At 70.3% G+C, this 56,030-nt stretch carries 58 protein-coding genes, 3 tRNA genes and 1 other RNA gene (2 of these 62 running past the window's edge); 35 read left to right on the top strand and 27 right to left on the bottom strand.

Annotated elements, in window-relative coordinates; translation table 11 throughout:
- The 5 genes from ACWPQI_RS14675 to ACWPQI_RS14655 form a co-directional block, all read left to right on the top strand.
- Positions 1–845, top strand: the 3' portion of a protein-coding gene (locus tag ACWPQI_RS14675; protein WP_010594259.1) for a PhoH family protein. The gene continues 223 nt to the left of window position 1, outside the view; only the last 845 of its 1,068 coding nucleotides appear in the window; the start codon falls outside the window, past its left edge; its stop codon occupies positions 843–845.
- A gap of 67 nt (positions 846–912) precedes the next feature.
- Complete coding sequence (gene ybeY / locus ACWPQI_RS14670) at positions 913–1,455, top strand: rRNA maturation RNase YbeY (protein WP_003937044.1); 543 nt, start codon at positions 913–915, stop codon at positions 1,453–1,455.
- A 24-nt stretch (positions 1,456–1,479) separates the two neighbouring features.
- On the top strand, positions 1,480–2,790 hold the full coding sequence (locus ACWPQI_RS14665) for a hemolysin family protein (RefSeq protein ID WP_017680325.1): 1,311 nt from the start codon (positions 1,480–1,482) through the stop codon (positions 2,788–2,790).
- A 67-nt stretch (positions 2,791–2,857) separates the two neighbouring features.
- Positions 2,858–3,775, top strand: coding sequence for a GTPase Era (era, locus tag ACWPQI_RS14660; RefSeq protein ID WP_010594261.1), 918 nt, complete (start codon positions 2,858–2,860; stop codon positions 3,773–3,775).
- Positions 3,776–3,837: 62 nt separating this feature from the next.
- Positions 3,838–4,143 carry a hypothetical protein gene (locus ACWPQI_RS14655; RefSeq protein ID WP_010594262.1) on the top strand — a complete coding sequence of 102 codons (306 nt, stop codon included), beginning with the start codon at positions 3,838–3,840 and terminating at the stop codon, positions 4,141–4,143.
- On the opposite strand, the gene ACWPQI_RS14650 is transcribed toward ACWPQI_RS14655, so the two are convergent.
- Entirely contained in the window at positions 4,110–4,742 is a 633-nt protein-coding gene (locus tag ACWPQI_RS14650; RefSeq protein WP_017680326.1) for a TetR/AcrR family transcriptional regulator, read from the bottom strand. The genes ACWPQI_RS14655 and ACWPQI_RS14650 overlap by 34 nt on opposite strands.
- Complete coding sequence (locus ACWPQI_RS14645) at positions 4,733–6,151, bottom strand: amidase (RefSeq protein WP_017680327.1); 1,419 nt, start codon at positions 6,149–6,151, stop codon at positions 4,733–4,735. Before ACWPQI_RS14645 ends, ACWPQI_RS14650 begins: the two co-directional genes overlap by 10 nt.
- A 192-nt stretch (positions 6,152–6,343) precedes the next feature.
- Here ACWPQI_RS14645 and ACWPQI_RS14640 point away from each other — a divergent pair, with 192 nt between their 5' ends.
- The 5 genes from ACWPQI_RS14640 (at position 6,344) to ACWPQI_RS14620 (ending at position 9,994) form a co-directional block, all read left to right on the top strand.
- The gene (locus tag ACWPQI_RS14640) at positions 6,344–7,381 is read left to right on the top strand and encodes an alpha/beta fold hydrolase (RefSeq protein ID WP_026137655.1); all 1,038 of its coding nucleotides are present in this window, start codon (positions 6,344–6,346) and stop codon (positions 7,379–7,381) included.
- Between the two features lie 64 nt (positions 7,382–7,445).
- The gene (gene recO, locus ACWPQI_RS14635) at positions 7,446–8,261 is read left to right on the top strand and encodes a DNA repair protein RecO (protein WP_082061366.1); all 816 of its coding nucleotides are present in this window, start codon (positions 7,446–7,448) and stop codon (positions 8,259–8,261) included.
- Positions 8,218–9,024 carry an isoprenyl transferase gene (locus ACWPQI_RS14630; protein ID WP_040275176.1) on the top strand — a complete coding sequence of 269 codons (807 nt, stop codon included), beginning with the start codon at positions 8,218–8,220 and terminating at the stop codon, positions 9,022–9,024. Before recO ends, ACWPQI_RS14630 begins: the two co-directional genes overlap by 44 nt.
- Complete coding sequence (locus ACWPQI_RS14625) at positions 9,021–9,494, top strand: hypothetical protein (RefSeq protein WP_010594268.1); 474 nt, start codon at positions 9,021–9,023, stop codon at positions 9,492–9,494. The genes ACWPQI_RS14630 and ACWPQI_RS14625 overlap by 4 nt, the downstream gene beginning before the upstream one ends.
- Complete coding sequence (locus ACWPQI_RS14620; protein WP_017680331.1) at positions 9,491–9,994, top strand: T3SS (YopN, CesT) and YbjN peptide-binding chaperone 1; 504 nt, start codon at positions 9,491–9,493, stop codon at positions 9,992–9,994. Before ACWPQI_RS14625 ends, ACWPQI_RS14620 begins: the two co-directional genes overlap by 4 nt.
- Before the next feature lie 60 nt (positions 9,995–10,054).
- Here the strand turns inward: ACWPQI_RS14620 and ACWPQI_RS14615 are convergent, their stop codons facing one another.
- Both ACWPQI_RS14615 and ACWPQI_RS14610 read right to left on the bottom strand, forming a co-directional pair.
- Positions 10,055–10,483, bottom strand: a complete 429-nt coding sequence (locus ACWPQI_RS14615; RefSeq protein ID WP_010594270.1) for a Fur family transcriptional regulator — start codon at positions 10,481–10,483, stop codon at positions 10,055–10,057.
- A gap of 8 nt (positions 10,484–10,491) precedes the next feature.
- Positions 10,492–10,878 carry an ArsR/SmtB family transcription factor gene (locus tag ACWPQI_RS14610; protein WP_010594271.1) on the bottom strand — a complete coding sequence of 129 codons (387 nt, stop codon included), beginning with the start codon at positions 10,876–10,878 and terminating at the stop codon, positions 10,492–10,494.
- 166 nt (positions 10,879–11,044) lie between these two features.
- On the opposite strand from ACWPQI_RS14610, the gene ACWPQI_RS14605 reads away from it, so the two are divergent.
- Positions 11,045–12,436, top strand: a complete 1,392-nt coding sequence (locus ACWPQI_RS14605; protein ID WP_017680332.1) for a glycine--tRNA ligase — start codon at positions 11,045–11,047, stop codon at positions 12,434–12,436.
- 62 nt (positions 12,437–12,498) lie between these two features.
- On the opposite strand, the gene ACWPQI_RS14600 is transcribed toward ACWPQI_RS14605, so the two are convergent.
- Positions 12,499–14,523, bottom strand: coding sequence for a TPM domain-containing protein (locus ACWPQI_RS14600; protein ID WP_040275183.1), 2,025 nt, complete (start codon positions 14,521–14,523; stop codon positions 12,499–12,501).
- Positions 14,524–14,608: 85 nt separating this feature from the next.
- On the opposite strand from ACWPQI_RS14600, the gene ACWPQI_RS14595 reads away from it, so the two are divergent.
- From ACWPQI_RS14595 to dnaG, 3 genes are read left to right on the top strand one after another with little or no spacing between them, the layout of a single operon-like run.
- Positions 14,609–15,298, top strand: coding sequence for a YdcF family protein (locus ACWPQI_RS14595; RefSeq protein WP_026137657.1), 690 nt, complete (start codon positions 14,609–14,611; stop codon positions 15,296–15,298).
- A gap of 11 nt (positions 15,299–15,309) precedes the next feature.
- Positions 15,310–16,581: a deoxyguanosinetriphosphate triphosphohydrolase gene (locus ACWPQI_RS14590; RefSeq protein ID WP_010594275.1), complete on the top strand. Its 1,272-nt coding sequence runs from the start codon at positions 15,310–15,312 to the stop codon at positions 16,579–16,581.
- 17 nt (positions 16,582–16,598) lie between these two features.
- A complete protein-coding gene (gene dnaG / locus ACWPQI_RS14585) occupies positions 16,599–18,521 on the top strand; it encodes a DNA primase (protein WP_010594276.1) in 1,923 nt (640 codons plus the stop codon).
- A gap of 16 nt (positions 18,522–18,537) precedes the next feature.
- Here the strand turns inward: dnaG and ACWPQI_RS14580 are convergent, their stop codons facing one another.
- Positions 18,538–18,783, bottom strand: a complete 246-nt coding sequence (locus tag ACWPQI_RS14580; protein ID WP_010594277.1) for a hypothetical protein — start codon at positions 18,781–18,783, stop codon at positions 18,538–18,540.
- Positions 18,784–18,929: 146 nt separating this feature from the next.
- Here ACWPQI_RS14580 and ACWPQI_RS14575 point away from each other — a divergent pair.
- Positions 18,930–19,002, top strand: a tRNA-Asn gene (locus tag ACWPQI_RS14575).
- A 212-nt stretch (positions 19,003–19,214) separates the two neighbouring features.
- Positions 19,215–19,288, top strand: a tRNA-Ile gene (locus ACWPQI_RS14570).
- A gap of 18 nt (positions 19,289–19,306) precedes the next feature.
- Here ACWPQI_RS14570 and ACWPQI_RS14565 read toward each other — a convergent pair.
- Positions 19,307–20,047 (bottom strand): PIG-L deacetylase family protein, encoded by a 741-nt coding sequence (locus ACWPQI_RS14565; RefSeq protein WP_010594278.1) that lies wholly within the window; start codon positions 20,045–20,047, stop codon positions 19,307–19,309.
- Positions 20,048–20,237: 190 nt separating this feature from the next.
- On the opposite strand from ACWPQI_RS14565, the gene ACWPQI_RS14560 reads away from it, so the two are divergent.
- The gene (locus ACWPQI_RS14560) at positions 20,238–20,702 is read left to right on the top strand and encodes an ArsI/CadI family heavy metal resistance metalloenzyme (RefSeq protein WP_017680336.1); all 465 of its coding nucleotides are present in this window, start codon (positions 20,238–20,240) and stop codon (positions 20,700–20,702) included.
- 70 nt (positions 20,703–20,772) lie between these two features.
- Here ACWPQI_RS14560 and ACWPQI_RS14555 read toward each other — a convergent pair whose 3' ends face one another.
- Complete coding sequence (locus ACWPQI_RS14555) at positions 20,773–21,408, bottom strand: sigma-70 family RNA polymerase sigma factor (protein ID WP_010594281.1); 636 nt, start codon at positions 21,406–21,408, stop codon at positions 20,773–20,775.
- A gap of 190 nt (positions 21,409–21,598) precedes the next feature.
- Here ACWPQI_RS14555 and ACWPQI_RS14550 point away from each other — a divergent pair, with 190 nt between their 5' ends.
- Entirely contained in the window at positions 21,599–22,438 is an 840-nt protein-coding gene (locus ACWPQI_RS14550) for a class I SAM-dependent methyltransferase (RefSeq protein ID WP_029540024.1), read from the top strand.
- Between the two features lie 226 nt (positions 22,439–22,664).
- Here the strand turns inward: ACWPQI_RS14550 and ACWPQI_RS14545 are convergent, their stop codons facing one another.
- Positions 22,665–24,269, bottom strand: a complete 1,605-nt coding sequence (locus tag ACWPQI_RS14545; RefSeq protein WP_010594283.1) for an MBL fold metallo-hydrolase — start codon at positions 24,267–24,269, stop codon at positions 22,665–22,667.
- A gap of 275 nt (positions 24,270–24,544) precedes the next feature.
- Positions 24,545–24,748, bottom strand: a complete 204-nt coding sequence (locus ACWPQI_RS14540) for a hypothetical protein (protein WP_010594284.1) — start codon at positions 24,746–24,748, stop codon at positions 24,545–24,547.
- Positions 24,749–25,003: 255 nt separating this feature from the next.
- On the opposite strand from ACWPQI_RS14540, the gene ACWPQI_RS14535 reads away from it, so the two are divergent.
- The 3 genes from ACWPQI_RS14535 (at position 25,004) to ACWPQI_RS14525 (ending at position 27,612) form a co-directional block, all read left to right on the top strand.
- Positions 25,004–26,131 carry an NDMA-dependent alcohol dehydrogenase gene (locus ACWPQI_RS14535; RefSeq protein WP_010594285.1) on the top strand — a complete coding sequence of 376 codons (1,128 nt, stop codon included), beginning with the start codon at positions 25,004–25,006 and terminating at the stop codon, positions 26,129–26,131.
- Positions 26,132–26,168: 37 nt separating this feature from the next.
- A complete protein-coding gene (locus ACWPQI_RS14530) occupies positions 26,169–26,999 on the top strand; it encodes a serine hydrolase domain-containing protein (protein ID WP_010594286.1) in 831 nt (276 codons plus the stop codon).
- A gap of 103 nt (positions 27,000–27,102) precedes the next feature.
- Positions 27,103–27,612: a DUF3145 domain-containing protein gene (locus tag ACWPQI_RS14525; RefSeq protein ID WP_003937070.1), complete on the top strand. Its 510-nt coding sequence runs from the start codon at positions 27,103–27,105 to the stop codon at positions 27,610–27,612.
- Between the two features lie 70 nt (positions 27,613–27,682).
- Here ACWPQI_RS14525 and ACWPQI_RS14520 read toward each other — a convergent pair whose 3' ends face one another.
- From ACWPQI_RS14520 to aceE, 6 genes are all read right to left on the bottom strand, one after another.
- Positions 27,683–29,116, bottom strand: coding sequence for an acyl-CoA carboxylase subunit beta (locus ACWPQI_RS14520; RefSeq protein ID WP_010594287.1), 1,434 nt, complete (start codon positions 29,114–29,116; stop codon positions 27,683–27,685).
- A 99-nt stretch (positions 29,117–29,215) separates the two neighbouring features.
- Complete coding sequence (locus ACWPQI_RS14515) at positions 29,216–30,463, bottom strand: KasA/KasB family beta-ketoacyl-ACP synthase (protein ID WP_010594288.1); 1,248 nt, start codon at positions 30,461–30,463, stop codon at positions 29,216–29,218.
- Between the two features lie 8 nt (positions 30,464–30,471).
- A complete protein-coding gene (acpM, locus tag ACWPQI_RS14510) occupies positions 30,472–30,750 on the bottom strand; it encodes a meromycolate extension acyl carrier protein AcpM (RefSeq protein ID WP_003937073.1) in 279 nt (92 codons plus the stop codon).
- Positions 30,751–30,867: 117 nt separating this feature from the next.
- Positions 30,868–31,785: an ACP S-malonyltransferase gene (locus ACWPQI_RS14505; protein WP_017680341.1), complete on the bottom strand. Its 918-nt coding sequence runs from the start codon at positions 31,783–31,785 to the stop codon at positions 30,868–30,870.
- 128 nt (positions 31,786–31,913) lie between these two features.
- Complete coding sequence (locus tag ACWPQI_RS14500; RefSeq protein ID WP_225222858.1) at positions 31,914–33,227, bottom strand: PucR family transcriptional regulator; 1,314 nt, start codon at positions 33,225–33,227, stop codon at positions 31,914–31,916.
- A gap of 49 nt (positions 33,228–33,276) precedes the next feature.
- Positions 33,277–36,129 carry a pyruvate dehydrogenase (acetyl-transferring), homodimeric type gene (gene aceE / locus ACWPQI_RS14495; RefSeq protein ID WP_017680342.1) on the bottom strand — a complete coding sequence of 951 codons (2,853 nt, stop codon included), beginning with the start codon at positions 36,127–36,129 and terminating at the stop codon, positions 33,277–33,279.
- Positions 36,130–36,485: 356 nt separating this feature from the next.
- Between aceE and ACWPQI_RS14490 the strand changes: the two genes are divergently transcribed.
- From ACWPQI_RS14490 to ACWPQI_RS14475, 4 genes are all read left to right on the top strand, one after another.
- Positions 36,486–36,908 (top strand): DUF3052 domain-containing protein, encoded by a 423-nt coding sequence (locus tag ACWPQI_RS14490; RefSeq protein ID WP_003937077.1) that lies wholly within the window; start codon positions 36,486–36,488, stop codon positions 36,906–36,908.
- Between the two features lie 47 nt (positions 36,909–36,955).
- The gene (locus tag ACWPQI_RS14485; RefSeq protein ID WP_010594292.1) at positions 36,956–37,420 is read left to right on the top strand and encodes a peroxiredoxin; all 465 of its coding nucleotides are present in this window, start codon (positions 36,956–36,958) and stop codon (positions 37,418–37,420) included.
- Positions 37,421–37,454: 34 nt separating this feature from the next.
- Positions 37,455–37,529 (top strand) — tRNA-Val (locus ACWPQI_RS14480).
- Between the two features lie 163 nt (positions 37,530–37,692).
- Positions 37,693–39,402, top strand: a complete 1,710-nt coding sequence (locus ACWPQI_RS14475) for a SulP family inorganic anion transporter (protein WP_017680343.1) — start codon at positions 37,693–37,695, stop codon at positions 39,400–39,402.
- A gap of 54 nt (positions 39,403–39,456) precedes the next feature.
- Here the strand turns inward: ACWPQI_RS14475 and ACWPQI_RS14470 are convergent, their stop codons facing one another.
- Both ACWPQI_RS14470 and ACWPQI_RS14465 read right to left on the bottom strand, forming a co-directional pair.
- Positions 39,457–40,890, bottom strand: coding sequence for a DUF1254 domain-containing protein (locus ACWPQI_RS14470; protein ID WP_237210808.1), 1,434 nt, complete (start codon positions 40,888–40,890; stop codon positions 39,457–39,459).
- A gap of 185 nt (positions 40,891–41,075) precedes the next feature.
- Positions 41,076–41,288, bottom strand: a complete 213-nt coding sequence (locus ACWPQI_RS14465; RefSeq protein ID WP_230831604.1) for a hypothetical protein — start codon at positions 41,286–41,288, stop codon at positions 41,076–41,078.
- Positions 41,289–41,464: 176 nt separating this feature from the next.
- On the opposite strand from ACWPQI_RS14465, the gene ACWPQI_RS14460 reads away from it, so the two are divergent.
- Both ACWPQI_RS14460 and ACWPQI_RS14455 read left to right on the top strand, forming a co-directional pair.
- Positions 41,465–42,685, top strand: a complete 1,221-nt coding sequence (locus ACWPQI_RS14460) for a lipase family protein (protein ID WP_371851030.1) — start codon at positions 41,465–41,467, stop codon at positions 42,683–42,685.
- Positions 42,686–42,745: 60 nt separating this feature from the next.
- Positions 42,746–44,584 (top strand): AMP-dependent synthetase/ligase, encoded by a 1,839-nt coding sequence (locus ACWPQI_RS14455; RefSeq protein WP_237210809.1) that lies wholly within the window; start codon positions 42,746–42,748, stop codon positions 44,582–44,584.
- A gap of 183 nt (positions 44,585–44,767) precedes the next feature.
- Here ACWPQI_RS14455 and ACWPQI_RS14450 read toward each other — a convergent pair whose 3' ends face one another.
- The 5 genes from ACWPQI_RS14450 to ACWPQI_RS14430 all read right to left on the bottom strand — a co-directional run bounded on the left by ACWPQI_RS14450 (position 44,768) and on the right by ACWPQI_RS14430 (position 47,410).
- Entirely contained in the window at positions 44,768–44,908 is a 141-nt protein-coding gene (locus tag ACWPQI_RS14450; RefSeq protein WP_017680347.1) for a hypothetical protein, read from the bottom strand.
- A 92-nt stretch (positions 44,909–45,000) separates the two neighbouring features.
- Positions 45,001–45,360 carry a DUF5655 domain-containing protein gene (locus ACWPQI_RS14445; RefSeq protein ID WP_010594297.1) on the bottom strand — a complete coding sequence of 120 codons (360 nt, stop codon included), beginning with the start codon at positions 45,358–45,360 and terminating at the stop codon, positions 45,001–45,003.
- A 23-nt stretch (positions 45,361–45,383) separates the two neighbouring features.
- Positions 45,384–46,223: an SURF1 family cytochrome oxidase biogenesis protein gene (locus ACWPQI_RS14440; RefSeq protein WP_064066119.1), complete on the bottom strand. Its 840-nt coding sequence runs from the start codon at positions 46,221–46,223 to the stop codon at positions 45,384–45,386.
- A 28-nt stretch (positions 46,224–46,251) separates the two neighbouring features.
- Positions 46,252–46,659 (bottom strand): low molecular weight protein-tyrosine-phosphatase, encoded by a 408-nt coding sequence (locus ACWPQI_RS14435; protein WP_230831610.1) that lies wholly within the window; start codon positions 46,657–46,659, stop codon positions 46,252–46,254.
- A gap of 49 nt (positions 46,660–46,708) precedes the next feature.
- A complete protein-coding gene (locus tag ACWPQI_RS14430; protein WP_064066121.1) occupies positions 46,709–47,410 on the bottom strand; it encodes an HAD hydrolase-like protein in 702 nt (233 codons plus the stop codon).
- Between the two features lie 116 nt (positions 47,411–47,526).
- Between ACWPQI_RS14430 and ACWPQI_RS14425 the strand changes: the two genes are divergently transcribed.
- The 4 genes from ACWPQI_RS14425 (at position 47,527) to ACWPQI_RS14410 (ending at position 50,982) form a co-directional block, all read left to right on the top strand.
- The gene (locus tag ACWPQI_RS14425) at positions 47,527–48,660 is read left to right on the top strand and encodes a Nif3-like dinuclear metal center hexameric protein (RefSeq protein WP_010594300.1); all 1,134 of its coding nucleotides are present in this window, start codon (positions 47,527–47,529) and stop codon (positions 48,658–48,660) included.
- A gap of 84 nt (positions 48,661–48,744) precedes the next feature.
- Positions 48,745–49,482: a zinc ribbon domain-containing protein gene (locus ACWPQI_RS14420; RefSeq protein ID WP_010594301.1), complete on the top strand. Its 738-nt coding sequence runs from the start codon at positions 48,745–48,747 to the stop codon at positions 49,480–49,482.
- Positions 49,440–50,573 (top strand): bifunctional RNase H/acid phosphatase, encoded by a 1,134-nt coding sequence (locus ACWPQI_RS14415; protein WP_172603557.1) that lies wholly within the window; start codon positions 49,440–49,442, stop codon positions 50,571–50,573. The genes ACWPQI_RS14420 and ACWPQI_RS14415 overlap by 43 nt, the downstream gene beginning before the upstream one ends.
- 211 nt (positions 50,574–50,784) lie before the next feature.
- Positions 50,785–50,982: a hypothetical protein gene (locus tag ACWPQI_RS14410; protein ID WP_010594303.1), complete on the top strand. Its 198-nt coding sequence runs from the start codon at positions 50,785–50,787 to the stop codon at positions 50,980–50,982.
- A gap of 43 nt (positions 50,983–51,025) precedes the next feature.
- On the opposite strand, the gene ACWPQI_RS14405 is transcribed toward ACWPQI_RS14410, so the two are convergent.
- Positions 51,026–51,550 (bottom strand): DUF1697 domain-containing protein, encoded by a 525-nt coding sequence (locus tag ACWPQI_RS14405; protein WP_026137661.1) that lies wholly within the window; start codon positions 51,548–51,550, stop codon positions 51,026–51,028.
- Positions 51,551–51,606: 56 nt separating this feature from the next.
- Here ACWPQI_RS14405 and rnpB point away from each other — a divergent pair.
- The 4 genes from rnpB to ACWPQI_RS14385 all read left to right on the top strand — a co-directional run bounded on the left by rnpB (position 51,607) and on the right by ACWPQI_RS14385 (position 54,432).
- An RNA gene (gene rnpB / locus ACWPQI_RS14400) (RNase P RNA component class A) lies at positions 51,607–52,019 on the top strand.
- Positions 52,020–52,231: 212 nt separating this feature from the next.
- Positions 52,232–52,411, top strand: a complete 180-nt coding sequence (locus tag ACWPQI_RS14395) for a hypothetical protein (protein WP_040275203.1) — start codon at positions 52,232–52,234, stop codon at positions 52,409–52,411.
- Between the two features lie 16 nt (positions 52,412–52,427).
- Entirely contained in the window at positions 52,428–53,837 is a 1,410-nt protein-coding gene (locus tag ACWPQI_RS14390; protein WP_165276441.1) for an RNB domain-containing ribonuclease, read from the top strand.
- The gene (locus tag ACWPQI_RS14385; protein ID WP_419789883.1) at positions 53,821–54,432 is read left to right on the top strand and encodes a CHAP domain-containing protein; all 612 of its coding nucleotides are present in this window, start codon (positions 53,821–53,823) and stop codon (positions 54,430–54,432) included. The genes ACWPQI_RS14390 and ACWPQI_RS14385 overlap by 17 nt, the downstream gene beginning before the upstream one ends.
- 3 nt (positions 54,433–54,435) lie before the next feature.
- On the opposite strand, the gene pip is transcribed toward ACWPQI_RS14385, so the two are convergent.
- The 3 genes from pip to panB form a co-directional block, all read right to left on the bottom strand.
- Complete coding sequence (pip, locus tag ACWPQI_RS14380) at positions 54,436–55,395, bottom strand: prolyl aminopeptidase (RefSeq protein WP_017680352.1); 960 nt, start codon at positions 55,393–55,395, stop codon at positions 54,436–54,438.
- Positions 55,395–55,829 (bottom strand): hypothetical protein, encoded by a 435-nt coding sequence (locus ACWPQI_RS14375; RefSeq protein WP_165276440.1) that lies wholly within the window; start codon positions 55,827–55,829, stop codon positions 55,395–55,397. Before ACWPQI_RS14375 ends, pip begins: the two co-directional genes overlap by 1 nt.
- 91 nt (positions 55,830–55,920) lie before the next feature.
- On the bottom strand, positions 55,921–56,030 hold the end of the coding sequence (gene panB / locus ACWPQI_RS14370; protein ID WP_010594310.1) for a 3-methyl-2-oxobutanoate hydroxymethyltransferase. 739 nt of this gene lie beyond the right edge of the window; only the last 110 of its 849 coding nucleotides appear in the window; its start codon lies beyond the right edge, outside the window — the gene reads right to left on this strand; its stop codon occupies positions 55,921–55,923.

Here is a 56,030-nt window from a genome sequence, read left to right as displayed (position 1 = left end):
GGCAACTCGTCACCCTCGTCGGACGCGGGCAGCCGGTGACCCCGGACGCGGTGCGCCGCACCGTGGGCATGCTCACGCAGGGCCTGTCCGACGCGCCGGCCGACGTCCTCAGCCTCGACATCCTGTCCCGGCGCGGCAAGACCATCCGGCCCAAGACCCTCAACCAGAAGCGTTACGTCGACGCCATCGACACCAACACGATCGTGTTCGGCATCGGGCCCGCCGGCACCGGCAAGACGTACCTCGCCATGGCCAAGGCCGTGCAGGCGCTGCAGTCGAAGCAGGTCACCCGCATCATCCTCACGCGTCCCGCCGTCGAGGCGGGGGAGCGCCTCGGCTTCCTGCCCGGCACGCTGCACGAGAAGATCGACCCGTACCTGCGCCCGCTGCACGACGCGCTGCACGACATGATGGATCCGGAAGCCATCCCGAAGCTGATGCAGGCCGGAGTCATCGAAGTCGCACCGCTGGCGTACATGCGCGGACGCACCCTCAACGACGCGTTCATCATCCTCGACGAGGCCCAGAACACGACCGCCGAACAGATGAAGATGTTCCTGACCCGGCTCGGCTTCGGGTCGAAGATCGTCGTCACCGGCGACACCACACAGGTGGACCTGCCCGGAGGCGCCCGCTCCGGGCTGGCCGCCGCCGCCGAGATCCTCGACGGCATCGACGGCATCCACTTCGCGGTCCTCGACAGCAGCGACGTGGTGCGTCACCGGCTCGTCTCCGACATCGTCGACGCCTACGAGCGATTCGAGGCCGATCGGCCGGCCGGCGTCGCGATGGGCAACCGCGCCCAGCGGCGGGCAGCGGCCCAGAACCGGGTGCCGCGCCGGTGACCGCGACCGAGGGCCCCTCCCGCCTCGCACCCGCCGTGTCCGCAGCTGCCCAGAAGGAACTCCACAGATGAGCATCGAGATCTCGAACGAATCGGGGATGGACGTCGCCGAGGAGGACCTGATCGACATCGCACGGTTCGTCATCGCCCGGATGGACGTGCACCCCGCCGCAGAACTGTCGATGGTGCTCGTCGACTCCGGCACCATGGCCGATCTGCACATGCGCTGGATGGACCTGCCCGGCCCCACCGATGTGATGTCCTTTCCCATGGACGAGCTCGAACCCGGCGGCCGCCCCGACGCTCCCGAGCCCGGCCCCTCGATGCTCGGCGACATCGTGCTGTGTCCGTCCTTCGCTGCGGAACAGGCCGACAAGGCCGGCCATTCACTCGCGCACGAACTCGCGGTGCTCACCGTCCACGGCGTTCTGCACCTGCTCGGCTACGACCACGCCGAACCCGACGAGGAGAAGGAGATGTTCGGTCTGCAGAATCAGCTCCTCGAGGAGTGGTACGAGGAACTGCGGCGCGCGGAGCACGAGGCCCGGCTCGCCGCCCGCGACCAGCAGCTCCTCGGCAAGGCCGGGTTCTTCGACCCGACCGAGCGGTAGCGGCGTCGTGATCGGAGCACCGGCATGAGTGCCCCAGCGCTCGTCGTCGCCGCCGTCGTGCTGGTGGCGCTCGGCGGATTGTTCGCGGCGGTCGACTCGGCGCTGAACACGGTCTCCCCGGCCCGGGTGGAGGAACTGGCGAAGGGGGAACGGCCCAGCGCGCAGAAGCTGCTGGTGATCCTCGGAGACCGCCCCCGGTACGTCAACCTGATGGTGCTGCTCCGCATTCTGTGCGAGATCACCGCGACGGTCGTGCTGGTGGCGGCGCTGCTCGACCGGATGGACCACACCTGGGCGCTGGTCACCGCTGCCGTGGTCATGGTGCTCGTGGACTACATGGTGATCGGCGTGGGTCCGCGCACCCTCGGCCGCCAGCACGCGTATTCCATTGCCCTGGGCGCAACGGTGCCGCTGCGCGTGATCGGTGTGCTGCTCGGCCCGCTGAGCAGGCTGCTGATCCTGATCGGCAATGCGATCACGCCCGGCCGCGGATTCCGGAACGGGCCGTTCGCCAACGAGATCGAGCTGCGCGAGCTGGTGGACATGGCTCAGGAGCGTGGCGTCGTCGCGGCCGAGGAACGGCGGATGATCCAGTCGGTGTTCGACTTCGGTGACACCACGGCGCGCGAGGTGATGGTGCCGCGTCCCGAGATGGTGTGGATCGAGGCGGACAAGACCGCCGGCCAGGCCACCTCGCTCGCGGTGCGCAGCGGGCACTCCCGCATCCCCGTGGTCGGCGAGAACGTCGACGACATCCGCGGCGTCGTGTACCTGAAGGATCTGGTGCAGCAGACCTACTATTCACGCGACGGCGGCCGGAGCGTGACCGTGGCCGAGGTGATGCGGCCGGCGGTGTTCGTCCCCGATTCCAAGCGTCTCGACGATCTGCTGGCCGACATGCAGCGCGACCGCAATCACATGGCGCTGCTCGTCGACGAGTACGGCGGCATCGCCGGTCTCGTCACCATCGAGGACATCATCGAGGAAATCGTCGGCGAGATCGCCGACGAGTACGACACCGCAGAGATCGCCCCCGTCGAGGATCTCGGCGACGGCACCTTCCGGGTCTCCGCTCGATTGCCCGTCGAGGACCTCGGTGACCTGTTCGACGTCGCGCTCGACGATCTCGAGGTCGACACCGCCGGTGGACTGCTCGGATTCGTGCTCGGCCGGGTACCGTTGCCGGGCTCCGAGGTGGAGATCCACGGTTTGCGGCTGCGCGGCGAGGGCGGCCGCGACGCCCGCGGCCGGGTCCGCATCAACACCGTGTACGTGCAACGGGTTCCCGCGACCGAGGAGGCCGCCGCGGTCGCCGAGGAGCCGGTCGACGGGTGACCTCGTCGCCGAGGCCCCACACCCCGTGCCGACCCGTTCGGCGGCACCACAGACGAGGAGTTCTGCATTGACCGATCCCGACTTCCGTTCCGGCTTCGTGTGTTTCGTCGGCCGCCCCAACACCGGCAAGTCGACGCTGACGAATGCGCTCGTGGGCAGCAAGATTGCGATCACCTCGTCGCGTCCGCAGACCACCCGGCACACCATCCGGGGCATCGTCCACCGGGAACACGCACAGATCATCCTCGTCGACACCCCCGGCCTGCATCGGCCGCGGACCCTGCTCGGGCAGCGGCTCAACGACCTGGTGCGCGACACCTATTCGGAGGTCGACGCGGTCTGCGTGTGCATTCCCGCGGACGAGAAGATCGGCCCCGGTGACCGCTGGATCGTCGAACAGGTGCGGCAGGTTGCCCCGCGCACGAAGCTGATCGGCATCGTCACGAAGATCGACAAGGTGAGCAAGGAACGACTCGCACCGCAGCTGCTCGCGGTGTCCGAGCTGCTGGGACCCGACGTGGACGTCGTTCCCGTGTCCGCCACCTCGGGGGAACAGCTCGAGGTCCTCGTCGACGTTCTCGCCTCGCACATGGAACCCGGCCCGGCGTTCTACCCCGACGGGGAGCTGACGGACGAGCCCGAGGAGACGCTCATGGCCGAGCTGATCCGCGAGGCTGCGCTCGAGGGGCTCGGCGACGAGCTGCCCCATTCGCTCGCGGTCGTGATCGAGGAGATCTCCGAGCGGGAGGGTCGAACCGAGAAGCAGGGCGAACTGCTCGACGTGCACGCGCTGCTGTACGTGGAGCGGCCGAGCCAGAAGGGCATCGTCATCGGCAAGGGCGGTGCGCGCCTGCGCGAGGTGGGTACCGCCGCCCGGTCGCAGATCGAGAAGCTGCTCGGTGTGAAGATCTACCTCGATCTGCACGTCAAGGTCGCCAAGGACTGGCAGCGAGATCCGAAGCAGCTCGGCCGCCTCGGCTTCTGATCTACGGTGGTCCCCGGGGTCTCGGGGACACGCCCCGGCCCGCGAACACGGAAGAGGCAGCCGTGAACGGTGATTCGGCGAGCGGTGTGCGGGCGGTGGTGACGCGGAATCGCGCCGCGGTCGGCGTCGTTCTCGCGGCACTGTGTCTCGGGCTCGCCGTGCTCTGGGTGTTCGTGGTGCCGGCGAAGGCCGGCGCCACGACCGGGGTGCAGGAAGCGGCGATCCGCTACGGCCACCCGGTGTGCTGGGCGCTGCTGGCGACGGCCTCCGTCCTGTTCGCGGTGCGCGCCCCGCGCCGGTCGGTCGACGTCGTCGTGCGGAGCGCCCTCGCGGCCTACGTGGTCTTCGTCGTCGCCACCGTGGTGTGATCGGTGGCCGCGTCGTCTCCGGCGGTGTCCGCGGACACCGCACTGCGGACCAGGTGCAGGACGGAGGTCGCGATGTCCACCGCGCCGCCGGTGGCGAGGCGCCGCAGCTGCAGGCCCGTGATCGTGGCAACCAGCGTCGGCGCGATCGATTCCGCTCGGGGAACGCCGAGTTCGGTGAGAATGGTGGCGGTCAGTGCATCGTAGGCGGACCAGCACTGTGCCGCGGCGTCCCGCAGCTGGGCATCCCTGCCCGCCTGGATGTAGAGCTCGAACGGGGCGATCCGCTCGGCCGAGAACGACAGGTCCTCGGCCACCTGCTCGGTGAGTGCTGCGGCGTCGACCAGGCTCGGATCCCGGCTCCGGTACTCCTGCGCGAGCTCGCGCAGTCGTGTGGTCTCGTCGGCGACGAACGTCGTGAGCGCCGAGCGCAGCAGATCGGACTGGGTGGGGAAGTGGTAGGTGATCGACCCGAGCGAGACCCCCGCCCGGGCGGCGATGCGGCGGTTGGTGACCGCGGCGATGCCGTCCGTGCCGATCAGGTGCAGGGTCGCCGCGACGATTCTGCCGCGGACATCCGTGCCCATCGCGCTCACCACCATCGCCGCGGCGTGTGACGATCCCAGCGCAGTTCCGACTCGAGCTGGGAGGCGAGGGAGATCAGCACAGGCTCCGCGTTCTCGTGCCCCATGAGCTGGGCGCCGATCGGCAGGCCCGATCCGGTGAATCCCGCCGGGATGTTCACGCTGGGCCAGCCCAGGACGTTCCATGGCCAGGTGTAGGGGCAGGCGGCGGTGATCACCTTGTCGGTGGCCCAGCCGCCGAGTCCGTCCATCGCATCCACCGCCGGGGGCGGGGTCGCCGTGGTGGGGGCGAGGATCACGTCGAACCGGTCGAAGATCGCGCCGATGCGCCGGCGGATGCGCGGTTCGGCGGCCCGGGCGGCACGGAGCGCGCGGCCGCGGAGCACCCGGCCGGTGCGCGCGTTCGCCCGGGTCCGGGGGTCGGCCAGGGCGGGGTCCGGCAGGCGTCGCACCCAGTCGTCGATCCCCGCCATCGACCGGGGCAGAAAGTTCAGGCCCAGCAGTGGGCCGTAGGCGGGGTCGGCGAGGGTGACCTCGTGACCCAGGGCGCGCAGGGCACCGGCCAGGGAGTCCACCCCCGCGCGGATCTCGCCGTGCAGCCGGGTGCGGGTAGCGGTGTACGGCAGGGCGAACGAGAGCGCGACGCGGAGCCGGCCCGGGTCGCGGCCCACGGCGTCGGACACCGTGACGGCCTCGGCTTCGTGCAGGTCGCCGACGTGGCCGCCTGCGACCGCGTCGAGCAGCAGTGCGGCGTCGGCGACCGTGCGCGCGAGGGGGCCGTGCGTGGTCAGGCCGTAGAACGCCTCGGGATCGGGCCACATCGAGATCCGCCCGCGCTGCGGCTTGATACCCACGAGGTTGGTCCAGGCGGCCGGTATGCGGACCGATCCGGCGCCGTCCGAGCCGAGGGCCGCGGACACCATCCCCGCTGCCACCGCCGCGGCACTGCCCCCCGACGACCCGCCGGGGGTGTGGTCGCGGTGCCACGGGTTGCGGGTGTGACCGAACGCGCTGCCGCCGGTGAACGGCCACTGGCCCAGTTCGGGGGTGTTCGTCTTGCCGACGATCACCGCACCGGCGGCCCGCAGTCGCCGCACCACCTCGGCGTCCTGCTCGCGGACGGTGAACTCGCCGGCGCATCCGAACGCGGTGACCTCCTGTGCGATGTCCGTGTCGTCCTTCACCGCGACCGGCACGCCGAGCAAGGGGAGGCGGACCCCGGCGGCGAGACGCCGGTCGGCCTGTTCGGCCTCCGCGAGGGCCCGCTCCCGCCGGACGCTCCGGAAGGCGTTGAGGGCGGGATCGGCGGCCGCGATGCGGTCCAGGGCGGCCCGCGTCGCGGCGACGGACGTGATGGCGCCCGCGGCGAGGGCGGCGGCCTCGGCGGCGAGGCCCGGCGCGCGGGTGTCGGCGCGGGGTGCGGTCATACGGCGGCGTCCTCCTGTGCTGTTCGTTCGAACGAACAGTAACGTGTTCCAGTGGCTCCGGTCGAGAGCCCGCACCGAAAGATGTGATGCTCGTCACATTTAGGCCATCAGCGGCGGGGCGCTGGGTATGCCCCCGGGGATATCGCGGGCGCCTCCCGTGATGTCGTGGAGACCGGCTGGCAGGAGTTACACATGGGTTCATCACGCACACGCACCCTCCGGCGCGTACCGGATACGGAGACGCGGGTGGTCTTCCGGACCATCCACGGCTACCGCCGCGCGTTCCGGATCGCCGGTGACGGGCCCGCCCTGCTGCTGATCCACGGGATCGGCGACAACTCCTCGACCTGGCGGGAGATCATCCCGCATCTGGCCCGCAAGTACACGGTCATCGCCCCGGACCTGCTCGGCCACGGCCGCTCCGACAAGCCCCGCAGCGACTACTCGGTCGCCGGATACGCCAACGGGGTCCGAGATCTGCTGTCGGTGCTGGGCATCGACCGCGTCACGGTGGTCGGGCATTCCCTCGGCGGCGGTGTCGCGATGCAGTTCGCGTACCAGTTCCCGCAGTTGATCGACCGGCTCGTGCTGGTCTCGGCCGGTGGCGTCACCAAGGACGTGCACCCCGCCCTGCGGGCACTGTCCCTGCCGGGGCTGAGCGAGGCGCTCAAGCTGCTGCGGATCCCGGGTGCCATGCCCGCTGTGCGTATCGCCGGGGGGCTACTGGGCCGATGGCACGACACGCCCCTGCGTCCCGGTGTCCTGCTGCACGACACCTCGGACCTGATCCGGGTTCTGGGGGGCCTGCCCGATCCCACGGCGTGCGAGGCGTTCCTGCGCACGCTGCGCGCCGTCGTGGACTGGCGTGGTCAGGTGGTGACGATGCTCGACCGCTGCTATCTGACCGAGGACCTGCCCGTGCAGCTGATCTGGGGTGAGCACGACAGTGTGATCCCGGTCGGGCACGCGCACCTGGCGCATTCGGCGATGCCGCATTCCCGGCTCGAGGTCTTCCGCAACTCCGGTCACTTCCCGTTCCGCGACGACCCCATCAGGTTCGTCCGGGTGGTCGAGGAGTTCCTCGACTCCACCGCCCCCGCCGAGTTCGACGAGCAGCGCTGGGGCCGGCTGCTCGTCAACGGTGTCAGCGAGCGCCGGATCACCGGTGGTCCGGCCGCCCGGCAGGCCGTGCTCGGTGCGATGGGCGCCGAGGAGCGCAGCGCCACCTGAGCCGATCGGGTGAATGCGGACGCGGGGTGCGCCCGGTGTCGGCCGGACGTGACAGACTCGGATCGTGAGGTTGTACCGGGATCACGCGGTGGTGCTGCGCCAGCACAAGCTGGGCGAGGCCGACCGCATCGTCACCCTGCTCACCCGTCGCCACGGGCTCGTGCGGGCCGTCGCGAAAGGTGTGCGCCGCACCCGCTCGAAGTTCGGGGCCCGGCTCGAGCCGTTCGCGCACATCGACGTGCAACTACATCCGGGTCGCAGCCTCGACATCGTCACGCAGGTCCAGACCGTCGACGCGTTCGGTGCCGACATCGTCGACGACTACGGCCGCTACACCACCGCGTGTGCCGTGCTCGAGACCGCCGAACGGCTCGCCGGTGAGGAACGCGCTCCCGTCCCGCAACTGCACCGCCTCACCGTCGGTGCCCTCCGTGCGCTGTCCGACCGGATCCGGCCGCCGGAGCTGATTCTCGACGCGTACCTGCTGCGCGCGATGGCCTACGCAGGCTGGGCACCGGCGATCGACCGCTGCGCCCGCTGCGACGAGCCCGGCCCGCATCGCGCATTCCATGTCGCGGCCGGGGGAGCGGTGTGCGTGCGGTGCCGTCCGCCGGGTGCCGCGACCCCCGGCGCGGGGGTGCTGGACCTGATGGACGCGCTGTTCCACGGTCGCTGGCAGGGCACCGAAACGGTGTCCGCGGCCACGCGTGGGCAGGCCAGCGGCTTGATCGCCGCCCACCTGCAGTGGCATCTGGAGCGGCAGTTGCGGACCCTGCCCCTCATCGAACGCAGTCGTCCCCATGCCGTGACTGTGGAGGGGGAGACGGTCGGGCAGGATGGGGGGCGTGATTCGACGCCGCACCCCGCAAGCATCGCGTGACCGCGAGATCCGGCCACCCGACCCGCATCCGTCCGGCGCCCGCCCACCGGGGCTGCAGCCCGAACTGATCCCGCGGCACGTCGCCCTGGTCATGGACGGCAACGGACGCTGGGCGCAGGAACGCGGCCTGCCCCGCACCGCCGGCCACGAACGCGGCGAGGCGGTGCTGATGGACACGGTGTGCGGCTGCATCGAGATGGGCGTCAAGTGGCTCTCGGCGTATGCGTTCTCCACCGAGAACTGGAAGCGCAGCCCGGACGAGGTGCGCTTCCTCATGGGCTTCAACCGGGACGTCATCCGCCGCCGGCGCGACGAGATGCACGAGATGGGGGTGCGCGTGCGCTGGGCCGGACGACGGCCCAAGCTGTGGCGCAGCGTCGTCAAGGAACTCGAGATCGCCGAGGAACTGACCCGCGACAACGACGTGATGACCCTCACCATGTGCGTGAACTACGGGGGTCGCGCCGAGATCGCCGATGCCGCAAGGGAAATCGCGCGTCGTGTGGCTGCGGGTGAGCTCGACCCGGAACGCGTCACCGAGGCCACGGTGGCGCGGTACCTCGACGAACCCGACATGCCGGACGTGGACCTGTTCCTGCGGCCGTCCGGTGAGCAGCGCACCTCGAACTTCCTGCTCTGGCAGTCGGCCTACGCCGAAATGGTGTTCCAGGACAAGATGTTCCCCGACTTCGACCGTCGGGACCTGTGGGCCGCGTGTGTGGAGTACGCCTCGCGCGACCGTCGATTCGGGGGTGTGAAGTGACGGACGCCGGGACCGGACCGGGCGATCGGGCACCCGACCCCGGCGGAATGGACCCGAGCGGACTGGGCCTGCGCGAGCGGATCGCGTCCGCGCTGGCGGAGTTCGTCGCCCTGCACGAACCCAGGACGAACGGCGACGACGCGCTGGGATTCGACTACGCGGGCGTGCCCTGCGCCGTGCGGGTGGTGACCCTCACCGAAGGCCTCGACGTGGTGTCGCTGACCGGAATCCTCGCGTGGGACCTGCCACTCGACGACGCGTTGCGCACACGCGTCGCCACGGCAGCCGACGCGCTGCAGTTCGGGTCGATCCACCTCGTCGAGCGGGACGCCGAGGCGGACGTGGTGCTCCGGTACTCCTTTCCCGCCACCGGGCTCGACGATTCGCCCCTGACGACGATGCTGCTGCTCGTGCTCGGTGGTGCCGGCGACGCGCGCTCGGCCGTCGCGGGTACGGGCGGATCCGAGTGAGCGAACTCGACTGGGACCTCCCGATCGTCACCGGGGACGACGACGCGCTGCGCGCGGCCGTGCTGCGTGTCCTGTCGACGGTCCTCGCCGAGGAGATCGAACCCGACACGGACGGCGATGTGCCGATCTGGGTCGACGATGTGCTCACCTACGTCGTCGTCGACTCCCGGGCGGGAGTGGTGGAGCTGACGACGTACCTGGTGGAGCGGATCGCCGGTCGCACCCGCGCGGCCGAGGTCCTCGTCGACCTGCAGGCGCGGTGGCCGGACGCGAGGCTCGAACTCCACCAGGATCGGGTGACGGCGGTGCAGCGCGTCCCGGCGCACCCGCTGGTGCCGGCGCACCTGGCGCGCGCGGTCGCGGTCGTGGCGGCGCTGGTGCCGTCGGCTCCCGACCTCGCAACGCGGCTCGGCGGCCGGGCGTGCGTGTTCGACGAGCCGGGCGGCGAGACCGGCGATCTGCTGGGCGGGTGCGGTTGCGACGGCTGCGGGTGCCGCTGAGGGTCACCGCTCAGCGGAGGCTGCGCTCAGCGGGAGGTTGCGCTCAGCGGGAGGTTGCGCTCAGCGGGAGGTTGGGGGCTCGGCGTCCGCGCACTCGCGGCAGGTGCCGAAGATCTCGACGGTGTGGCTGACGTCGACGAAGCCGTTGTCCTCGGCCACCTCGTGGGACCAGCGCTCGACCGCGGGCCCGTCCACCTCGACGGTGAATCCGCACGCGCGGCACACGAGATGGTGGTGGTGACCGGACGAGCAGCGCCGGTAGACGGACTCCCCGCTGTCGGTGCGCAGCACGTCGACGGTGCCGGCTTCGGCAAGGGACTGCAGGGTGCGGTAGACGGTGGTCAGGCCGATGCCCTCGCCGCGCCGGCGCAGTTCGTCGTGCAGGTCCTGGGCCGAACGGAATTCTTCGATCTCGTCGAGCAGCGCGGAGATCGCACTGCGTTGTCTGGTGGAGCGGACTCCGACGACGGGTTTGGGGGCGGGCGGCACGGCTGGGGTCAACCTTCCTCGACGTGGGCGACGGCATCGACGACGATGTGGGCGAGATGGTCGTCGACGAGACGGTAGAGCACCTCGCGTCCGGCGCGCTCGCCGCGGACCACGCCTGCGGCCTTGAGGATGCGCAGGTGCTGGCTGATCAGCGGTTGGGTGACGCCGAGCGCCCCGACCAGCTCGTGGACACAGTGTTCGGACTCGCGCAGTTGCAGCACGATCGCGATGCGCACGGGTGCGGCCAGGGCGCGCAGGAGCTCGCCGGCGGCGGCGAGGGTCTCCCGCGACGGAGCCGGGGCCGGGGCGGGTGCCGCCGAGCCCGGACGGCAGTCCTCGTGCGGAGGGGGCGCGGCGCTGGCGTCGCCGCCGGGGCCGGTGTCGGCAACGCTCAACGGGTCTCCTTCGGGTCCTCGGCCGCGTTATTGCAAACCGATCCCATTTTGATATGCACGAATGTGCATGTCAACCGGCGCGACGTTCGGCCCCGCCGACCGGAGCGATAGGCTTACGGGTCGACGCACGCTGCGAAACCCCGCATCGAAGATGGAGTGAATCCGAGTGGCACCGAAATCCAAGATCGATACCGTCGCCAACCTGGCCAAGCGCCGGGGCCTGGTCTATCCCTGCGGTGAGATCTACGGCGGTACGAGGTCGGCCTGGGACTACGGGCCGCTCGGCGTGGAGCTCAAGGAGAACATCAAGAAGCAGTGGTGGCGCAACATGGTCACCAGCCGCGAGGACGTCGTCGGACTGGACTCGTCGGTGATCCTGCCGCGTCAGGTGTGGGTGGCCTCGGGTCATGTCGGGGTCTTCAACGATCCGCTCGTCGAGTGCCTGAGCTGTCACAAGCGACACCGCCAGGATCACCTGCAGGAGGCGTACGCCGAGAAGAACAAGCTCGACGATCCCGACGCTGTTCCGATGTCGGAGATCGCCTGCCCCGACTGCGGCACCAAGGGCCAGTGGACCGAGCCCCGCGACTTCAACATGATGCTCAAGACCTATCTCGGCCCGATCGAGAGCGAGGAGGGGCTGCACTACCTGCGTCCCGAGACCGCGCAGGGCATCTTCGTGAACTTCGCCAACGTGCTCACCACGTCGCGCAAGAAGCCGCCGTTCGGCATCGGCCAGATCGGCAAGAGCTTCCGCAACGAGATCACCCCGGGCAACTTCATCTTCCGGACCCGCGAGTTCGAGCAGATGGAGATGGAGTTCTTCGTCAAGCCGGGCGAGGACGAGCAGTGGCACCAGTACTGGATCGACTACCGGATGGACTGGTACACCGGACTCGGCATCAACAAGGACAACCTGCGCCTGTACGAGCACCCGCAGGACAAGCTGTCCCACTACTCCAAGCGCACCGTCGACATCGAGTACCGCTTCCACTTCCAGGGCAGCGAATGGGGCGAGCTCGAGGGCGTCGCCAACCGCACCGACTTCGACCTGTCGACGCACGCGCAGCACTCGGGTGCCGACCTGAGCTTCTTCGACCAGACCACCAACGAGCGGTACACCCCGTACGTCATCGAGCCGGCAGCGGGTCTGACGCGTTCGCTCATGGCGTTCCTCGTCGACGCCTACAGCGAGGACGAGGCACCCAACGCGAAGGGTGGCGTCGACAAGCGCACCGTGCTGCGCCTCGATCGCCGGCTCGCCCCGGTCAAGGCGGCGGTGCTGCCGCTGTCGCGCAATGCGGATCTGAGCCCCAAGGCGAAGGACCTCGCCGCGCAGCTGCGCCAGTACTGGAACATCGAGTTCGACGACGCCGGCGCCATCGGCCGCCGCTACCGCCGCCAGGACGAGATCGGCACCCCGTTCTGCATCACGGTCGACTTCGACACCCTCGAGGACCAGGCCGTCACCATCCGCGAGCGCGACACCATGGCGCAGGAGCGCGTCGGGCTCGACCAGGTCGAGGGTTACCTGGCCCAGCGGCTGATCGGCGCCTGACCGCGCAGCCGCAGTGAGGGGGTCGCCTCGCACGAGGCGACCCCCTCACTGCACGGTCGCGGTCAGAACCGCCCGCCGCTGCTGCCGCCGAACCCGCCGCCCCCGAAGCCCCCACCGCCGAAGCCCCCGCCGCCGAAGCCCCCGCGGCCACCGGTCAGGACGCTGTTGATCAGGATGCCGCCGAGCACCGCACCGGCGATGTTGCCGCCGGAGGCGCCGCCGCGGGGCGGACGCTGCTGACGGTCCCAACGCTGCACGTCGTTCTGCGCTGCGCGCAGCGCATTCGCCGCGAGGGTCCCCGCCGCCTGAGCGTGTTGCAGGGCCCGGCCCGGGTCGTGGGCGGCGAGCTGCTGCGCGGCCTGCAGATGGCGCTGCGCCTCCGACAGGCGGGTGCGGGCTTCGGCGCCGATCACGCCGCGCCGCGTCCCGATGAAGTCCGCGGCAGCGGTGACCTGGGACTGGGCGGCCGTCAGATCCTGCTCGAGACGTTGACGGCTGCGCTGCGCCTGCTCCTGTGCCTGACGGGTGCGGGCGCGCAGCGCGTCGAGGCGGGCGTCCGCCTCCACGACTCGGGTGAAGCTGCCCAGCGGGTCGGTGTTCATCGCCGCCCGCGCGTGGTCGAGTGCCTCCTGCGCGGCCCTGCGGGCTTCGGCGAGTTCCGCGCCCCCGGCATCGGCGAGCTGTCCCGCGTCGGCGATGCCCTGTTCGGCGTCGGCCATCGCCGCCGGCAACGTCGCGATCGCCCGCCGGATGTCGTCGGCGGCGTGGTCGATCGCGTCGAGCATGGTCGCCGCGTGCCCCAGAGCGCCTTCCGCTTCCCGGATGGCGCGCACCGCGTCGCCCTGCTCGCCGACGGGGCGCGCCACCGCGGTGCGGCCCTGGTCGACTGACTTCTCGGCGAACTCGATCTCGTCCTGGGCCAGCGCCACGTTGTCGGTGATCGGGGCGAGCGCGCCGGCCGGGAACTCCGTGCGCAGGTTCGCCAGCGTCGCCTCGGCCTCGGGGAGGCGGGCCCGCAACGCGATCGCGCGCTGGGTGAGTGCGTCGAGGCGGGCGGGTGCATCGAGCAGCAGATCGCGCATCCGGTCGAAGGCCTCGACCTGCGCGTCGAGTTCCCGGTCCGCGCGCCCGCACGACGAGATCAACTGCACGAGCATGTCGCGCTGCTGCTGAGGCGTCTCGGGGATGGCGTCGTCGAGCCGCTGCCGGATCTCGAACGCGGACGCCAGGGCCGACTGCGCCTGACGGTAGGCGTGGTCGAACGGTTGAACCGCGGCATCGCCGAATTCCCCGCGCGCCAGTTCGAGCGCCTCGTGGCTCGAACGGACCGCGTTGTCGGTCTCGACCAGGATCTTCTGGGCATGCAGTTCGAGTCCTTCGAGCGGCAGTGCACTCAGTGCGTCGGTGTCGGTCGGGTCGGTGTCCGCCGCGGCCCGGGCGCCCGCCTCGGCCCGCTTGCGCTTGGCGCGCTTGGAGTACAGGTACACCCCGCCGGCGCCGGCGGCGATGACCCCGCCCCCCACGAGCAGCGTGGTGCCCGAGCCCGAGCCCGAGCCCGAACCCGAGGCCGACAACGCCTCGTCGAGACCCTCGGCCGCCGCCACCGCGGCCCCGGCCCAGTTCTCGTTCCGCAGCTGCGGCACGATCCGGTCCGTGCTGATGGCGTCCCGCTCGGACGCGGTGACCCCGGACAACGCGTTCGGCGTCCACAGCGCGTACTCGCGGTCCTGCGTGGCCACGGCGAGCAGGGCGGTGTCGGTGCCGAAGTTGCTGGCCTGCGCGGTCTGCTCGGTCCAGTCGTCGGACGACAGTCCGGAAAATGTCGGCACGTACGCCACCCACAACTGCACCCCGTGCTCGGCGTAGAGCGCGTCCGCCGCCTGCTCGATCTGCGCCGTCTCCGCCGGACCCAGTACGCCGGCCGTGTCGGTGATCGGCTGCGGGAGCCGGAAGGGCGGCTCGGCCGTCGCCGAACCGGGCAGCAACAACCAGGCCAGCGCCGCCAGCAGGACCGGCACCGACAGCGACAGCGAACGGTGGAGCGGACGGACCGGACGTGGCCGGACGACGACCGAATGCGGTGACATGCGTTCGAATCTATCGGCTCGCCTGCGTCGTCGCCCGTGGCGCGTCGCCGGGTGGGCACACACGCAACACTGGCAGAATCGGGGAGTGAGTACCGCAGCCCGTCTACGCCCAGCACCGCCCCTCCCCGAAACCCGGCGTGGGTTCGGGACGAGCGTCGCGCGCTGGACACGCCGGCTGGTGCTCGGAGTGGTGCTCGCGGCGATCGCGGTCCTCGCCGGGACCGCGGTGCGGGTGTGGCAGGTGGCGCGCATCGACGACTGGAGCCCGGCCGACGCCATCGTCGTGCTCGGCGCCGCCCAATACTCCGGCACCCCCTCGTCGGTGTTCCAGGCCCGCCTCGACCAGGCCTTCACCCTGTACGAGAACCGGGTAGCCGAACGGATCGTCACCGTCGGCGGGAAGCAGGAGGGTGACCTGTTCACCGAGGCGGCCTCCGGCAAGAACTATCTGGTCGCCAAGGGTGTGCCGGAGTCGGCGATCACCGCGGTCGAGGAGGGCTCGGACACGCTGCTCAGTGTCGAGGCGGTCGGACGCGAGATGAGCGCGCAGGGGCTGCACTCCGCGGTGCTGGTGAGCGATCCGTGGCATTCGCTGCGTACTCGCACCATGGCCCGCGACGCCGGTCTCGATGCGTGGACCGCGCCGACCCGCACCGGACCCGCCGTGTACACCCGGGAGTCGCAGCTGCACGGGATCGCCCGTGAGACGGGCGCGCTGATCTGGTACCAGCTCACCCACGACTCGGCGGACTTCCCCTACACGGCCGCACAGTGAAGGAGGACGTGATGCCGGGCTACGACGAACACGACCTCGAACGGCGTGTCACCGAGGTCCCGAAGGTATCGGCGCTCGCCGGTGCCGGGCCGGCGACCGCGAGCCGTACGCCGTTCGCGCGGGACCGCGCCCGGGTCCAGCACAGCGCCGCCCTGCGGCGGCTCGCCGACAAGACCCAGGTCGTCGGCCCCCGCGACGGTGACACTCCGCGCACCCGGCTCACCCACTCGATCGAGGTCGCCCAGATCGGCCGCAGCATCGCCGACGGGCTCGGTTGCGATCCCGACCTGGTGGACCTCGCCGGCCTCGCGCACGACATCGGGCACCCGCCCTACGGTCACAACGGCGAGCGCGCCCTCGACGAGGTAGCCGCCGGGTGCGGCGGATTCGAGGGCAACGCGCAGAATCTGCGGATCCTCACGTGCCTCGAGCCGAAGATCGTCCATCCCGACGGCGCGAGCGCCGGTCTCAATCTCACCCGCGCGGCCCTCGACGCGACACTGAAGTATCCGTGGACCCGCCCGGCGCCCGGCGCGAAGTTCGGCGCCTACGACGACGACGCCGACGTCCTCGAGTGGGTGCGCGACGGCGCGCCGGACCGGCGCAAGTGCCTCGAAGCCCAGATCATGGACTGGTCCGACGACGTCGCCTACTCCGTCCACGACGTCGAGGACGGCGTGATCGACGGACGGATCGACCTGCGCGTGCTCACCGACCCGGCGTCGGTGAACACGCTCGTCGATCTCGGCATGCGCGAGTTCTCCGGTCTCGATCCGAACGAGCTGGTGGAGGCCTCGAAGCGACTGTCGCAGATGCCGGTGGTCCAGGCCGTCGACACCTACGACGGCAGCCTCGCGTGCTCGGTGGCGCTCAAGCGGCTCACCAGTGAACTCGTCGGCCGCTTCGCGACGGCCGCGATCATCGGCACCCGCGCCGTCACCGGCGATCGCCCGGTCACCCGCTACGACGCCGACCTCGTCGTCCCGCCTGTCGTCGCGTCCGAGGTGGCCCTGCTCAAGACCATGGCCCTGCAGTTCGTGATGTCCGATGCCGCCCACCGGCAGCGTCAGGAACGGCAGCGGGAACGGATCCACCGCGTCGCCGAATGGCTCGAGCGCACGGCCCCTGTCGGCCTCGACCCGTTCTTCGTCCCCCTCTGGGACGCCGCGCCCGACGACGCCGCCCGCATGCGGGTGATCGTCGACCAGATCGCTTCGTGCACCGAGTCCCGGCTCGAGCGGATCGACCGCGACAGCCTCGCCGCGCAGGCGAGTTGGGGGTAGCGCCTAGACTCGTCGTCGTGGCCGGGCGAATTTCAGACAGGGACATCGCGGCCGTCCGTGACCGCGTCCGGATCGAGGACATCGTCGGCGAGTACGTCGCCCTCAGGCGCGGCGGCGCCGATTCGATGAAGGGGCTGTGCCCCTTCCACGACGAGAAGTCCCCGTCCTTCCACGTCCGTCCCAACCACGGCCACTTCCACTGCTTCGGCTGCGGCGAGGGCGGCGACGTGTACTCGTTCCTGCAGAAGATCGAGCACATCAGTTTCGTCGAAGCCGTCGAGCAGCTCGCCGACCGGGTCGGCTACACCCTCAACTACGAGGGCGGGGGACCGTCGGTGCAGCGCGACCGCGGCACCCGCGCACGGCTCGTCGCCGCCAACGCGGCGGCGCAGGAGTTCTACGCCGAGCAGCTGCGGACGCCCGACGCTCAGGCGGCGCGGGACTACCTGACCGAACGCAGCTTCGACGAAGCCGCGGCCGCGGCGTTCGGGTGCGGATACGCTCCCGCCGGCTGGGATGCGCTCACCAGGCACCTGCTCTCCCGCGGCTTCGAATTCGCCGAGCTCGAGGCGGCCGGTCTGTCCAAGCAGGGTCGCCGCGGACCCATCGACCGGTTCCACCGGCGGCTGCTGTGGCCGATCCGCAACCTCGCCGGCGACGTCATCGGATTCGGAGCCCGCCGCCTGTTCGACGACGACACGCTCGCGGCAAAGTACGTCAACACCCCGGAAACGTTGCTCTACAAGAAATCCCAGGTGCTGTTCGGACTCGACCTGGCCAAGCGGGAGATCGCCAAGGCGCACCAGGCGGTGATCGTCGAGGGCTACACCGACGTCATGGCAATGCACCTGTCGGGCGTGAAAACCGCAGTGGCCGCGTGCGGCACCGCGTTCGGCGACGAGCATCTGGCGATGCTGCGGCGACTGCTCATGGACGACAGCTACTTCCGCGGTGAGATCATCTACACCTTCGACGGCGACGCCGCCGGCCGGGCTGCGGCGATGAAGGCGTTCGAGGGCGACCAGAAGACCACGGCGAAGACATTCGTCGCGATCGCACCGCAGGGCATGGATCCGTGCGAGCTGCGGCAGGAGTCCGGCGACGGAGCGGTGCGCGACCTCGTCGCCCGGCGCACCCCGATGTTCGAGTTCGTCGTCAAGTCGATTCTCGCCGAGCACGACCTCGACACCGCCGAGGGTCGGGTGGAGGCGCTGCGCCGGACGGTTCCCGTGGTGGCCCGGATCAAGGAACGTACGCTGCGCGACAGTTACGCGGTGCAGTTGTCGCACTGGGTGGGCTGGGACGACATTCCGGCCGTCCGCCGCCGGGTGCAGGAGGAGTCCCGTCGCGTCGCGCGCGGCGGCGACGAGAAGGCACGCACCGTCGCGCCGCACCAGCGGGCGGAGGCGGGGCCCGCGGAGACGGTCCTGCGTCGGCCGCGTCCCGACGATCCGGCGCTGTGGCCGCAGCGCGACGCCCTCAAGGCGGCGCTGCAGTACCCCGGCATCGCCGGGACCGTGTTCGATTCGCTGCCCGCGGAGACGTTCACCGATCCGGCCTACGCGGCCGTCCGCGAAGCCGTGGCCGCGGTCGGCGGGACCGGCGCGGGACTCGGCGGCGCGGAATGGGTCGACGCCGTCGGCCGCGCCGCCACCGACCCCGTGGTGCACTCGCTGGTCATGGAACTCGCGGTGGACTCGCTGCCCGCGGAGGAGGACCGGATGCCCCGCTACATCGGCGGGGTCCTCGCGCGGCTGCAGGAGGTCTGGGTGGGGGAGCAGGTCGCCGAACTCAAATCCAAACTGCAGCGCATCTCCCCGGCCACCGAATCCGACGAGTTCCACTCGCTGCTCGGGGACCTCGTCGCACTCGAGCAGTATCGGCGCAGCCTGCTCGACCAGGCCATCGGCGACACCAGCGGCGACGGCCTGGCCGGCTGACCTCACGCCACCCGCGTCACCGCCGCAACTGGTCGCGGGGGACGAGGATCGTGGTCTGCTCGTCGAGCGGCTTCATCGGTTCGAGCTTCGGCTCCGGGCTGAGGGAGTCGGCCAGCTTCTGCCGGCTCACCTCGATCGCCTTCTTCGTCACCGGGCTACCTGCGACCGCCTTCGCCGTCCTGCTGAGCTGTTCGTATCGGGCGCGGCCCGCCCGTGTCCCCAGGACGTAGCCCGCGGCAACCCCCACCAAAAGTCCGATCAACGTCGTCTCCGTTCAGCCGTGTCAGCGTCTTACCCATCCTGCCCGATCCAGGTCCCCGGGCTCACAGGCAGGCGATTTGGTGCCGCGTCGGGTGGGGCGCTACAGTTCTTCACGCACCGCGGGAAACGGCGGGGCACGCAGGACAATCCCCTGTAGCTCAATTGGCAGAGCATTCGACTGTTAATCGAACGGTTGCTGGTTCGAGTCCAGCCGGGGGAGCTTCCGGAAAACCCCTTCCACCCGATCTCGGGTGGAAGGGGTTTTCGCGTCCCGGCCGGCACGAACCGTGGCCGGTGTGACGGAAGTTACACACGCCTCCTCGTGGCCGCGGTTCGGCCTGGCCCGGCGACACGGGGTGACCCGCGACCGGGACCGGCCGTCGCGGCCGGTAGCATTCGGCACACGTCGCGTACCTTCGGATACGCGCGGACGGGGCGGTAGCTCAGTCGGTTAGAGCCGTGGACTCATAATCCATTGGTCGCGGGTTCGAGCCCCGCCCGCCCCACCCTTCCCGCTCCGGCCGTCACACCCCCTGGAGCCGGATCTGCTGGAAGGCGACGGCGTGCCGCACGCCGATTCGGGTTCCGGCGGCCGCGGTGAACTCGCGCAGGAACGCCGCAGGATCGAAGTCCCGGCCCAGCCCGTCCAGGTAGGACCGGTGGGCGCGCAGTGATTCGATTCCGGCGTCGAGACTCTCGGTGACGTCGACGGCGTGCGACGGCTCGTTCGCGCCCATCAGGTACACGTGGCCGACCCCGTGCCACGGAGGCAGGTTCTCGTCGAGCAACTCGGGGAAGATCCAGCGATTGCCGGCGTCGCGGGCGCCGTCGAGTACCGCCAGGCCCACGGCGCGGTGGTCGGCCTGATTGACGATGCGCCCGCCGTCCAGTCCGTAGGTGGGCTCGTACGTGGCGGTGATCAGCACGTCCGGCCGGAACCTCCGGATCTCGCGGGCGATGGCGCGGCGCAGGTCGAGTCCGTATTCGACGACGCCGTCGCGGTATCCGAGGAATGTCACGTCCTCGACGCCGACGACGGCGGCGGCTTCGAGCTGCTCGCGGCGTCGCAGAGGTGCCGCCTCGGCGGGGGTGCGGCCGTCGATGCCGGCCTCGCCGTCGGTGGCGACGACGTAGGCCACCGACTTGCCCGAGCGGGTCCAGCGGGCGACGGCGCCGGCCGCGCCGTACTCGAGGTCGTCGGGATGCGCGACGACGGCCATCGCGCGGTTCCAGTTCTCGGGCAGCGTGGTCGATGTGGTGTTCACGACGGGTCCTTTCGAGTCGGTGACCGGGTCTCCTTTCGGACGTCGCACCGCGGCGAAGGACGCATTCGCCGAGCGCGAACGACGCGGCTGCGTCCGTTCGGCGCGACGGTCGTCAGTAGGGAGGACACACGGTGACGAGGATCCATGGTGGATTCCCGGGCCGGTGTCCCGATTTCGAGGAGAGACCGCCATGTCTGCCACCCGAGTCCAGCTCGCTCTCAACGTCGAGGACATCACCGCGGCGACCGAGTTCTACACCGCGTTGTTCGGGGTGTCACCGCACAAACAGCGCCCCGGGTACGCCAACTTCGCGATCGAGGACCCGCCGCTGAAGCTGGTGCTGATCGAGAATCCCGGTGCGCGCGAACGTCTGAACCACCTGGGGATCGAGACGGACGGCCCCGACGAGGTGTCCGGAGCGCTGGCTCGGTTCCGTGCTGCCGGACTGACCGCCACGATCGCCGAGCAGGATCTGTGCTGCCATGCCGTGCAGGACAAGGTTTTCGTCGACGCGCCCGACGTGCCCAACGGATGGTGGGAGTACTACGCCGTGACCGACGACGATCCCGCCAACCCGGACGGGCTGACGGGTTCGGCGTGTGCGGTCGCCTGCGCGAGCGAGGACAGCCCGACAGCGGGGGCCTGCTGCGGCTGATCGGAACTCGCCCCGGTGTGCCGTCCGGCGACGGCACACCGGCGCGCACCGCAGGATCAGCACCCCTGGATCAGCGGGGGTCGCCGGCGCAGCGGCAGTCGGTCGGGGTGGTGTAGTCCACGGGCATCCCGTGCGCATCGAGGGTCAGGGCGCAGCACCGTCCGAGCAGTTCGGCCAGCTTCCGCCGGCCCCGCTGGACCCGGGACTTCATTCCCGACAGCGACACCCCTTCGACGGCGGCGGCGCGGGCCTGCGTCAGACCTTCCAGGTCGGTCAGCTCGACGGCTCGGCGCTGCTCGGGGGAGAGCCCGTCGAGCAGCGGGCGCAGGCAGGCGGCCAGCTCCCGCTGGGCGGTCGCCGCGTCGTCCCCGTCCGGTCCGGCCGGGTCGGGCGCGTCGCCGGTGAGCGGTGCGAGCCGGTCCCGATCCCGGGCGGCCCGTCGGTAGTCGTCGATGATCGCGCTGCGGGCGATCCGGTACACCCACCGGATCAGGTGCTCGCGGTCCTCGACCCGGCCGAGGTTCCTGTGGACGCGCAGCAGGATTTCGCCGAGCACGTCGTCGGCGCGGTCCGGATCGGCGATCCGCCGCTGCACGAAGACGCGGAGCTGCGCTCCGAACTCGCGCCAGACGGCTTCGGTGGTCAGGGCGTCCGCGTCCGTCGCGGACCTGGTGGATGCCGTGGTCAGGGTGGATGCCGTGGTCATGGTGTGGTCCTCCGGGAAGGGGCGCTGTACGGGCGGTGTCCCTCCACAGACGACGGTACCGGGGAAAGGACGCACTCCCACGTCGGTGCCTGCACGCTCCGCCGGGATTGCGTCCCTGCGGCGGCGGCGACGTCTGTCTCGGTGCCAGTGCGGGACACACGATCCCGCAGCATCGGACGAAGGAGTGATCATGACCGGCATCGTGGAACGTGACGGCGACCGGGCGCTGAAGGCCAGGCACCGGGCGTTGTGGGCGGCCGGGAACTATCCGGCGGTCGCGGCCGACCTGATCCCGACGTTCGGGCCGACGCTCGTCGCCGCGGCCGGGGTGGTGGCGGGCCTGCGGGTCCTCGACGTGGGCGCCGGATCCGGCAACGCTGCCATCCCGGCCGCCGAACGGGGCGCGATCGTCACCGCCGCCGATCTGACGCCGGAGTTGTTCGTCGCGGGCCGCAGCGCCGCGGCGGAGCGGGGCGTGGACCTCGAGTGGGTGGAGGCGGACGCGGAGGCCCTGCCGTTCCCCGACGCCGGCTTCGACGTCGTGCTCTCCAGCGTGGGCGCGATGTTCGCACCACACCACCGGGCCGTCGCCGACGAACTGCTGCGGGTGTGCCGGCCGGGTGGGACGATCGGGATGATCAACTGGACACCGGAGGGCTTCATCGGTCAGCTGTTCCGGCTCATGGCCCCGTATGCGCCGCCGCCCCCGCAAGGCGCGTCGCCGCCCCCGATGTGGGGCGACGAGCGGCACGTCCGCGAGTTGTTCGGCGATCGGATCAGCGACCTGAGCATGGATCGCCGAAGCGTGGTGATGGACCACAGCCCGGAGCCGGCCGAGTTCCGCGAGTACTGGAAGCGCAACTACGGTCCGGTGATCGCGGTGTACCGGTTCAACGCCGCCGACCCGGACCGGACCGCGGAGCTCGACCGGAGCTTTCTGCAGTTCCTCACGGACTGGAATCGAGCCGGAGAGCCCGGCCGGACCGCGTACGACGCCGAGTACCTGCTGCTCACCGCCCGCAAGAGGTAGCCGCCCCGGTAGGTGCGGGCGCTGCAGTGCTGCCGAAGGGGGAGGATGCGAGGCCCCGCCGGCTTCGCGCGTCGTCGCCGGCGGGGCAGGGCCACTGTGCAGGGGGGCGTGGCCGGATTCGAGCGTAGGCGGCCTGCGAGCGGATGTGAAGGAGAACGGCCCGGTCGGGCAGGGTAGAAGGTCCCGAACCAGGCGATTCGGGCGCCTCGAGGGGGTGCGGACCGGCTCAGCGGCGCTTCCGCGTGCCGTGCGAGGGGTGGACATCCGCGTAGCTGTCGAGGATCTCGCGGATCTCGGTGACGGCCTTCCGGCGCGACTCCGCATCCGCGATGCGTCCGAGCTGCTGCTTGAGGCTCACTGCCAGTTCGGCGTAGTCGTTCTGCCAATCGCGCCCGCTCAGGCGCGCGACGTCCGCGCGAGCGGGTCGAACCCGTGACGCGGGGGCGCCGGGCGCCACCTGGTAGCTCTCGCCGATCTCCGGGGTGACGATCGACAGCGAAGGATCGAGCTCGTGCACCAGTTCGGCCAGCGCCGCCACGGCCTCCGGCTCGCCGTGGGTGAGGAACAGGCTGCCTGCCACGGGACCGCGTGCCGTGATCCAGTCCAGGAGTTCGGCCTGATCCGCGTGTGCGGAATAGCTGTCGATCCGCCGGATCTGCGCCCGCACGTCGATGTCCTGACCGGAGATGCGGACACGCTTCGCACCGTCGAGAATCACGCGGCCGAGCGAACCCTGCGCCTGGAAGCCGACGAACAGAATCGTCGAATCCCGGCGGTGCAGATTGTGCTTCAGGTGGTGACGGATGCGCCCCGCCTCGCACATTCCCGAGGCCGCGATGATGATCGCTCCCGAGACGTCGTTGATCCGCTTGGACGTGGAGGCGTCGTCGATGTAGTGGATCGCCGGATGGTGGAAGATGTTCTTCCCCTCGAGATCCTCGAGTTCGCTCGCGTGCGCGGCGAACACCGCGGTCGCCCGGTTGGCGAGCGGTGAGTCGACGAACACCGGCACCGCGGGGATGCGGTTCTCGTCGACGAGGTGTGCGATGTCGAGCAGCAGTTCCTGCGTCCGTTCCAGCGCGAAGGCGGGGACGACGAGGTTGCCGCCGTGCCCGAGCGCACGGTCGATCTCCTCTTCGAGCAGGTCACGCCGTTGCTCGATCGTCATCCGCACGCGGGTCCGGTTTCCGTAGGTGGATTCGCAGACGAGATGGTCCGGCCCCGAGGGGCCGGTCGGGTCGGGGTGGAACGCCTTCTGGGCGGGACCGAGGTCGCCGGAGAAGAGCAGGCGCACACCCTCCGCGTCGATCTCCGCCGACGCGGCCCCCAGTATGTGCCCCGCGTTCCACAGCCGTGCGCGAAAGCCTGCAGCGGGCTCGAACCACTCTTCGAGCGCCACAGGACGGGCCTGCCCCCAGGCGGCAAGGGCGTCTGCCTCCGTGTACAGCGGGGCGAACCTCCTTCCGCGCGTGCGGTCGCGTCGCCGATTCCGCCGCTCGGCTTCGAATTCCTGGATGCGCCCGGCGTCGGCGAGCATGAATTCCAGCAGGTCGGTGGTCGGGCCGGTGCAGAAGATCGGCCCCTCGAAACCCTGGGCCACCAGCTTGGGCAGCAGACCGCAATGATCGATGTGGGCATGGGTGAGGACGACGGCGTCGATCTCGTCCGGTGCGAACGCGAAGTCACCGTAGTTCAGCTCTTCGAGAGTGCGTGAGCCCTGGAACAGGCCGCAGTCCACCAGAATCCGCGTCGAGTCCAGCGCGATCTCCGTGCACGAGCCGGTGACCGTCTGCGCGGCGCCGTGGAAGACGAGAGTCGGGTCGTGCGCCACACGCAGCTCCTACGACATGGAATCGCGGCCGAAATTGCGGGTACCACAGTCAAGCTATCCGAACCTCGGGTCGGTCGGACCCGGTTGGGCATGTCGCGTATCGGAGTGCGCCGACGGGACCGCACCCGCCGGCCGTGGATATCACCCCGGGTCTCACCCTCGCCTGCTGTCACACGCGCCGGCGCCTGCCCGATGGACATCGTGGTGGCGTCGAGCACCCCGACGTTCGGCGCCACCTCGGACCGGCGCCCGGCCCGGACGGGCCGGGCGCCGCGTCAGTCCCGCAGCTCCGCGCACACGGTGCGCGGCCGCTCGGCGCGGGCCGCACCGTGCGGGCGCCGTCGTGGTCCCTTCGGCTGCATCGGACCGGGCCGCGGGGACCGATGCTCGGCTCTGAGGGCGATCGCTGCCCCGACGATCGTGGCCACCACCGCAGCGACGGCGACCCACGCGACGAGCAGCGAGGCGATCACGTTCATGCCGTCTACACCGCCGCTGCCCGGGGAAGGGTTACGCGGTTTTCGATCTTCACCCTGGGATTCACCCTGGTCGACGTCCCGTTCGCGTGATCGGTCCGGTTTCACCGTGCCGGCGCCGCCGGCCCGGCGGGTGCGGCGGGGGTGCGGTCCGGCTTGCGGCCGGGCCGACCGCCGGCGATAGAACCTGTTCCAATTTCGCCGTCTTGTGGCTATGGTCACATGCGTACACACGCACTGTGACGGAGGGCGATGCAGATGAAGACCAAGGGCGCGATCCTGTGGGGTCTCAACGAGCCGTGGTCGGTGGAGGAAATCGAGATCGGTGACCCGGTCGCGGGCGAGGTGCAGATCCGCATGGAGGCGGCGGGGATGTGCCACTCGGACCACCACATCGTCACGGGAGCGACGCCCATGCCGTCCTTCCCGGTGATGGGCGGCCACGAGGGGTCCGGCGTCATCACGAAGGTCGGCGACGGCGTCGTCGGCCTGGAGGTCGGCGATCACGTCGTCCTGTCCTTCATTCCGGCATGCGGTCGCTGCCCGTCGTGCGCCACCGGTCACTCGAACCTGTGCGATCTCGGCGCGGGCCTGCTCAGCGGGATGGCGATCTCCGACGGCACCTACCGGATCCAGGCGCGCGGACAGCACGTGATCCCGATGTGCCTGCTCGGCACCTTCTCGCCGTACATGACGGTCAACCAGACACAGGTCGTCAAGATCGACAAGGACGTCCCGTTCGAGCTGGCCGCCCTCGTCGGCTGCGGCGTGCCCACCGGCTGGGGCTCGGCCACCCACGTCGCCGACGTCAAGCCCGGGGAGGCTGTCGCCGTGATCGGCGTGGGGGGCGTGGGGATGAGCGCCCTGCAGGGCGCCGTCGCGTCCGGAGCGCGACAGATCTTCGCGATCGACCCCGTGCCGTGGAAGCGGGAGCAGGCCCTGAAGTTCGGCGCGACGCACGCCTACCCGTCGATGGCCGAGGCGCTCATGCCGATCATGGAGACCACGTGGGGACGCATGGCGGACAAGACGATCATCACCGTGGGCGAGATGCGCGGCGAGTACGTCGAGGAGGCCTTGCAGCTGACCGCGAAGAACGGCCGCTGCGTGGTCACCGCGATGGGGCACATGACGGACATGGACGTGAAGCTGAACGCGTTCCTGTTCGCGATGCTGCAGAAGGATCTGCAGGGCAACATCTTCGGCGGCTGCAATGCGCGGGTCGACATTCCGAACCTGCTCGCGATGTACAAGGCCGGACAGCTCAACCTCGCGGACATGGTCACCCGCACGTATACCCTCGAGCAGGTCAACGACGGCTACCAGGACATGCTCGACGGGAAGAACATCCGCGGCGTCATCCGGTACACCGACGCCGATCGGTGATTCCGCGGCCACCGGTGCCGTCTTCTAGGCTGGGTACGTGAACAGCCTCGACGCGATCTCCGACTGGCCTGTCGACCACGCCGCCGCCGCGGTTCTCACCCGCGCCGGCGGCGTCGTCGCAGAGCGCGGCGACCAGTTGCGGCTCTACCGTCTCGCATCGGTCACCAAGCCGCTCGTCGCCTACGCGGTCCTCGTCGCTGTGGAGGAGGGCGCGCTCGAACTCGATCAGCCCGCCGGTCCGCCGGGGTCGACCGTCCGCCATCTGCTGGCGCACGCCTCGGGACTGGCCTTCGACGAACGCGTGTCGCAGGCGGAGCCCGGCCGCAAGCGGATCTACTCGAGCGCGGGCTTCGAAATTCTCGCGGAGCTCGTCGAGGGCGAGACCGGCATCCCGTTCCCCGAATACCTCACCCAGGCCGTCTTCGAGCCGCTCGGCATGCGGGAGTCGTCGCTGCCGGGACCTGCCGGGCACGGTGGGCAGTCGTCGCTCACCGACCTGACGCACTTCGCCGCGGAACTGCTCGCGCCCCGTCTGGTGTCGACCCAGACGCTTGCGGAGGCCACCCGGGTGCAGTTCCCCGGACTCGACGGGATCGTGCCCGGGTACGGGATGCACAAGCCCAACGACTGGGGGCTCGGTGTCGAGATCCGCGGCCGGAAGGACCCCCACTGGACCGGTGCGGCCAATTCACCCGAAACGTACGGGCACTTCGGTCAGTCCGGTACATTCCTGTGGGTCGATCCCCGCGCGGGGATCGCGTGTGTCGTGCTGACGGACAGGGCATTCGGCGAGTGGGCGAAACCACTGTGGCCCGCCCTCGCGGACGACGTCCTCACCGAATTCTCAAATTCCTCATCCGTTCCCTAGCGAAACAGGAGTAACACGGGCAGACTGTCCTCTGTCGCCATGCGCGACCGCTTCGATGTCAGGCCGTTGGGGAAGACGTCCCTCGTCGAAGTGGAGGTGTGTAGTGCGTGCGTCGAACCAGTTCGCGGATGCGACGACCGGGGTGGTCTACATCCACTCGTCGCCTGCTGCGGTCTGCCCGCATATCGAATGGGCACTGGCCGCCACCCTCGATTGCCGTCCGGATCTCACCTGGATCGGTCAACCGGTCGACGTCGGACAACTGCGCACCACTGTGAACTGGGCGGGTCCGGTGGGGACCGCCGCACGCCTCGTCGACGCCCTCCGGGTGTGGCCGATGATCCGCTTCGAGATCACCGAGGACCCCAGCGACGGCGTCGACGGCGAGCGCTACAGTCACGTGCCCGGACTGGGACTGTGGCGGGGCAACACGAGCGCGAACGGCGACGTCGTGGTCGGCGAGATGCGGCTGCGGTCACTGCTCGCCGGTGGCAGCAACATCGTCGAGGAGCTGAACCGGGTGTTGGGCACGGCCTGGGACGAGGCCCTCGAGCCCTACCGCAGCGGCGGCGAGGGCGCCGAGGTGACCTGGCTGCGCCGGAACGTGGGATAGGCCGCTACGCGGCCCGTGCGTCTTTTGGGCTGCTGGGGCAACCCAAAAGACGCACCGGCGGCGCAGCCGCCTACAGCGGGATGTTCTTGTGCCGGCCGCGACGCGCCGGAGCCGACGCCAGCGCCTGGGCGAGCGTGCTGCGGGTCGTCGCCGGATCGATGAGTTCGTCGACGACACCGATCGACATCGCCCGGCCGACGCCGCCGGCGATGGCTTCGTGCTCGGCGGCGAGACGGTCGTGCAGCGCCTCGCGTTCCTCTTCCGGTGCCGCGGCCAGGGCCCGCTTGTGCAGGATCCCCACCGCCGCCTTGGCGCCCATCACGGCGACCTCGGCGTCGGGCCAGGCGAACACGGCGGTCGCACCCAGGGCCCGGGAGTTCATCGCGATGTAGGCGCCGCCGTAGATCTTCCGGGTCACGAGCGTCACGCGGGGCACCTCGGACTCGGCGAACGCATGCAGCAGCTTCGCTCCGCGGCGGACGACACCCTCCCACTCCTGGCTCACGCCGGGCAGGTAGCCGGGCACGTCGACGACGACGACGAGAGGGACGCCGAACGCATTGCACAGGCGCACGAAGCGCGCGGACTTCTCGGCGCTGACGGAATCCAGGCAGCCACCGAGACGCAAGGGGTTGTTCGCGATGACGCCGACGGTGCGGCCGCCGAGACGACCGAAACCGGTGACGACGCTGCGCGCCCAGCCGGCCTGCAGTTCCTCGAAGCTGGACTCGCCCTCGACGTTGTCGAGCAGCTCGTGCACGATCGGGCGGACATCGTAGGCGCGGCGCGGGGATTCGGGCAGCAGCGCCCGCAGGTCGGTGTCGCCGCGACGGGCGGCGTCGAGGTCGAACTCGCCTTGTTCGGCAAGCATCGACACGAGGCGACGGGCCCGGTGCAGGGCGTCGTCCTCGTCGTGGGCGGCGATGTGCGCAACGCCCGACTTCTTGGTGTGGGTGTCCGGACCGCCGAGCGATTCCATGTCGACCTGCTCACCGGTGACGCTGCGCACCACGTCGGGACCGGTGACGAAGATGCGGGCCTCGGGCGCCATGATGACGATGTCGGTGAGTGCCGGTCCGTAGGCGGCGCCACCCGCCGCGAACCCGAGGACGACGGAGATCTGGGGGATCCGCCCGGAAGCGCGGACCATTGCCTCGAAGATCAAGCCGACCGCGTGCAGGGAGTCGACGCCCTCTGCGAGCCGGGCACCGCCCGAATGCCACAGCCCCACGATCGGGATGTCCTGCTCGAGGGCGGTGTCGATGGCGTCGACGATGTGCTTGCAGCCGTCCACGCCCATGGCGCCACCCATCACGGTGGCGTCGGAGCAGTACGCGACGGTCCGGACGCCGTCGATGGAACCGATCGCGGCGAGCATGCCGGACTTGTCCCGGGGGTGCAGCAGGCTCAGGGTGCCCGCGTCGAACAGTCGCTCGAGCCGCCGGAGCGGATCGCGGGGATCGACGGCAGCGTCGCGCGTCTGAGCAGGTTCCAGGACGGTCATCGCGTTCTCCTCGGGCAAGGCAAGAGCGGGGGATGGGCGCCGGGGGTGGGGATCTCGTGACGAGATCCCCACCCCGACGGCGAGCGAAGTCCGGTCGGGTCAGGCCCGGCCGAACGCGAGCGCAACGTTGTGCCCACCGAAACCGAACGAGTTGTTCAGCGCGAAATCGATCTGGCCGTACCGGGCTTCGCCCTTCACGACGTCGAGATCGATCTCTGGATCCTGGTTGTCCACATTGAGCGTGGGCGGGATGACCCCGTCCCGCAGGCTCAGGACCGTCAGGACCGCTTCCAGCGCACCGACCGCACCGATCGAATGCCCGAGGGCACCCTTCGGTGCGTACACCGCGGCGTGGTTGCCCACCGCGGCATTGATCGCCTTCGCCTCGGCGATGTCGCCGATGGGCGTGGCGGTGGCATGCGCGTTGACGAAGCCGATGTCGGACGGCGTCAGGCCGGCGCCGTGGAGGGCCTTCGTCATGGCGCGTGCCGCGCCGGTCCCCTCGGGATCGGGGGCCACGATGTGGAATCCGTCCGAGGTGATGCCGGCGCCGAGCAGACGGGCGTGGATGGTGGCGCCGCGAGCCTTGGCGTGTTCCTCGGTCTCGAGCACCATCAGCGCGCCGGCCTCGCCGAAGACGAAACCGTCGCGGTCCTTGTCGAACGGGCGCGACGCCCCACGCGGATCCTCGTTGCGGGTGCTCAGTGCCCGCATCATGGCGAAGCTGGCGGTGGCAACCGCGTCGAGCTGGCCCTCGACACCACCGGCGACGACGATGTCGGCATCGCCCATCGCGATCATCCGGTAGGCGTGGGCGATGGCCTCGTTGCCGGACGAGCAGGCGGACACCGGCGTCATCACGCCGGCCTTCGCGCCGAGCTCGAGACCCACGGTCGCCGACGGGCCGTTCGGCATGACCATCTGCACGGCGAACGGAGACACCTTGCGGTAGCCGCCGCCGCGCAGCTTGTCGACCGCGTCGATGAGCGCTTCGCCACCACCGAGACCGGTGCCGACGACGACGCCGAGGCGTTCGCGGTCGACCTCCGGGCTGCCGGCATTCGCCCACACGGTGCGGCCGAGGTGGAGCGCGAGCCGCTCGACGAAGCTCATCCGGCGGATCTCGACGCGTGAGAGGGTTTCGTCGGGGCTCGTCGTGAGCTTGCCGCCGATGCGAACCGGCAGGTCGAACTCGTCGACGAATCCGGTCAGCGTGTCGATCCCGCTCTCACCGGCGAGCAGGCCCTTCCACGTGGCATCCACGTCACCTGCGATCGATGTCGTGGCCGCGAGGCTGGTGACGACGACGTTGGGAAATGTCCCTGTGCGGGGAGAGGCGGAAGTCACGGTTGAGCTCACTCGTTGTCGTTCGTGGCCTGGACGCCCTCGGCCTCGAGCTTCTGGATGTACGCGACGGCGTCACCGACGGTGCGCAGGCTCGCGAGATCCTCGTCGGGGATCTTCACGCCGTACTTGTCCTCGGTCTGCACGGCGATCTCCACCATGGACAGGGAGTCGATGTCGAGATCGTCGACGAACGACTTCTCGACGGTCACCTCGGAGGGCTCGATGCCGGTGACCTCTTCGATGATCTCCGCGAGACCGGCGATGATTTCTTCCTGGGTGGCGGCCACGTCGTGGCTCCCTTCTTCGTTTCGTCTTGCTGTGATCGGACCGGGTGGAGGGTTCCGCCCGGATTCCGGGTGCCCGTCGAGGGCAGGTCCCGTGCTGCGCGACGCGCGCGCAGCAAACTAACCGACTCTGATCGATTCGGCCAGCGCTGAGATCTCCTCAGGGGTCTGGAGTGCCGTGGTCGGCGTGCCGCGCATCTCACGCTTGGCGATGCCGACCAGGGTGCCGGCCGGGGGAAGCTCCACGACCGCCGAGACCTCGGCCGCACGCAGGGTCGCGGTGCACAGGTCCCAGCGCACCGGTCGGGTGACCTGTGCGGCAAGCTTGGTCAGTGCGTCCGCTCCCGAGGCGACCGGCGCCCCGTCGGAGTTGGACAGCAACGTGCGGGTCGGATCGCTGGGCACGATCTTCGCCGCGGCCTCGGCGACGGCTTCCTGGGCCGGGGCCATGAATGCGGTGTGGAAGGCCCCGGCGACCGGAAGGGGCCGGATCCGGGCCTTCTCCGGAGCGTTCGCCGCGAGCTCCTCGAGCGCCGTGAGGCGGCCGGCGGCGACGATCTGGCCGGCGGCGTTCACGTTCGCCGGCGTCAGGCCCAGCTCGGCCAGCCGGGCGAGCACCTCGTCCTCCCGGCCGCCGAGCACGGCCGACATGCCGGTCGGCTCGAGCGCGCACGCCCGGGCCATCTCGGCGCCGCGGACGGCAGCGAGCATGACCGCCTCGTCCGCGCTGATGACGCCGGCGATGGCCGCGGCGGCGAGCTCACCGACCGAATGCCCGGCGACGATCGTGTCGTCCGGGACGAGGCCGCGGGACTCGAGCTCCTCGTAGGCGAGCAGTGCCGTCGCGACGACCAGCGGCTGGGTCACGGCGGTGTCGGTGATCTCCGCGGCCGTCGCGGTGGTGCCGAGGCGTTCGAGGTCGAGGCCCGAGGCCTTCGACCACAGCTGGACGCGATCGCGGGCGCCGGCCTGCTCCAACCAGGAGGCGAGCATGCCGGGTTTCTGGGACCCCTGACCGGGGGCGAGCAGCGAAATCACGATGATCAGGGAACACCCTGGAGACAGTCCTGCGAGATGTCGGTAGGGATGAACTCTCGGGTGCAGTTTTGTAGGGTTTCAACAAAACTGCACGTCGGCGTTCACCATCGACGAAGTGCCGTCCCCTGTTACGCGCCCGGTTCGCGCAATGTGAAACGGGAGACGGGTGGGACTGGAGTCCGCAATTCGTTATGACTTCGAGCCAACCTTCCCACGGTGGCCGCGATCCGCAACACGTACGCATCACGGGGATTCGTCGGGTCCCGGCCGGTGACTTCTGTGATCCGCTTGAGTCGGTACCGCACGGTATTTGGATGAACAAACAGCTGCCGGGCGCAGGTCTCGACAGCACCCCCGCAGTCGAGGTATGCGTCGAGGGTGTCGGCCAGCGCCACACCCGCCTCGGTGAGCGGAGCCACCACATCGTCCTCGAGGGCGGCGATCGCTCCCGCGTCGCCGAGCAGGGCCCGCTCCGGCAACAGCTCCGCCGCATGCACCGGCCGCGGCGCGCCCCGCCACCCGGCCACCGCTTCCATCCCGGCCATCGCCTCGACCGCGGAGGCATGCGCCGACGCGAGGGTGGGCGTGGTGGGACCGATCACCACCGGATCGTCCGAGAAGCTGCGCATCAGCTCGGACCGGAACGCCATTGCCTCGACGCTCCCGTGCAGCTCGCCGCTGACCACCATCACGAGCCGCTCGCCCTGCACCACCGCCAGCGCCGCCCGGCCGTGCTGCTGCGCGATCGAGTGCACGGTCGTCACGACCGAGACCCCCTCGTTCGGCGGGGGAGTGCCGATGATCACGGTGGCCGGCGCCGTCGCATCCCAGTTCAGCGTCGCGGCGCGCGAGAGCATGTCCGACCCGGTGTCGCCACGGACCACCGCGTCGACGACCAGCGCCTCGAGGCGGGTGTCCCACGCGCCGCGGGACTCCGCGGCGCTCGCGTACACCGAGGCCGCGGCGAACCCGAGTTCCCGGCCGTAGCGCAGCGTCGCCTCGGTGAGCGCGACGAGTTGCTGCTCGTTGCGTGCCAGGGCCGGCAGCCACTGCTCGAAGAACTCCATGGCAGCGCGGACCATGTCCACGGTCTGGCGCAACGTCAGCCGCCGCGCCAGGTCCTGCGGGATCACCTGGAACGCGTCCAGGCTGAACCGCAGGTCGCTGTCGGGATTGCGCACCCATTCGAGGAAGTCGACGACAGCCGTCTGGATGATCAGCTGCACGTTGGACCGCTGCGACGCGTCGAGATCGGCGAAGAACGGCAACTGTTCCTGCATGGAGTGCACGGCCTCGGTGGACAGCCGTCCGGAGAACTGCTTGACGCGACGCAGGAGCGCATCGGGCAGGGGATCTCGCTCCGGCCGCGCCGGCGGCACCGGACGCCCCGTAGGGACGCCCGGTGCGCGCTTCGGACGCGGCTCTGCGGGTTCTACGACCATGGGACGAAACTACGCCCGCGGCCCGCCGCCCGCGGCAGAGCGGTTCGGATCAGGCCACGCCGGGATCCGAGGTCTGCTCCGGTGCGGCCGCCACGTCGTCGATCCGGTACCGCTGGGCGGCCTCGACCGCCCGCGCGCGATCGACAGCGCCGTCCCGGCCGAGGGCGGCGAGCACCGCGACCACCGTGGACTCCGCGTCGATGTTGAAGAATCGGCGCGCGGCGGGGCGGGTGTCGGAGAACCCGAACCCGTCGGCGCCGAGGGTGGTGTAGTCGCCCGGCACCCACTGCCGGATCTGGTCCGGTACCGCACGCATCCAGTCGGAGACGGCCACGAACGGCCCGGCGGCGTCGGCCAGGATCTTCGCCACGTACGGCGTCGGAGCGTCGGCGCCCGGGTCGAGCAGCGCCTGCCGCTCGCATTCGACACCGTCGCGGCGCAGCTCGCCCCACGAGGTCACCGACCACACGTCTGCGGCCACGTCCCACTCGTCGGCCAGCATCTCCTGGGCCCGCAACGCCTCGGGCATGAGCACGCCGGAGGCGAGGATCTGCGCCTTCGGCCCGGCGCCCTCGCCGCGGCGGTACAGGTAGATGCCCTTGAGCAGGCCCTCGACGTCGAGGTTCTCCGGCTCGGCCGGCTGCACGTACGGCTCGTTGTAGAGGGTGATGTAGTAGAAGACGTTCTCGCCACCGAACCCGTCGACGCCCTCCGTGCCGCCGTACATGCGGCGCAGACCGTCCTTGACGATGTGCGCGAGCTCGTAGGAGAACGCGGGATCGTAGGACACCACCGCCGGGTTCGTCGACGCCAGCAGCAGCGAATGCCCGTCGGCGTGCTGCAGCCCCTCACCGGTGAGGGTGGTGCGGCCGGCTGTCGCGCCGAGCACGAATCCGCGGGCCATCTGGTCCGCCGCCGCCCACAGGCCGTCGCCGGTGCGCTGGAAGCCGAACATCGAGTAGAAGATGTACAGGGGGATCATCGGCAGCCCGTGCGTGGCGTACGAGGTGCCGACCGCGGTGAACGAGGCGGTGGACCCGGCCTCGTTGATGCCCTCGTGCAGGATCTGCCCGGCGACGCTCTCCTTGTAGGCGAGCATCAGCTCCGCGTCGACCGACGTGTACAGCTGGCCGTTGCGGTTGTAGATCTTCAGCGACGGGAACCACGAGTCCATGCCGAACGTGCGGGCCTCGTCCGGGATGATCGGCACGATGCGCGGACCGATCTCCTTGTCGCGCAGCAGCTCCTTCATGATGCGCACCAATGCCATGGTGGTGGCCACCTGCTGCTTGCCGGAGCCCTTGCGGACCACCTCGTAGGTCTTGTCCCCCGGCAGCGGCAGCGGAGCGTCGGCGGTGCGGCGTTCGGGCAGGAACCCGCCGAGCGCGCGGCGCCGCTCGAGCATGTACTGGATCTCCGGCGAGTCGTTGCCCGGGTGGTAGTACGGCGGCATCTTCGGGTTCGCCTCGAGTTCGGCGTCCGAGATCGGGATGCGCTGCAGATCGCGGAAGTACTTGAGGTCCTCGAGCGTGAGCTTCTTCATCTGGTGCGTGGCGTTGCGACCCTCGAAGTGCTTGCCGAGGGTGTACCCCTTGATCGTGTGCGCGAGGATCACCGTCGGCTGACCCTTGTGCGCCATGGCCGCGGCGTACGCCGCGTAGATCTTGCGGTAGTCGTGGCCGCCGCGCTTGAGGTTCCAGATCTCCTGGTCGCTGAGGTTCTTGACCAGCTCCTTCGTGCGCGGATCGCGGCCGAAGAAGTGCTCACGGACGAAGGCCCCGTCGTTGGCCTTGTAGGTCTGGTAGTCGCCGTCCGGCGTCACGTTCATCAGATTGACGAGCGCACCGTCCTTGTCGGCGTGCAGCAGGGCGTCCCACTCCCGGCCCCAGACCACCTTGATGACGTTCCAGCCGGCCCCGCGGAAGAACGACTCCAGCTCCTGGATGATCTTGCCGTTGCCGCGAACCGGACCGTCGAGGCGCTGCAGATTGCAGTTGACCACGAACGTGAGGTTGTCCAGACCCTCGGTGGCCGCGACGTGCGCGAGACCGCGCGACTCCGGTTCGTCCATCTCGCCGTCGCCGAGGAACGCCCACACGTGCTGGTCGGAGGTGTCCTTCAGGCCGCGGTCGTGCAGGTAGTGGTTGAACCGCGCCTGGTAGATCGCGTTCATCGGGCCCAGGCCCATCGACACCGTCGGGAACTCCCAGAAGTCCGGCAGCAGCCGCGGATGCGGGTAGGACGGCAGGCCGCCGCCCTGGTCGGCGTGGCTGGCCTCCTGGCGGAACCCGTCGAGTTGCTCGGCCGGGATGCGGCCCTCGAGGTAGGCGCGGGCATAGATGCCGGGGGAGGCGTGCCCCTGGATGAAGATCTGGTCACCGCCGCCCGGGTGGTCCTTGCCGCGGAAGAAGTGGTTGAAGCCCACCTCGTACAGCGCCGCGGAGGACGCGTAGGTGGAGATGTGGCCGCCGACGCCGATGCCGGGACGCTGTGCGCGGTGCACCATGATCGCGGCGTTCCACCGGATGAAGGCGCGGTAGCGGCGCTCGACCTCCTCGTCGCCGGGGAACCACGGCTCGTTCTCGGTCGGGATGGTGTTCACGTAGTCGGTCGAGGTCAGTGCCGGAATGGACACATGGCGTTCGCCGGCGCGCTCGAGCAGGCGCAGCATCAGGTAACGGGCACGCGCAGGACCGGCGGACTCGAGCAGCCCGTCGAACGACTCGAGCCACTCCGTGGTCTCGGCCGGGTCTATGTCCGGCAGGTAGGAGGCCACGCCCTCGCGGATGACCCGCACGCGGCCGTCGGTGGCCCCGGTGGTGTTCGGCGAGGATCCCGCTTCCGAGGCGCCCGGTGTGGCGGCGCTCGTCGAGGAATCGGGCTCGTGGATCAGGTCTGTCAACGTCTGCTCCTCATCGTGGTGGGGCGCGCAGGTGTGGCGCCCGCTCCGTAGGGCCGGCTCTTGTGGGAGCCGACTCATCGACATCTGAACGAGATGCACTGCTCATCTTCCCCCATCGCGCGGTAGGAGGCATCCCCCCGGGTGTACAACGCCTGCAGGCCGGGTATCCGCACGGTTCGGGTCCGCGCGGCGGGTCGGCGTGTGGCGCTTCTCGCGGTAACGTCCCGGGAAGATTCTTGTGAGTTTCCGTGCGATTCGGCTTGCGTTGAGCTCCCCGAGGATGTTCGCTTTGAAAAATCGCTCATGACATCCGGTACGCGGCACGCCCGCGGCCACAACCGAAGGAGGACACCACCGTGGTCGCCGCGGCGGACGCCCAGAACTACGTTCAGAAGCTCGGTATCTCCCACGACCAGGTGGTTCAGGAACTCGGTTGGGACGAGGACACGGACGACGACCTGCGGGCCGCCGTCGAGGACACGATCGGATCGGACCTGCTCGACGAGGAATCCGACGAGGTCGTCGATGTGGTGCTGCTCTGGTGGCGCGACAGCGACGGAGACCTCGTCGATGCGCTGATGGATGCGATCGGCCCGCTCGCCGACGAGGGCGTCGTCTGGGTGCTGACGCCGAAGACCGGGCGTCCGGATCATGTCGAGCCCAGCGAGATCGCCGAATCGGCCACGACCGCCGGCCTGACCCAGACCTCGACCGCCAATCTCGGCGACTGGGTGGGCAGCCGGCTGGTGCAGCCGAAGGCCGCCCGCACCAAGCGCTGAGCACACCGCTCAGTTCCTCTCCATCGACGTAAGGACTACCGACGCACATGGCGATCGAGGTGGGTGCCCAGGCGCCCGATTTCACACTCAAGGACCAGAACAACCAGGAAGTGACGCTGTCGAGCTTCCGCGGGAAGAAGAACGTGCTGCTCGTGTTCTACCCGCTCGCGTTCACCGGCGTCTGCCAGGGCGAGCTGTGCGCCGTGCGGGACGACCTGCCGACCTACGAGAACGACGACACCGCGATCGTCGCCGTGTCGGTGGGGGCCTCGCCCACGCACAAGATCTGGGCCGCCGAGCAGGGCTACACGTTCCCGCTGCTCTCCGATTTCTGGCCGCACGGTGCCGTGGCCCAGGCCTACGGTGTGTTCAACGAGAAGTTCGGTTTCGCCAACCGCGGCACCTTCGTCGTCGACAAGGACGGCATCGTCCGGTTCGCCGAGGAGAATCAGCCCGGCGAGCCCCGTGACCAGGGCGCTTGGGTGCGAGCGCTGGCCGCGCTAAAGTCCTGAGGCACAGTCCGGCGGCGTGAGCCGCCGGATCTGCGGGCGTGTAGCTCAGTGGTAGAGCTCTGGTTTTACACACCAGCGGTCGGGGGTTCGAAACCCTCCGCGCCCACCAGGAATGTGGCCGTGAAAGACCTGGTCAGGGACCGGGCGCGTATGCCTCGACGGGACTTTTGCCCACACGTGTCGACGTCCGCGGACGCAGCCGGGCTCGTGGGGCCGCACCCGGGGGTCTTTGGGCTCTGTCGCGGCTGGGCAGGGTTTGCTGTGCTCGTGGGGTGAAGGTGCCGCTGCTCACCTCGTTCGAGGGCTATCGGGCCGACCGGATCGGCCGGGACCTGCTGGCCGGCCTGACGGTGTGGGCGGTTCTGGTGCCCGAGGCCCTCGCGTACGCCACGATCGCCGGGGTGTCCCCGGTGATCGGCCTGTATGCCGCGCCCGCGGCGCTGCTCCTCTACGCGCTGTTCGGCAGCTCCCGGCACCTGGTGGTGGGGCCGATGGCGGCCACCGCTGCGCTGTCGGGTGCTGCTGTCGCCGGCATCGCCGGTGACGCCGATGCGGCAGCGCTGACGGCCGGTCTGGCGCTGCTGGTCGGGGTGCTCGGGATCCTCGCGGGGCTGGCGCGTCTGGGGTTTCTGGCTTCCTTCATCTCCGAGCCGGTGCTGAAGGGATTCATCGTCGGCCTGGCGCTGACGATCATCGTCGGTCAGCTCCCGAAGCTCTTCGGAGTCCCGAAGGGGGACGGGGACTTCTTCGAAAAAACCTGGCACCTGGTCACGTCGCTGGGTGGGACGAACGGCTGGACGTTGGCCGTCGGCGCCGGCTCCCTTGCGCTCGTCCTGGTCCTGCACCGGGTGTCGCCCCGGCTGCCCGCACCGCTGGTCGCGGTCGCCCTGGGCATCGTCGCCGTCTCGGTCCTCGACCTCGACGCCAAGGGAGTGGAGATCGTCGGGCAGATCGAGGGCGGGTTACCTCCGCTCGGCCTCCCCAGCATCCCTGGATCCGACTACGTCGCGCTGCTCGCGTCGGCGGCAGGGATCCTGCTGGTCGCGTTCGCCGAGGGCGTCGGAGCAGCCAAGAACTACGCCGCCGAGCAACACTACGAGATCGATCCGAACCGGGAACTGCTCGGGGTGGGCACAGCGAACATCGGCGCGGGGCTGTCCTCCGGGATGATCGTCAACGGGTCCCTGTCGAAGACCGCGGTCAACGTCTCGGCCGGGGCGGTGTCGCAGCTCTCCGGCATCGTCGTGGCGGCGCTGACGGTGCTGACCCTGCTGTTCCTGACCGGCCTGTTCGCGAACCTGCCGGAGGCCACCCTCGCTGCCGTGGTGATCGCGGCCGTCACGAAGCTCGTCGACTTCCGGACGCTGCGCAAGTACGCGCGTCTGGCCACCCCGAGCCTGCGGCGGATCTACGGCGTCACCGCGTACGCGGACTTCCTCGCCGCGGCGAGCGCCATGGCGGGTGTGCTGGTCTTCGACATCCTTCCCGGGCTCTTCCTCGGCGTGGCGGTGTCGGTCCTGCTCCTGCTGTTCCGGGCCTCGCGGCCGCACGTCGCCGAGCTGGGTCGCACACCGGACGGAAGCCGCTGGGTCGACCTGCAGCGCCGTCCCGACGCGCTCACCGAGCCGGGGATCGTGGTGCTGCGCCCGGAGGCCGGGCTGATCTACGCCAACGCCGACAACGTGGCGGCCGCCGTACGCGGTCATGTCCGGGACGACACGCGGGCCGTCGTCCTCGACACCGCAGCTGTGCCGGGAATCGACATCACCGCCGTCGGCATGCTGGACCGGCTGTATGCCGAACTCGAGCACCGTCGCATCCGTCTGCTCTTCGCCGGCGAGATCGGCCAGGTGCGCGACCTGCTCAGCGCGACCGGCATCGCCAGTGTCGTCACAGGCGCACACCCGACCGTGGACGCGGCCGTCGCCGCGGCCCGTCGCAACCTCGACCAGCCCCCGGACGACGACCCGACGTCGGCGTGACCTCCGGACGGGCGGTGGAGAAGCACCGGCCGTCCGGGTGGACCATCCCGGCCGCTACGCGAGCGGTTCGATGTCGGGCAGTCTCCATGTCTTGTCGAACCACGGTTCCAGCGGACCGTAGAGCCGGAATGCCACGAACCAGCTCTTGCCGGGCAGCGTCTGGATCCAGTTTCGGCTGTCCTCGGGCCGGTCGGGACCGAAGCGGATGTCGACCGAGCCGTCGTCGTTCGGGGCGAGGTCCTTGTCTTGACTGGAAATCGACGGCCAGTCCTGTCCGGTCTGCAGCATCGAGCGGGTCTGGGTGTCGTAAGCGATGACGGACCAGAAGTTGGCGACCGGAACATTCGCGGGCACGTGCAGCCGGTAGGTCCTGCCGCCGTCGAAGTGCGCGCCCTCGGAGTCGACGAAGGCAAAGGCGTACTGCGATGCGGCGCCGACCATCTCGACCTCGAGGGCCGGACTGATCGGTGCTCCCACAAAGTAGTACTGGGCGACGGAGTCCAGCAGGGCGGCGCCGTCCTCCTGGAAGCGGTAACCGCCGAGAAGCACGGTCCGCCAGGTGCTGTCCGGGTAGTAGTACGCCTCCGGCCGGCGGAACCGGTAACAGAGGGCACGGGCAGTGGCGTCGGCTACGGTGGCAGCTTCGGTGAGGACGGCCCGCATCCGCTCGTCGGGGTCGAACGGCTTACCGTGCCGAATGCCGATCGAGGCGAACATCCCCAGGGTGAGAGGATCGGACGACTCGGCTGGCTCGGACTGCACGGTCTCGTCGAGCAGCTCCCACGCCCGATACTCGGCGGGCGCAACGAAGACGATCGGTTCGGGTGAGATGTTCACGAAACGGAGCGGCGGCGGGTCGTCGGCCTCCGCCAGCGGATAGACCCGAGCCATGGCCTTGATGGCCTCGACGCCCGGGTGAGGATCGCCGTGCTCGTCGAGGAAGCTGCGCCACAGCAGCCACAGGACGTAGGTGCGCGGCCGCACGACCAAGTAACCGCCGGGGACCTTGCGGTCGTAGCCGGGCGGCAGGAACAGGTACTTGCCGCCCTGGCCCCTGTCCGGCCCGGTCAGGCCGACGTCGACGACCCACCGCTGCCAGGCATCGTTGATCATGCCCAGCACGCTCGGAGGGCTTTCGAGAACAAGCGGGCCGTCGTGCAGGTCCATCAGCATGGTGCTGTACGAAGTGTTGTTGTTGCCGGTGAGGACCACGCTGCGCGGGTAGACCAGGTCTTCCCAGATCGCCATGGTCGAGTTGGCCGGACCCAGCGCCAGCATTGCCTTACGCACCGCTGCCACTTCGACCGGGGCCAGGGCCAGCAGGTACGCCTGTACCGCCCGCTGGAAATCCAGGTTGTCGAACACCGTCCGGGTCGTCTCTTCGTCCGGGACTCCGTCGAAGAACCGCAGCGTGCCCAACCGGGTGCGGACTTCGTCCGGCACCTCGATACCAGGCGGAATCGGGGTGCTGTTCGAATGCGAGGTCATGGAGTCCTCCTGTGTCGACAGCCCCTGCCGGGATCCGCGGCCCACGCGACCGCTTGCGCCACCCACTCAGTGTGGACCGTTACTGCCCCACGGTCTGCCGGATCGACGAGAACACGCGACGGGGCGCCGGCACGCCACCGGCAGTTCGGCCGGTTCGATTCGCTCGCCGCCGTGGTCGTCGCGGTCTACTTCTCGTCGGGACGACGCGAGCCGTGGGGCGAGACGAATTCGACAGGTACGTCGTCGACGACGTTCTCGGCGAACGAGAAGCTGCCGTCCTCGTAGTGGGTCGGTCTCGCCAAGCGCAGCAGCCTCCCGCCGTCGTAGACGCCCATCACCCGCCAGTACTCCTCGGCCCACCAGACACCTTGACCGAGCCGCACTTCGCCGGGTTTCACGAAAACCTCCTGGCCGGACTCGAATTGCGCCGTCGACGGGCCGGTGTCGATGGCCGGAGCGGCGCGCGCGTCGCCGGCGCGAGGCTCTCGGGCAATCGTATTGTTCACGCACCGGGAGTGCAGGTGTCTGGCATAGTCGATCCCGGTCCGACGTCCGGGTGGTGGTGGGGTATGCCGTGGGTTTCGTGATTGGCCGATCCGTCCGAAGCGCTGTGTTCGCGATCGCGCTCGCACTGGTTGCGACCGTGTCCGGCACCGGCAGTGCCGGTGCCGAACCGCTGCTACCCGCTCCCGATCCGGACCCGTTCTACGCCGCGCCGCCCGATCTCCCGGCGCGCGCACCGGGCGATGTGCTGCGGGTCCGGCAGTTGCCGCCCTCGTACTACTTTCCGGGCAGCACGGTGTGGGAAGTGCTGTTCCGCACCACGGATTCGCAGGATCGACCCGTCGCGGCGAATACGACCTTCGTGCGGCCGGCGCATCACGTGCCGAACGGGCCGCTACTGTCGTATCAGCACATCATCAACGCGCTCGGGCACAAGTGCAAGATCGTCTCCCAGCTCTACACCAGCCATCCGTTGCACCAGATCCGGGAGGCCGCCGGACTCAATCTTGCGCTGGCGCGCGGGTGGGCGGTGGCGCTGCCCGACCATCTGGGCCCACGGATGGCCTACGGCGCCGCCAAGCTCGGCGGCCGGGTCACGCTGGACGGAATCCGCGCCGTGCAACGCGTGCCGGAACTGCAGGTGGCGGAGAGCAAGGTCGCGCTGGGCGGCTATTCGGGGGGCGGGATGGCCACCTCGTGGGCCGCGGCGCTGGCCCCGGAATACGCCCCGGAGCTGAACATCGTGGGAGCCGCCGAGGGCGGTGTCCCGATGAACCTGGTGAAGATGGCCGAGAGCCTGGGCACCGCGCCGCATCCGGCGTTCGGCCTCGCGATGGCTGCCGCCCTCGGGCTCGAACGCGAGTATCCCGACCGCATCCACGTCACCCCGCAGCTCAACGCCCAGGGACACTGGCTCAAGCAGCTGATCGCCAACGGCTGCACCAACGAGATCATGTTCTGGGGAGTCGGTCGCAGCGCGGCCGAGATGACCGACAACCGCCGGTTCCTCGACGATCCGGCAGCGCGGACGGTGATGGAGGAGAACAGCCTCGAGCTGTATGCCGGCGTGCCGAAGGCGCCGATCTTCGAATGGCACAGTCCGACAGATGCGCTCATCCCGGTCGACTCCGTGATCGCCACGATGCGCCGCTACTGCGCGGCCGGGGTGCCGGTGCAGACTCTCCTGACCCCGACGCCCGACCATCTCTCCGCTGCCGCCCTGGGCCTGTTCCCGGCCCTGGACTGGGTCGACGCACGGTTCCGCGGCGAACCGGCGCCCAGCACCTGCTGACGCCTCCGCCGTTTGCGCAACTGCCCACGTCGGCGATTGCTGCGGATCTACACTCGGCGCATGGCTGCGCTGCGGGCGGTGGACGAGACGGTCGACTTCGCGAAGATCGACGATCAGGCCCCGTCGGTGGCCCGGTTGTTCGTCGACCGGGTCGCCGCGACGCCGGAGGCCGAGGCCTTCCGGTGCCCCCGGGGCAACGGCTGGGGAAGCACGACCTGGCGCCAGGTCGGCGACCGGGTCACCGCACTCGCCGCGGGCTTGATCGCGCTGGGAGTCGAACCCGAGGACCCGGTGGCGATCGCCTCGTCGACCCGGTACGAGTGGGTGCTCGCCGACTTCGCGATCATGTGCGCCGGCGCCGCGACCACCACCATCTATCCCACGACCAACGCGCCCGACGTCGCCTTCATCGTCGCCAACTCGGGCAGCGCCGTCGTGGTCGCGGAGGACTGGACCCAGGTCGACAAGCTCGTCGCCCACCGCGCCGATCTGCCCGAGGTGCGGACCGTGGTGGTCGTCGACGGCGAAGGCGACGGGGACTGGGTCGTCACCCTCGCCGACCTGGAGGACCGGGGCCGCGCACTGCTCGCCGAGTCGCCCTCCGTCGTCGCCGACCGGGTGGATGCGATCCGTCCCGAGCAGTTGGCGAGCATCATGTACACCTCCGGCACCACCGGCAAGCCGAAGGGCGTGCTGCTGCCGCACTCGGGGTGGACGTACACCGCCGCGGCCGTCGACGCGGTGAACATCCTCGGCCCCGACGACCTGAACTTCCTCTGGTTGCCGCTGTCGCACGCCTTCGGCAAGGTGATGCTGGCGTTGCCGCTGCAGATCGGCTTCACCACGGTGATCGACGGCCGCGTGGAGAAGATCGTCGAGAACCTCGCTGTCGTGCGCCCCACCTTCATGGGCGCCGCGCCGCGCATCTTCGAGAAGGCGCACGCGCGCATCGAGGCGATGGTCGCCGAGGAGGGCGGGGCGAAGAAGAAGATCTTCGACTGGGCCGTCGGCGTCGGCCTGCGTGTCTCGCAGGCCCGGCAGGAGGACCGCACCCCGTCCGCCCTCGACCGGCTCCGGTACCGGATCGCCGACCGTCTGGTGTTCTCCACCGTCAAGGAACGTTTCGGCGGTCGCCTGCGGTTCTTCGTCTCGGCGGCGGCGCCGCTCGACCGTGCCGTCGCGCAGTGGTTCGATGCCGCCGGCATCATCATCCTCGAGGGGTACGGCCTGACCGAGACATCCGCCGCGTCGTTCATCAACCGCCCGTACGCGTACCGGCTCGGCACCGTGGGCTGGCCCTTCCCCGGTACGGAGGTGCAGATCGCCGAGGACGGCGAGGTGCTCCTGCGCGGGCCGGGCGTCATGGACGGCTACCACGAGCGGCCCGAGGCCACCGCGGAGGCGCTCGAACCGGACGGCTGGTTCCACACCGGCGACATCGGGGAACTCGATTCCGAGGGTTTCCTGCGGATCACCGACCGCAAGAAGGACCTGTTCAAGACCAGTCAGGGCAAGTACGTCGCGCCGTCCGCGATCTCCGCCGCCTTCAAAGGCATCTGCCCGTACGCCGGCGAGATCGTCGTGTACGGCGAGAGCCGGCCCTACTGCGTCGCCCTCGTCGGCCTCGATGCCGAGGCGATCACCGAATGGGCGGGCAAGAACGGCATGGCCGGCAGGGAGTTCGGCGAGATCGCCCGGGACGAGCGGACCCACGCGCTGATCGGCGAGTGCATCGACCGGCTCAACGACCGGCTCAACCGCTGGGAGCAGATCAAGAGGTTCGCCGTCCTCGATCGGGAGCTGTCCATCGAGGCGGGAGATCTGACACCGAGCATGAAGCTGCGCCGCAAACTGGTGGTCGACAACTTCGCCGATCGGATCGAGCAGCTCTACGCCTGACGGGGCAGCATCCCCGGCGCCGGTTCGGAATCCGCCCACGTCACGGCGTGCGCGGGTTCCGAAGTGGCGGGCGGATCTCCCGGGCGCATCCCCACCTGGGATCCGGCGGGCGACGTCCGGCTGCCTCGACGGTCCGCTGTTCGAGTAGCCGGGCCTGCCGATCCGCGGGAGCCGCGTCCGGGTTCAGGCCTCCGGTCCGGCGTCGTCGTCCTCGCCCTCGGCCTGATCCGGCTGCGTCGGGGCGCTCGACTGCAACTGCTCGGGGTCGGCGTCCGGGTCCTGGGATGCGTCGTACTGCTGCGGGTTTCCGGTGTTCTCGGTCATGGGCGACGGATGCACCGGCCGGAGCGGTCCTAAACCCGTTGCCGACCCGTTGCCGACCCGTCGTCGCTCCGGGCGGTGCCCGGCGGAGCCTGCTACCCGGAGCCTGTCCCGGCCGTCTCGTACGCCTCCGCCAGCAGCGCGACGACGCCGTCGTCGAGCTGGTCCGGGGTGGCGATGCTCAAGCGGTGGGTCGTCACCTTCGCGGTGGTCGGGAAGGCCTCCCGCAGCTGCGGGTGATGGACCCGCCGCGGCAGGTCCACGGCGATCTCGAGCCGCGACGAATAGACGAACGCCGCCGCGAAGATCCGACCGCGTCCCCATCGCACCTCGGCGGGACGGACCTGCTCCTCGACGTCGTCGCCGAGGCCCAGCACGAGCGTGCGGAGCCGGCAGAACATGTCGACGGCGGCGTCGTCCTTGTCGGCCAGGTAGTCGTCGATCGTCGCGTGCATCGCGGGCTCCTCGCCTGAGTGGCTCAACGGGACCGGCCGTAACGGTCGGCGAGCTTGTCGTCGGTGCTGCGCTCCACCGGGGCGGGCGTCGGCTCGGCCTCGGGTGCGGTCGCCGGCGCCGGTTCCTTCCGCTTGCGGCGCTCGCGCAGCTCCGCCCACACGAAGTACCCCAGCCCCAGCGGCGCCATGATTCCGAATGCCACCCACTGCAGCCCGTACGACAGGTAGGGGCCGGCGTCGAGCTGCGGCAGCGGGATCGTGCCCAGCCCCCCGGCCTGGTTCTCGGACAGCTGCAGGTATCCGCCCGTCAGCTCCAGGCCGGTGAACGCCGCGATCTGCGCGGGATCGATCGAGTAGACCTGGGCGTGGCCGGCGTCGCGGAACGGGGCCCTGCCCTCGGCGGTTCCCTCGGACATCCGCAGGCGCGCATCGACGGTCACCGTGCCGGTGGGCGGCGGGGCGAACCCGGGGATCTCCGTGCCCCGTTCCGGACGCACGTATCCGCGGTTCACCAGGACGGTGCGGCCGTCGGCGAGCCGAAACGGTGTGAGCACCTCGTAGGCGGGGGAGGACTCGACGCTGCGCAACCGCACCAGCAGATCCGAGTCCGGGAGGTACGAGCCGGTCGCGACGACGCGCCGCCACTCGTCCTCCGGAGCCGGCGCGGGCCCGGTGAGCAGCTCCTCGACCGGCACGGGGTCCGTGGCCAGCGAGGCGGTGATCCGGTCGTTGCGCTCCTCGGTGGTGGTGTTCTTGCCGAGCTGCCACGGCGCGAGCACGGTGAAGCACGCGTAGGCGAAGCCGCCCACCACCAGGGCCAGCACCAGCCAGCTCGGGCGGAGCAGGAACGTCAGTCGTCGCACGTAACCACGGTAGCCGGTGACGCGGGCCTCAGTGCCGTCGCACCCAGTCGAGCAGACCCGGGATCGCCGCCTCGATCTGCCGCCGGACCAGTTCGAACTCGTGCCGGTCGCCGTAGTACGGATCCGGAACCGACTCGCCCTCGGCGTCCGGGTCGAAGCTGCGCAGCAGCGCCCGGCGCTCGGCCGGCACCCCGAGCTGCGCGAGCATCCGGTCGTGGCCGGCGTCCAGCGCGACCACCAGATCGGCGGCGAGCTGTTCGTCGGTCACGCGCCGGGCGCAGTGCCCGATCGGGTAACCGTGCCTCCGCAACAGCTCCGTGGTGCGGGGATCCGCGTCCTCGCCGGCGTGCCAGTCGCCGGTGCCGGCGCTGGTGACCCGCACCCGCCCGGCGAGGCCGGCCCTGCGGAGATGCTCGGCGAAGATCTTCTCCGCCATCGGCGAGCGGCAGATGTTGCCGGTGCACACGAACGTCACGTGCAGGCGCTCAGCGGTCACCGGTCAGCATCCTCGTCAGTTCGCCGACGCTGGACGTGGACCGGTGCGCGGCGGCCGCCTCGTCGACCGCGCCGTACCCCCACTCGACGAACACCGTCGGGATGCCCCACCGCGCCGCACCCGTCACGTCGTGCTCGCGGTCACCGACCATGACCACGCCGCCGGTGCCGCCGTCCTCGGCGGCGACCGGGTCCACCCCGAGCGCGACCAGACTGTGCGCGATCACGTCCGCCTTCGCCCGCCGGGTCCCGTCGTCGCTCGCGCCGCCGATGAAGTCGAAATGGCCGGCCAACTCGAAATGCTCGAGGATGCGGACCGCGAAGTTCTGGTTCTTCGACGTCGCGACGGCGAGGCGGCTGCCGGCGTCGCGCACTCGCCCGAGCATCGTCGCCACCCCGTCGAAGACGGAGTTCTCCGCCCAGCCCCGCTCGTCGTACCGCTCGATGTACGCGGTGAGAGCCCGGTGCACCTGCTGCTCGTCGAGACCGAGTCCGCGCAGGGTGTCGATCATCGGCGGACCGAGGACGCGCTGCGGCTCGTCGTGCGCCGGTTCCGGAGCGCCCACCGTGGCGAGCGCATGCCGGAACCCGTCGATCACGCCCGCCGCCGAGTCCGTGAGGGTGCCGTCGAGGTCGAACAGCACCACGGGTGCCGGCAACAGCAGAGGATGCAGATCGGCGAGAGTCGTCACGCCCCCATTGTCCCGGCTGCCGGCGAGGCCCGCCGCGTAGGGTCGGGGACGGTTTGCGGGGACGGTTTGCGGGGACGGTTTGCGGGGACAACGGTGGAGACGACGGAGGAGGAGCGGTGACGGCGGTGACGCTGCGCGAGGTGATCGACGTGCTCGAGACGGCCTACCCGCCGTCGCTGGCCGAGTCGTGGGACTCGGTCGGACTGGTCGCCGGCGATCCCGACGAACCTGTGAACAGGGTGCTGCTCGCGGTCGACGCCACCGCGGCCGTGGTCGACGAAGCCCTCGACTGGGGCGCACAACTGCTCCTCGTGCACCACCCGCTGCTGCTGCGCGGTGTCGACACCGTCGGCGCGCACACCCCGAAGGGCGCCCTGATCCACCGGCTCATCCGGGGCGGCTGCGCGCTGTTCACCGCCCACACCAACGCCGACCGCGCCGATCCGGGCGTGTCCGACGCGCTGGCACAGGCGCTCGGCCTGACCGGACTGAGGCCGATCGAGCCCAAGCCCGAACCGGCCGTCGACAAGTGGGTGGTCCTCGTGCCCGCCGACTCGGCCGAACAGGTGCGCGCCGCCCTGTTCGACGCCGGCGCGGGCCGGCTCGGCAACTACCGCGAATGCTGCTGGACGACCTCCGGGACCGGACAGTTCCGTCCCGAGGCCGGCGCGGATCCGGCGATCGGCACCGTCGGCGAACTCGAGCGCGTCGCCGAGGACCGCGTCGAGGTCGTCGCCCCGCGATCCGTGCGCGGCCGGGTGCTTGCCGCTCTGCGCGCGGCGCACCCCTACGAGGAACCCGCGTTCGACGTGCTCGAACTGGCCGAGCTGCCCGGCTCGCGGGGACTGGGCCGCGTCGGCGACCTCCCGGTGCCGCAGACGCTGCGCGAGTTCACCGAACGCGTCGCCGCGGCACTGCCGGCCACGGAGTGGGGGGTGCGCGGTGCCGGCGACCCCGACCGGATCGTCCGCACCGTTGCGGTGTGCGGCGGCTCCGGCGACTCCTTTCTCGGCACCGTCGCACGGCTCGGCGTCGATGCGTACGTCACCGCGGATCTGCGGCACCATCCGGCCGACGAGCACCTGCGCGCCGGCGGACCCGCGCTCGTCGACGTCGCGCACTGGGCCAGCGAGTACCCGTGGTGTGCGCAGGCGAAAGGAGTGCTCGACGCCGCGTTCGCCGATCGCGACGGGTGGGCGGCCCGCGTCAGCGAGCTACGCACCGATCCCTGGACCACCGCCGCCCGGTAGGTCCGGGTTCCTCGTGACCGGCCGCGCGGTACGGTAGGCAGCTATCACCCCCAGATCTCGCCGCCGAAAGCAGGAACCCGCCGAGTGAACGTCGAACCCGCCGTGCAGTCCAAGCTCCTGGCCCTCGCCGCTGTGGACACCGAGGTGACCCGCCTGGCGCACCGGCGCCGCACCCTGCCCGAACAGCAGGAGGTCGAACGGCTCGAGGCGGAACGCACCGCGCGGCGGGACGCCGCCGTCGCCGTCGAGATCATCCTCGACGACCTCGACCGCGACATCCGCAAGCTCGAAGGGGAGGTCGAGGCGGTCCGCCAACGGGAGGAGCGCGACCGCAAGCTCCTCGCCGGCGGCAGCGTGGCCGCCAAGCAGCTGTCCGAACTCCAGCACGAGCTGACCAGTCTCGAACGGCGGCAGGCGCTGCTCGAGGACGAGCTGCTCGAGGTCATGGAACGCCGGGAGGCGTCCAAGGCCGACCACGACCACGCCGGCGCGCGGCTGTCGAGCGTCGACGCCGAACTCGCGGACGCCGTCCGCCTGCGCGACGAAGCGCTCGCCGACATCGAGGTCGCCGAGCAGCGGTGCCTGAGCGACCGCGCGGCACTCGTGGAGGCCTTTCCCGCCGAGCTCGTCGACCAGTACGAGGCGCAGCGGTCGAAGACCGGCACCGGCGCGGCCCTGCTGCAGGCGCGACGGTGCGGCGCGTGCCGCCTCGAACTCGACCGCGGCGAGATCTCTCGCATCGCCGCCGCCCCGCCCGAGGCGCTCGTGCGCTGCCCCGAATGCAACGCGATCCTGGTACGTACCAAGGAATCCGGGATTTGAGCCGGGTCGTTGTCGAGGCCGACGGCGGTTCGCGCGGCAATCCCGGACCGGCCGGCTACGGTGCGGTGGTCTTCGATGCCGACCGCGAGGCCGTGCTGGCCGAACGCAGCGCGAGCATCGGCCGCGCCACCAACAACGTGGCCGAATACCAAGGCCTGATCGCCGGATTGACCGCCGCCGCCGAACTCGGGGCCGACGAGGTCGACGTCCGGATGGATTCCAAGCTCGTCGTCGAGCAGATGTCGGGCCGATGGAAGATCAAGCACCCGGACATGATTCCGCTCGCCGCGCGTGCCCGCGAATTGGCCGGAGGATTCTCGCGGGTCGAGTTCACCTGGGTGCCGCGCGCGGAGAACGCCTACGCCGACCGGCTCGCCAACGAGGCGATGGACGGTGCTGCCTCGGCCACCACAGGTTCCGAACCGCCGTCGTCCGCATCGGCGCCGCCGGCGAAATCGCCCGGCTGGACCGGTGCCGTCGGGACACCCACGCGGATGCTGCTGCTGCGGCACGGGCAGACCCCGCTGTCGGTGGAGCGCCGCTACTCCGGGCGCGGTAATCCGCCGCTGACCGAGCTGGGCCGCGCGCAGGCGCGCGCGGCTGCCCGTCGGATCGGCGAGCGTGGCAATGTCGCCGCGGTGGTCTCGTCGCCGCTCGGACGGGCGCGAGAGACCGCCGAGGCCGCCGCGGCGGTGCTCGGTCTGCCCGTGACGGTGCACGACGGGCTCCTCGAGACCGACTTCGGCAAGTGGGAGGGACTGACCTTCCGCGAGGCGGCACAGCGTGACCCCGATCTGCACCGTCGCTGGCTGGGCGACACCTCGGTGCGCCCGCCGGGTGGGGAGAGCTTCGACGAGGTCCGCGGCCGTCTCGCTGCTGTCCGGGACGATCTGGTCGCGGAGTACGGCGGGGCGAACCTGCTCGTCGTCTCCCACGTCACGCCGATCAAGACCCTGCTGCAGATGGCGCTCGATGCCGGGCCGTCGCTGCTGTATCGCCTGCACCTGGACCTCGCGTCGCTGAGCATCGCCGAGTTCTATCCCGACGGCGGCGCGGCCGTGCGCCTGGTCAACGACACCTCGCACCTGTAGGCGCCCGCGGCATCGGTGTGTCCTTTGGGCTGCGGTAGCCGCCCAAAGGACACACCGGCGGCGGCGTCCCGGTTCGGTGACCGACACGTGGGGTATGCCACAGCGAGAGTGGTTACACCGACGGTGATCACACCGACGGTGATCACACCGACGGTGATCACACCGACGGTGGCCAGAGCAGCAGTCCGGGCAGCATTCGGAGGTGCCGACAATGACCGAACCGCACGACGAACCGAATCTCGACGACGTCATCACTCCGACGGAACACGTCACCCGCGATCGCCGTGAGCACGGCAAAGCGCCGGAACGCCTCGACGACGACTATCTCGAATATCGCACCGAACAGGAACGCATCGCCGCCGGTCTCGACGACTACGACCCCGATCGCGTACCTCCGGCGACGGACTGACCCCGCCCGCGGGCGCCCGACCCCGCACGCGGCGTTCCGTCGTTCACACCTGCAGTTTCCGCAGCGTGCGCAGGTTGCGCGTCGTGGTCACCGCCTTGTAGCGGGGCTTGCCGAGGCTCCGGCCGAAGGCGCTCCGGACCGTCTGCCCGCGCTCGACGTCCCAGTACAGGACGCCGTCGCCCCGGGCGACGCGCTCGACCGCCGGGTCGAGACCCGCCGCCGTCGCCGCGAGTTCGTCCAGAACCGCGGGATCGGCGACGAAGATCGCGTATGCGTGCCGGCCGTCGCGCTCCTGGAACGGGTAGGCGTCGACGATCGCCGCGACGGCGGCCTGATCGTGGACGAACACGAACGCCTCGTAGCCGAATCGAGCGCGCAGCGCCGCCTCGATCCGTGCCTTCGATTCGGCGGTGTCGGCCGGGCCGGCGTCGAACAGCACGTTGCCCGACGCGAGCACGGTGCGGACGTTCCCGAAACCGAGTCCGGAGAACACGTCCTTCAGATCCGCCATCGCGATGGTGATGCCGCCGACGTTGATGCCGCGCAGCAGAGCCACATATCTCGCCATGGCGGTACCGTAGTTCGCATTTGCGACACGTGAGGCAGTACGCTGATCGACGCGGACGAGTTGGCCGGGCGACCGCGGCACAGGGAACCGGCACCGTGGCGGTGCCAGGCCCTGGATCGAGGAAAGTCCGGACTCCACAGAGCAGGGCGGTTGCTAACGGCAACCCGAGGTGACTCGCGGGACAGTGCCACAGAAATCAGACCGCCCACCCTTCGGGGTGGGTAAGGGTGAAACGGTGCGGTAAGAGCGCACCAGCACCCCGGGTGACCGGGGTGGCTCGGTAAACCCCGCCCGGAGCAAGGTTGAAGGCCGCACCGACCCGTCGGTGCGGCTGCGCAGGTGTCCGAGGGCTGCTCGCCCGAGCCTGCGGGTGAACCGCTCGAGGTACCCGGCGACGGTGTGCCCAGATGGATGGTCGCCACCCCGCCTCGGCGGGGTACAGGATCCGGCTTACAGGCCGGCTCGTCCGCCCACCCGGCTCAGATCGGGGCGACGACCAGCAGGTGCGCCCAGTAGGAGGCGGCCTCGTGTCCCAGGTAGGGAAGCAGGAAGTCGTAGAGCAGGTACGACATGCGATTCCTTTCGCGTCGTCGAGCGGGGACCAGGGGCCGACCGTACCAGCCGCGCCGTCGCACGCGGGTTACCCCGACACTCGGCGCCGCGTGGGGCAGACTGGGAGTCATGAGCGACGAGGGCTGGTACTACGACGTACACACCGGAAAGGTCAGCCAGGGGAAGGACCCGAGCGCGCTGAACCGCATGGGGCCGTACCCGGACCGCGCCACCGCCGAACGGGCACTCGAGATCGCGGCCGAGCGCAACAGGGCAGCGGACGAGGCCGACGAGGAATGGAACCGCTGAGCGGTTCCCCGGCACGGTGACGCACACCCGCATCGTCGTCGCGCCCGCGATCGACTTCGGTGCCGTCCGCGCCGAATTCGCGCTCGACGATGACTACCCCCTGCCCGCCGTCGCCGAGGCCGACGCCGCAGCCGACCGCTGGTCCGCCGCGCGGCTGGACCGCACGGATCTGCCCCTGGTGACCATCGACCCACCGGGATCGATGGATCTCGACCAGGCCCTGCACCTCGAGCGGACCGTCGACGGATTCGTGCTGCACTACGCGATCGCCGACGTCGCGGCCTTCGTCGCCCCCGGCGGCGCGCTCGACCGCGAGAGCAGGCGCCGCGGTCAGACCTACTACCTGCCCGACGGGTCGGTCCCGCTGCATCCGCGGTCGTTGTCCGAGGACGCGGCCAGTCTGCTGCCCGGCCGCGTGCGCCCGGCGGCGCTGTGGCGCATCGTTCTCGACGAGGCCGCCGAGCCTGTGGATGTGACGGTGCGGCGCGCACTGGTCCGATCCGTCGCACGGTTCGACTACGCCGGGGTGCAGGCCGGTGTCGACGCCGGTGTCGTGCACCCGTCGATCGCGGCGCTGCCCGAGTTCGGCCGGCTCCGCGAAGCGGCGGCCCGGGCCCGGGGCGCGATCGAACTGCGGCTGCCCGAACAGGACGTGATCGCCGACGGGAACGGCTGGCGGTTGACCACCCAGCCGCGCACGGAGGTCGACGACTGGAACTCCCATGTCTCGCTGCTGACCGGAATGTGCGCGGCGCAGATGATGCTCGACGCGCGGATCGGGTTGCTGCGAACCCTGCCGGCGGCCGCTCCCGAAGCCGTGACGCAACTGCGGCGCACCGCCTCCGCCCTGGGCGTGCCCTGGCCGGCCGATGTGCCGGTGGGCAGTTTCCTGGCCGGCCTCGACATGACCGTGCCCGGCACGCTGGTGCTGATGAGCGAGGCCCCCGCGCTGCTGCGCGGCGCGTCGTACGTCGCGTTCGACGGCGAGGTGCCGGAGCAGCCGGGGCACGGGGCGATCGGAGCGCCGTACGCACACGTCACGGCGCCGCTGCGGCGGTTGGCCGACCGGTTCGCGACGGAGGTGTGCCTGGCGGTCTGTGCCGGCACCGACGTGCCGGCATCCGTGCGCGCGGCGCTCCCGGAGCTTCGCGAGACCATGACCGGTTCCGATGCGCTCGCCGGGAAGGTGAGCCGCGCGTGCATCGAACTCACCGAGGCGACGGTCCTCGTCCCGCACGTGGGGGAGACGTTCGATGCGACGGTCCTGCGCGCGACGAACGGCCGCCGGGACGCCGAGGTGTTCGTGCCCGACGCCACCGTGATCGCCCCGTGCACCGGGGAACCGAAGGAAGGCAGCCGAATCCGGATCCGGCTCACACACGCCGACCCGCAGACGCGGAAGGTGCGGTTTGCGTACCCGGCGTGACGGCGCTGCCGGCCGCGAGCGGCGGCCGCGGGGCCTGTTCGCCGGCATCGCCGCCGCGGTGGCGCTCGTGGTCCTCGCCGCGGTGCTGGTGCTCGGCGCGGTACCGAGCCGATACCTGCCCTGGGACACCGCCGATTTCCCGGACGTGGACACCTCGTCGCTGACGCAGCCGCAGGCGCGGATCGTGGAGTTGCTCGGGGACGAACACCGCACGCAGCGACCCGGGACCTTCTATTCCGAGGGCGCCGAGGAGCCGTGGTGCGCGAACTTCGTCAGCTGGATCATGCGGGAAGCGGGCCGCCCGCTGGCCAATCCGCATTCCGGGCACTGGCGGATCCCCGGCGTGTACACCCTGCAGGAGTACTACGACTCGGCCGGCCGATTCGAACCGGCCGGCGGCGGCTACCGGCCGGTGGTGGGTGATGTGGTGCTGTACGAGAACGAGCTGTGGGTCGGCCAGCACACCAACATCGTCGTCGCGGTCGACGGCGACACCGCGACGACCGTCGGCGGCAACGAACTCGGCCGTATCCGCGTGCACACCGTCGACGTCACGTCCGACTCGGCGGTGGTCGGGTTCGGCCGCCTCGAATGAGGTTCAGCGAAAGCGGTCGGTCGCCTCGAGCAGGTGATGGGTGATGCCGGGTTCGTTCGCGGCGTGCCCGGCGTCGTCGACGACGACGAAGTCCGAGCCGGGCCATGCCTTGTGCAGTTCCCACGCGCTCGTCGCGGGGCAGACCACGTCGTAGCGGCCCTGCACGATCACCCCGGGAACGGCGTGCAGCCGCCCGGCGTCGCGCAGCAGCTGCCCTTCCTCGAGGAAACCGCGGTGGCGGAAGTAGTGGTTCTCGATGCGGGCGAACGCCAGCGCGAAACGCGGGTCCGACGTCTCCGCCACCCGTTCCGGTGCGGGCAGCAGGGCGCTGGTCGCACCCTCCCACGTCGACCACGCCACGGCGGCCCGCAGCGCGACGTCGGGGTCGGGCGAATGCAGCAGCCGGTGGTACGTGTCGACCGGATGCTCGCCCTCCGGCGCGCCGGTCAGCGGTTCCAGGAAGCGCTCCCACAGTTCGGGGAAGAGCTGTCCGGCACCACCGTTGTAGTACCAGTCGATCTCGCTGCTGCGCAGCAGGAAGATGCCGCGCAGCACCAGCTCGGTGACCCGGTGCGGATGCCGTTGCGCATACGCCAGCGCCAGTGTCGACCCCCACGAGCCACCGAACACCTGCCAACGGCCGATCCCCAGCCGCCGCCGCAAGGCTTCGATGTCGGCGAGCAGGTACTCGGTGGTGTTGGCGGACAGATCGGCGCCGTCGGCGACGTGCGGGACCGACCGGCCGCAGCCGCGCTGATCGAACAGCACGATCCGGTACGCCTCCGGATCGAAGAACCGGCGGTGTGCGGGGACGGTGCCGCCGCCGGGGCCGCCGTGCAGGAACACCACCGGCTTGCCGGCCGGATTGCCGCTGACCTCCCAATAGACGCGCTGGCCGTCACCGACATCGAGCATGCCCTGCTCGTGCGGCTCGATCGGCGGGTACGGCTGCCGCAACGGCATCAGAAGCCGACCAGGGCGGACGCGAGGGTCGGGATCTGCAGCGCCTCGAGTGCCTCGCCGCGCACCTCGGGGCACTGGGCGGAGGTGATCGCGTCGACCCGGTCACGGTCCCGGGCGAGCGCCAGCATGTCGATGCCGTTGCGGGCGGCCCACTCGCCGACCAGCAGGTTCAGACCGGGCTTGCTCATGGACGGGGTGTAGGTGCGCCAGCTCTGCAGCTGGGCCTCCATCTGCGAGCACAGCTCGGCGGCCTGGGGCTCCGTGACTCCACCCGGAAGCGTGCTCGGCTCCGATGTCGCGTCCGTCGTCGGCTGCGCCGACACGGAACTCGAGCCGCTGGGGGCGGGCTGGCCGCCGGACGCGCACCCGGCCAGGCCGGCGATCGTCGCACCGGCGACGGCAACGGCGAGCAGTGTGCGACGGGGACGAATCATCTGCGGTGCACCTCGTGGGTCGGTACGGCCCGGGCCTACGGGCGAGGGAACCTGCGGCCGGACCGGCCGCAGGTTCCCTCGCCCTGCCGGATCAGAAGGAATGCTCGGGACCGGGGAACGTCCCGGCCGCCACCTCTGCAGCATATTCGGCGGCCGCGCGGCGCAGTTCGTCGCCCACGCTGCCGAACTTCTTGACGAACT

This window comes from Rhodococcus sp. LMD (assembly GCF_056108245.1).
The sequence above is the reverse complement of the archived record's forward strand: the minus strand, read 5'-3'. Positions and strand labels throughout refer to the sequence as shown.

Coding starts and splice junctions, on each gene's coding strand:
- ACWPQI_RS14415 (WP_172603557.1), top strand. CDS start 49,440: ATGCAACGCGATCCTGGTACGTACCAAGGAATCCGGGATTTGAGCCGG.
- ACWPQI_RS14520 (WP_010594287.1), bottom strand. CDS start 29,116: ATGACCGTCCTGGAACCTGCTCAGACGCGCGACGCTGCCGTCGATCCC.
- ACWPQI_RS14410 (WP_010594303.1), top strand. CDS start 50,785: ATGACCGAACCGCACGACGAACCGAATCTCGACGACGTCATCACTCCG.
- pip (WP_017680352.1), bottom strand. CDS start 55,395: ATGCCGTTGCGGCAGCCGTACCCGCCGATCGAGCCGCACGAGCAGGGC.
- ACWPQI_RS14560 (WP_017680336.1), top strand. CDS start 20,238: ATGTCTGCCACCCGAGTCCAGCTCGCTCTCAACGTCGAGGACATCACC.
- ACWPQI_RS14455 (WP_237210809.1), top strand. CDS start 42,746: ATGGCTGCGCTGCGGGCGGTGGACGAGACGGTCGACTTCGCGAAGATC.
- ACWPQI_RS14630 (WP_040275176.1), top strand. CDS start 8,218: ATGGGGGGCGTGATTCGACGCCGCACCCCGCAAGCATCGCGTGACCGC.
- ACWPQI_RS14550 (WP_029540024.1), top strand. CDS start 21,599: ATGACCGGCATCGTGGAACGTGACGGCGACCGGGCGCTGAAGGCCAGG.
- ACWPQI_RS14535 (WP_010594285.1), top strand. CDS start 25,004: ATGAAGACCAAGGGCGCGATCCTGTGGGGTCTCAACGAGCCGTGGTCG.
- ACWPQI_RS14645 (WP_017680327.1), bottom strand. CDS start 6,151: ATGACCGCACCCCGCGCCGACACCCGCGCGCCGGGCCTCGCCGCCGAG.
- ACWPQI_RS14450 (WP_017680347.1), bottom strand. CDS start 44,908: ATGACCGAGAACACCGGAAACCCGCAGCAGTACGACGCATCCCAGGAC.
- ACWPQI_RS14445 (WP_010594297.1), bottom strand. CDS start 45,360: ATGCACGCGACGATCGACGACTACCTGGCCGACAAGGACGACGCCGCC.
- ACWPQI_RS14375 (WP_165276440.1), bottom strand. CDS start 55,829: ATGATTCGTCCCCGTCGCACACTGCTCGCCGTTGCCGTCGCCGGTGCG.
- ACWPQI_RS14640 (WP_026137655.1), top strand. CDS start 6,344: ATGGGTTCATCACGCACACGCACCCTCCGGCGCGTACCGGATACGGAG.
- ACWPQI_RS14405 (WP_026137661.1), bottom strand. CDS start 51,550: ATGGCGAGATATGTGGCTCTGCTGCGCGGCATCAACGTCGGCGGCATC.
- ACWPQI_RS14485 (WP_010594292.1), top strand. CDS start 36,956: ATGGCGATCGAGGTGGGTGCCCAGGCGCCCGATTTCACACTCAAGGAC.
- ACWPQI_RS14435 (WP_230831610.1), bottom strand. CDS start 46,659: ATGGCGGAGAAGATCTTCGCCGAGCATCTCCGCAGGGCCGGCCTCGCC.
- ybeY (WP_003937044.1), top strand. CDS start 913: ATGAGCATCGAGATCTCGAACGAATCGGGGATGGACGTCGCCGAGGAG.
- ACWPQI_RS14395 (WP_040275203.1), top strand. CDS start 52,232: ATGAGCGACGAGGGCTGGTACTACGACGTACACACCGGAAAGGTCAGC.
- ACWPQI_RS14650 (WP_017680326.1), bottom strand. CDS start 4,742: ATGGTGGTGAGCGCGATGGGCACGGATGTCCGCGGCAGAATCGTCGCG.
- ACWPQI_RS14470 (WP_237210808.1), bottom strand. CDS start 40,890: ATGACCTCGCATTCGAACAGCACCCCGATTCCGCCTGGTATCGAGGTG.
- ACWPQI_RS14590 (WP_010594275.1), top strand. CDS start 15,310: ATGCCGGGCTACGACGAACACGACCTCGAACGGCGTGTCACCGAGGTC.
- ACWPQI_RS14555 (WP_010594281.1), bottom strand. CDS start 21,408: ATGACCACGGCATCCACCCTGACCACGGCATCCACCAGGTCCGCGACG.
- ACWPQI_RS14665 (WP_017680325.1), top strand. CDS start 1,480: ATGAGTGCCCCAGCGCTCGTCGTCGCCGCCGTCGTGCTGGTGGCGCTC.
- ACWPQI_RS14500 (WP_225222858.1), bottom strand. CDS start 33,227: ATGGTCGTAGAACCCGCAGAGCCGCGTCCGAAGCGCGCACCGGGCGTC.
- ACWPQI_RS14540 (WP_010594284.1), bottom strand. CDS start 24,748: ATGAACGTGATCGCCTCGCTGCTCGTCGCGTGGGTCGCCGTCGCTGCG.
- ACWPQI_RS14600 (WP_040275183.1), bottom strand. CDS start 14,523: ATGTCACCGCATTCGGTCGTCGTCCGGCCACGTCCGGTCCGTCCGCTC.